Consider the following 53607-nt stretch of genomic DNA (forward strand, 5'->3'; position numbering starts at 1 on the left):
AGATGCTATGGGAGTAGACCCAAGCATCGCTCGCAGTGCCGTTCGAATCTCCTTAGGAGACAAAAATACTTTAGATGAGGCTGATAAGTTTAATCAAGTATTTGATGAATTGTACGAAGAATTCAAAAAGTTAAGTTAGATAATCATTAAAGAATAGTAAAGGAGTGAGGGTGTGAAGTATAGTGAGATTATGGTTCGTTACGGCGAACTATCCACAAAGGGAAAAAATCGAAAGGTCTTTATTGGGCAGCTGGGACATAACGTTAGGCAAGTTTTAAAACAGTTTGATGGAGTCACCGTTGACGCCCAACGGGATCGGTTACATGTCAGTTTGCATGGTGAAGATGCAGCCCCAGTGATGGCAGCCCTAAAAAAAGTCTTTGGAATTGAGACTTTTTCACCAGTTGTTAAGTTGGAAAAAAATACCCCAATTGAAGACATTCAGAAAAAGGCACTCGCAATGATTTCGAATCAATTCCAGAGTGGTCAAACATTTAAGATTTCAACTAACCGTCAAAATAAAGATTATCCATTAAACACTTATCAAGTAAATGATGAGGTTGGCGGGTATGTTTTAGATCATTTAGATGGGATTAAAGCTCAAATGAAAAGACCTGACATTAACTTACAGATTGATGTCAGAATGTCTGGCATTTATTTATCAAGTGAGACGATTCAGGGAGCATTAGGACTACCAGTTGGAACTGGCGGACGTGGTACCATGATGCTTTCAGGAGGCATTGATTCACCCGTTGCGGCGTACATGGCCATGAAGCGTGGAGTAAAGTTAGATATGATTCATTTCTACAGTCCTCCATATACTAGTGAACAAGCGCTAGCAAAGGCTAAGGACCTCACGGCGAAGCTTTCAGCATTGGGTGGAACCGTTGATTTTATCCAGGTCCCATTTGCTAAGATTCAAGAAGAGATTAAAGAAAAAGTTCCAGAGGGTTACTTGATGACGGTTCAGCGCCGGATGATGTTAAGAATTGCCGCAGCAATTACCATTGCACGTCATTGTGATGGAGTATTTACCGGTGAGTCGTTAGGACAAGTTGCTTCACAGACTTTAGAAAGTATGCGAGCTATTAATGATGTGACTAATTTGCCAGTTCTACGTCCGTTGCTTTCTTTGGATAAGACTGAGATTATTAAGATTGCTGAACAAATTGACACCTATGATTTATCAATTCTTCCTTATGAGGACTGCTGTACGATCTTTACCCCACCAGCACCGAAAACGAAGCCGGACGTGGAGAAAGCCAGAAAGTTTGAAAGAAACATTGACGTGGATGGTTTAATGAAAGAAGCCATTGACGGTATTACGATCAGTAAGATTCACCCAAATGATGATTATTTGAACGCTAATGAAGATGTTTTTTCAGAATTACTTTAATGTGATTGACTAAAGATTATAAATTGAGTAATATTTATTATGTTAAATGCTTTGATCAAGAGGTTGGTTGTTATGACGCGCAGAGAGTGGACACGTGCTGGAAAGTCCATGCGTTAAAACTGTCATTGTTGCTTGTGAGCAGTTATGTTGAATGAATTAAGATGTAATCGGTACTAGCCGTTATCTAGTTAAGTTGGAATTAGCAATAATTCAATTTAGGTGGTACCGCGAGCATTCGTCCTATTCTGGACGGATGCTTTTTATTTTAAATGAGGTGAAGAAATGGCAAAAGAAGTAGATATGTCAACGAAATATGATCCCAACTTAGTTGAAGCAGGGATGTATAAGAAATGGCTTGATGAGGATGTTTTCAAGCCAAATGGGGATAAAAAGGCAAAACCATATTCAATTGTTTTACCTCCGCCAAATGTGACCGGTAAGCTTCACTTGGGTCATGCCTGGAATACCACCCTTCAAGACATGTTGATTAGACAGAAACGGATGCAAGGTTATGATACAGTTTGGATTCCTGGGATGGATCATGCTGGGATTGCAACTCAGGCAAAAGTTGAAGCAATGCTTAACGAGAAGGGAATCTCGCGGTACGATTTGGGTCGTGAAAAATTTGTCGATAAGGTTTGGGAATGGAAAGACGACTTTGCTGATACGATCCATAAACAGTGGGCCAAACTAGGGTTATCACTTGATTACAGTCGTGAACGCTTTACGTTGGATGATGGTTTGTCAAAAGCCGTCAGGAAAGTATTTGTTGACCTGTACAATCAAGGGTTAATTTACCGTGGTGAATACATTATTAATTGGGATCCAAAGGCTCGGACTGCTTTATCTGATATTGAAGTTATTCACAAAGATGATAAAGGCGCTTTCTATCACGTTAAGTATCCGTTTGCTGATGATACGAAATTTAATGGAAAGAATTACATTGAAATCGCTACAACTCGTCCTGAGACTATGATGGGTGATACTGCTGTCGCAGTGAACCCAAGTGATGATCGTTATAAAGATTTAGTGGGTAAAGAGGTCGTTGTTCCACTCGTAAATCGGACCATTCCGATTATTGCCGATCAGTACGTTGATCCTGAATTTGGGACTGGAATGGTTAAGATTACGCCAGCCCACGATCCTAATGATTTTAAAGTTGGGAACAGACATGATTTAAAACGGATTAATACCATGAATGAAGACGCTACGATGAACGAAAATGCTGGGAAGTATGAAGGCATGGATCGTTTTGATGCTCGAAAGGCAATGGTCAAGGACCTTGAAGATCAAGGCTTGATGATTAAAATTGATCCCATTGTTCACTCAGTTGGTCATTCTGAAAGAACCGGAGTTCAGGTTGAAGCTCGTCTTTCGACTCAATGGTTTGTAAAAATGAAACCATTGGCCAAAAAGGCAATGGAGAATCAAAAGACCAATGATGCGGTTAGTTTCATTCCAGAACGATTTGAGCATACCTTTATGCAATGGATGGAAAACGTTCATGATTGGGTTATTTCAAGGCAACTATGGTGGGGACATCGGATTCCTGCCTGGTACAATAATGAGACTGGCAAGATTTACGTTGGCGAAAACGCTCCTAAGGATCCCGAAAACTGGACGCAAGATCCAGACGTGTTGGATACCTGGTTTTCATCAGCTTTATGGCCATTTACAACCCTTGGTTGGCCTGATACTGACTCAAAAGATTATCAACGCTATTTTCCTACCAACACGCTTGTAACTGGTTATGATCTGGTGTTCTTCTGGATCTCAAGAATGATTTTTCAAAGTTTACATTTTACCGGTAAGCGTCCATTTAAAAACGTGCTGTTACATGGTTTAATCCGTGATGAACATGGGGTTAAGATGAGTAAGTCTTTAGGTAACGGGATTGATCCAATGGATGTTATTGATCAGTACGGAGCAGATGCCTTGAGATGGTGCCTTTCAACTGGAACAACGCCTGGACAGGACATGAAGTTTAGTTATAGTAAGGTCGAATCAGCCTGGAATTTTGTCAATAAGATTTGGAATGCCAGTCGTTATGTCATCATGAATTTAGGTGACATGTCTAAACCAGAGTTACCAGCTCAGTCAGAATGGAATTTATCCGATCGATGGATTCTTTCGAAATTAAACTCTGTTGTTAAGCATGTTACCGAAGAATATGACAAGTTTAACTTTGGTGAAGCCAACCGTTCACTTTATGATTTTATTTGGAATGATTTTTGTGATTGGTACATTGAAATGAGTAAGGAAATTTTGACTGGCTCAGATGAAAAAGCCAAACAAAACACGCGAAATATCCTAGCGTACGTTTTGGATCAAATCTTGCGATTACTCCAACCAGTTATGCCATTTGTTACTGAAAAAATTTGGCTTTCAATGCCGCACGTTGGTGAATCATTGGTGGTAGCTGAGTATCCAGTAACTCATGATGAGTTTGATGATAAAAAAGCAGAATCAAATATGAATCATCTGATTGACGTTATTAAAGCGGTCAGAAATATCCGTTCAGAGGTTAATGCACCACTATCTAGTCCAGTTGACATTCTAGTTAAAACTAAGAATTCCGATTTGAAAAAGATACTAGAAGATAACAGTGACTACATTGAACGATTTGGTCATCCTAATAAGTTAGAGATTGGTTCTGACATTAATATTCCTAAATTGGCTATGACATCGGTAATTACTGATGCTGAGATCAGTATCCCATTGGATGAACTGGTTGACCTAAATGATGAAAAAGAAAGGCTACAAAAGGAAGTCCAAAAATTTGAATCGGAAGTCAAACGAGCACAGAAAAAATTAGCTAATAAAAAGTTTGTAGACAATGCTCCGGAGGCAGTTGTCAACGAGCAAAAGGAAAAGCAAACCGACAATGAGGCTAAACTTAAAGCCGTTAAAATCCGACTTAAAGATGTAATCGATGCTTTAAATAAGTAAAAGACGAGGCTCAGCTAAACAGCTGAGCCTTCTTTTTAGAGGAGTGGCAATGGTGATTGATAGTTACAGTGCAGCATTAAAGTATATCCATGGTAGACCACGAATTAAAAAAGAACCACCTACAAAGCGGATGGATCACTTTATGAAGAAATTGGATTTTCCAGAAAAAACGCTAAACTGCATTCACGTAGCGGGAACTAATGGAAAGGGCTCATGTGTTGCTTATTTAAGTAACATGTTAATGGCTTCTGGACTCTCAGTTGGAACTTTTACTTCACCATTTATGATTAAGTTCAACGAGCGGATCAGTGTGAATAATCAACCAATTTCAGATGATGAAATTTTAGAGTTGGTGCGTGAAATTAAGCCGATTGTCGATGAAATTGATAATAATGATCCTGATTTAGGTCCCTCTGAATTTGAAATCATTTGCGCTATGATGTTCATCTATTTCCGTGATCATCCCGTTGACGTTGTGATTGTGGAGGCCGGAATTGGAGGAAGATCCGATTCAACCAACGTGGTTAATTCGGAAATGTCAATTATTACTACCATTGGGATGGATCACATGGCACTGCTTGGTGATTCGGAAGAAAAAATTGCGGATAATAAGGCTGGAATTATTCGCAAAAACCATCCATGTGTGATTGGAGGGATCAAAGCAGGTCCGAGAAAGGTGATTGAACGAGCAGCTATAAAATTAGATAGTCCAATTTGGGAATTAAAGCGTGATTATCAATTCGTGCCGGCAAATCAAAATCATTTTAATTTTTCAAGTGATCATTTGAACATTGATAACATTTCAATGAAACAAATTGGAAGCTTTGAAATGGAAGATGCTGCAATTGCGATTGAAGCTTTCTTGGTTTATGCGTTCAAATATTTAAACATGACAGAACCATCCATGATTTCTTCGGTCAAAGCGGGAATTAGTTCAACAAAATGGATTGGAAGGATGGAAGTAATTAATAATGATCCCACGATTATGATTGATGGGGCACATAATGTCCCAGCAATTCAGAGCCTTTTGTCGTCACTTCGTTTTAGAAGTAGTAAGTGGAGAAATTCTCATCTTACAATTGTGATGGGGGTTTTCGCTGACAAACAGTATCCAGAAATGCTAAAAATTGTTAAGTCTTTGTCTAATAGTGACGTTATTTTGACACGGTTTTCTGCGGGAGAAAAGCGAGCAAGTGCTGACTTTTCTAAACTTGATATCAATAACTTTCCCAATGTTTCATTAGTTAGCGATTGGCATAAAGCACTGAACAAATCGGTAAAAAAGGTCCGTGACAGTAAAAATGATAATCAGTTAATTTTGGTTACTGGATCGCTGTTATTTATCTCGGAAGTTAGAAAATATATTAAAGAAAATGAAGAAAAACTTAAGTAACTAATTTTGGCCTTATATTTCTGACTGATATAAATGCAGTATGATATACTAGTCTTATCAAAGTAATTACTTAAAAATTAAAACTTAAAATTGAAGGGATGAATAAATTGTTCGGATTAGGTACAAAAAACATCGGAATCGATTTAGGAACCGCTAATACCATTGTTTATGTTGATGGAAAAGGAATCGTTTTACGAGAACCCTCTGTGGTTGCTAAAAATACAAAAACTGGCGAGATTGTTGCTGTTGGTAAACAAGCCGAATCTATGATTGGTAGAACGCCTGCCAGCATTGAAGCTATTCGTCCAATGAAAGACGGTGTAATTGCTGATTATGATACTACTGTGACCATGATGAAATATTATATCGATAAAGCATTGGGAAGCCACGGTGGTAAGCCTTATGTAATGGTTTGTGTTCCAAGTGGTATCACTGCTGTAGAAAAGCGTGCCGTAATTGATGCTACTCGAGTTGCTGGAGCAAAGGATGCTTATGTAATCGAAGAACCATTTGCTGCTGCAATTGGTGCCGGTCTACCAGTTATGGATCCAACTGGAAGCATGGTTGTTGACATTGGTGGTGGAACTACCGACGTCGCTACTATTTCTCTTGGTGGGATCGTATCATCACGTTCGGTGAGAATGGCTGGTGATAAGTTGAACGAAGTGATCGTTACCTTTATCAGAAAAAATTATAATGTGCTAATTGGTGAACCAACTGCAGAACATTTGAAATGCACCATTGGTTCTGCATCAATTGGTGCCGCGAAGGACATGAATGATGAAACCGTTCGTGGAAGAGACTTATTGACCGGCCTTCCTAAGTCAGTTGAAGTAACTGCGGAGGATGTGGCTTCTGCAATGCACGAAGACATTCTTGAGATTATCACTACGATTAAAGAAACTCTAGAAGAGACATCTCCTGAAATTTCTGCTGATGTGATTGATCATGGAATTGTTCTTACCGGTGGCGGTGCTCTACTCAAAAATCTCCCAAAAGTAGTATCAGATGCCACTCAAGTTCCTGTGACAATTGCCAAAGATCCGATGGATTGTGTAGCAATTGGAACCGGTGAATCGCTTAAAAGTATTGAGGCAATGAATAGAAAATAAATTGGATAAGCGGGGATGAATTCCCGCTTATTTATTTTAAGCACGTACGGAGGATTATTATGCACAAGTTTTTTTCAAGTCGAAAGCTAGTAATCATTGTCGTTTGCTTAATTATTGGCTTAGGTTTGATTAGTGGGTCAGTGGCAGTGCGAAAAAATCGTGCTACTCCTCCATTGATTCAACAAGTTGGAAATGATGTTGTTGGATTTGGCGATCGAATTGTTAGTATTCCTGCCAATGGCGTTGGCTCATTGTTTGGTGCCACTGATAATTTGTTAAATACTTATCAGGAAAATAATCATTTAAAGGGTCAGGTTGAACAATTAGCTCAAACTCAAGTTAAAAATCAAGCACTGGAAAATGAAAATGAAAAATTAAGACAACAGTTAAATATCAAGGGGACTCCCACGGACTACAAGGCGATTAATGCTAGCGTAATTACTAGGACGCCATCCTCATGGCAAAATCAACTGATCATTAATAAGGGATCGGCTGCAGGAGTTCAAAAGAACATGTCTGTAATTGTTAATTCTGGATTAGTTGGTCGGGTTGCTGAAGTTAATAAGACCAACAGTAAAGTCGAACTAATCACCGACAAAAGTGATACTGCTAGTCGTTTTGCGGTTCAGGTTCAAGGAGAAAAGAAAGTCGTTAATGGATTAATTGACGGTTATAATCGTGATACTAATGAGTTGGTAATGGGAAGTGTTACTAATCAAGACAAGATCAAGACGGGGACGAAAGTTATGACTAATGGTCTTGGTGGCGTGACTCCTAAGGGACTTTATGTCGGAAAAGTTGCTGGAACTAAACAAAATAGTGATGGTATTTCTGAAAAAGTCAACATTAAACCAGCTGCAAATATGGATGATATTGAGGCGGTGACCGTAATTGGCAAGAAGGATTAGAAGAGGAAGTCCAATGAGACGTCCTTCCCGGTTAAAATTCTTATATCCAATTGGGTTGGTCATTTCATTTCTACTGGAAGGAACGATTTCTAAACTTTTTTCACCAGTACTTTTTGGCAAATTTTCAATGGTACCTTACTTAACCTTATTGTGGTTGGTAATGGCCACTCTTTTTGCGCGCCATGAGAAATTACACATGGGCTGGTGGGCCTTAGGAATTGGAATCGTTTATGATATTTATTACGTTGGAATTATTGGGATCTTTACGTTTGCATTTCCGCTGGTGGTTTATATTAATCGAATGGTTTTAAAATTTGTGCGTGAAAACATGGTCACTTCATCTCTACTTTATGTTGGGGATGTTTTGGTGGTATTTATTTTGAGCTACTTAGGTGACCGAATTGCACATATTGCCTCTCTTAGTGGTGTACAGTTATTGATTTATACTTTAGGGCCAACGTTAGTGTTGAACCTGATCTTATTTGTAATTCTGTATCTCCCAATCAGGGCACTTTTCAATTATTTTAGTTAAACTAGGAGCATTGACTGTATGGAAAATGTAGTTTTAAAGGGTACTCAAAATGGTTATGAAATTAATATTTCTGATACCAGTAGTTTTGATAGTGACATTAATGAATTCAAGAACTTGATGGAACAACTTAGTAGTGGAAAAGAATTAGGGAATGCTAAACAATTTTCTTTTGATGTTTTTACCGGGAATCGGATTCTCACTGGAGCGCAAAAGCAAACGTTAAGGGAGATTGTTTCTAAATATCCAAGGATGAGTATCAGGCGATTTATGGCTGATGTAGTTACTACATCAGAAGCATACCGAATCCGGGACTTAAATAAGGTTTCCGTTATTGGGAGAACCATCAGAAATGGTGAAGAGATTACAGCCAAGGGCGACGTCCTTTTTTTTGGTGCCATTCATGAGGGAGGTAAATTACTTGCGGGCGGTAACGTTTATAATTTAGGATATGTGAGAGGAATTGTGCACGCTGGATTTCCGAACGATGAAGAGGCCATTGTAATTGGCAACTTAAACGATGCCCAGCAGGTTCGGATCGGAGAACAGTTTGATATCGTCAGCGATAATAAGAATAGAATTTCTGAAAACAGCCGTACTGTTATTTACATTAATGACTTACATACTATCGAGTATGGCAATTTAGATCAGATTAAAGACATTAGTCCGAAGTTTTATAATCGAATAGGAGGAACCGAATAATGGGAAAAGCAATCGTTATTACCTCTGGAAAGGGTGGAGTTGGTAAGACAACTACCTCAGCTAACATCGGGACTGCTTTAGCCTTAATGGGGAAGCGCGTCTGTTTGATGGATTTGGATATCGGCCTTAGAAACCTTGACGTCGTTCTTGGACTAGATAATCGAATTATGTATGACATCGTTGACGTTGCAAATGGACGGGTTCCACTGCAAAAAGCATTGGTAAAGGATAAACGCTTTGACGATAATTTATACTTATTACCAGCCGCTCAGAATACAGATAAATCGGCCTTAAAAGAGGACCAAGTTAAAGATATTGTTGATGAATTAAAGCCACAATTTGATTTCGTGTTGATTGATTGTCCGGCAGGAATTGAACAAGGGTTTCTCAATTCCGTTGCTGGGGCAGATAGTGCCATTGTGGTTACCACCCCGGAAATTTCTGCAGTTCGAGATGCAGATCGAATTGTAGGGCTATTAGGGAAGCATCCTTTAAAAGAAGCTCCAAGGTTAGTCATTAACCGGGTTCGTCCAAGTATGATGGACAATGGCGATGTGATGGATGTTGATGAAATTACTCATCACCTGGGAATTAGTTTACTTGGAGTTGTAGTTGATGATGATAAGGTGATTACTACTTCAAATCATGGCGAACCAGTAGTTTTAGACACTGATGATCCTGCATCAACGGCTTATCGTAACATCGCACGACGCTTGCTTGGAGAAACCGTTCCATTGATGAAAATTAAGCCACAGAAAAAAGGGTTTTGGTCTAAATTCAAACACGTATTTACAAAGAATTAGTTATACTAATTGATAAAGTTCTCTTAGAATTCTTTCTATGGGAACTTTTTATTTTGGAGGAATTAGTTTGAAAAAAACAATCACAAATGGGGTTCATTTAAATGTTCATGAGAGTAATAAATTCAAAACAACAGCGATCACAATTGACTTTGTTGCCCCGTTAAACTATGCAGATTATTCTGCTAGAACCATGGTTTCTGAAATGATGGAAAATTATAGTCACAAGTACGATTCAAAATTAAAGTTGGCTAGAAGACTTTCCGAACTATTTGGTGCCAGTTTTGGCACGAATGTGTTTAAAGTTGGCAATCGCAGTGTGTTGAGAGTGGTTATGAGCTTTGTTAATGACGAATTTACGTTGGATAATTCTGATGTTTTTGACGATGCGTTGACTTTTCTTTCAGAAGTTATCTTTCATCCCAACCTTGATGGTGAACATTACGTCAATGAACAATTTGAAATTCAACGAAAAAATTTAATTCAGTATCTAGATTCTCTTAATGATGACCATCGTTATTATGCAGCGAAGAGAGCTCGAGAGCTTTACTTTTCCGACCAACCCAATTATGCCAATTCAATCATTGGAAATCAGGAGCAAATTAAAAACTTAGAAAATGAGGCTGTTGTAAAAGAGTGGGAAAGCCTTCTTAAAAACGATGAGATTTATATTTCGATTTTAGGCGATCTCTCGGAGAAACAAACTCAGATGATTGAGACGCATCTGCCGTTTTTGCCCAGAAGGGAATTTAATGAGTCAATGAATCGCAATTTTAGCTCCTTACCGATCAGGACTCAGGTTGAAAAAATTAATGGAGAACAATCCAAGTTTGATTTAGCTTTTGATTTTCCTATTTTCGTAAATGATGATGACTATTACGCAGCAATTGTTTTTAATGCTTTGCTTGGGGGAGCCCAACAATCATTAATGTTTCACAATATTCGTGAAAAACATAGCTTAGCATATTACATTTCGAGTAATTATAATTCTACTTTGGGGTATGTGTTAATTGAAAGTGGCATTAACGCGGGGGACGTAGATCAAGTTAGCCAGTTAATTGATGAGCAAGTTAGTTTAATTCAGAAACAAGAGTATTCGGATCAGCGATTTTTAGACATTAAATCAGCATTGATTGATGGATATTATTCTAAATTTGATAGCCAACGCCGAACGCTTAATGGTGATTTTATTAATGAACTATATGGGATCGATTTGAGCTCCAGTCAATGGATTAATAGAGCTAGAGGCGTTACCAGTGACGATGTAAGTCAAGTAGCTTCGAAGTTTAAATTGCGGGCTAAATTTTTATTGGAAGGAATTAATAATGGTTGAAATTAAGTATGACAAGCTAAATGAAACGGTTTACCGCTATCAATTAGATAACGGAATGAAAGTATTTATTGACTCTAAGCCAGGCTTTCATTCGACCTACGGCATTTTAAACGTTCATTTTGGTGCAATTAATAATTTGATTTTGGAAAATAAACGATCCCGAAAGATGCCGCTCGGAATTGCTCATTTTTTGGAACATAAAATGTTTGATAAACAAAATTATGATTCAAGTGATCAGTTTGGCAAATTTGGATCGGATTCAAATGCGTTTACGAGTTTTGATCAAACCAGTTATCTTTTCAATACAACTAATCATGTTGGTGATAATTTAGATATTTTAGTTGATTTGGTTCAGCATCCGTATTTTGACGAAAAAAAAGTTCAAAAAGAGCAGGGCATCATTGGACAGGAAATTATGATGTATCAAGATGATCCCGGTTCTAGAATTTATTTTGATACGATCGGAAATATGTATCATAACTCTCCACTTGATCATGATATTGCGGGCACAATTGATTCAATTGCCAAAATTACGACAGAAGACTTGTATGCAATGTATAACCAGTATTATGTTCCAAACAATATGGATTTAATGCTCGTTGGAAATGTCAACGAGAGTGATGCGATTGAAAGGATTGAAAGACTTGAAAGAACCATTCCCTCAATTAGTCAATCTGAGATTTTAACCTTGAAGCGGCAAACGAATGATGCCATTAAGAAAAGCTCGATTATATCAGATGAGCATACTACTATGAATTTGACAACAAGGAAAGTTGCGGTTGGATTTAGAGGACCTGACGAGATTAGTAGTGGGGTCCAATTCACTAAAAACGAATTATCACTGGGATTGTTTTTGTCGATGATTTTTTCTGAAGATGCTGAGCCATATCAAAAACTCTATTCCAAGGAGATCATAAATGATTCGTTTGGTTATGACTTTGATCTAGAAGATGGTTATCAATTTGTGATCTTTGTAGAGGATTCAAATCGTCCAGAAGAGTTTCGAAAAGCCGTTGAACGTGAAATTAAGAATGGATTAAATGACGACGCAAAATTGTCTAAGATTTTTAACCTAATTAAACGAGAAGAAATTGGACAGTATATTTCACTTATGAATTCCAACTCGGCTATTGCGAATCAAATGGGAGATCCACTAAATGGATATATCAATCTTTTTGATGAAGTTCAAATCTTAAACCAACTTTCCGTTCATGAGGTAATTGATTTTGCTAGTAAATTCTTTGACTTTAATAAAACAACTTTGAAGGTTATTTCTTAATGTATATCTTTTTTTAAGGTAACGCGTTGTGATATACTGACAATGAAATCTAAAATGATGGGGTTTTACATATGGATAAAGAAGAAAAAAATCAAAAAAGTGTAAACATTGGTCAATTATTGCGTAAGGCTAGAGTTGACTCAGGAATTTCAATTGATGACGTTCAAAAGAAAACTAAAATTCAAAAACGTTATTTAGAAGCAATTGAACAAGATGACTTTAAGGCACTGCCTGGTGATTTTTACGTTCGTGCTTTTGTTAAACAGTTTGCAGATGCAGTTGGTTTAAACGGAAGCGAGTTTATTCAAAAATATGACTCCGAGCTTCCTGGTGGAGAAAAGTTTGGCTCTTCTGAGGACGATAACGGTGAGGGTCAAAATAACATTAAGGAAAATCCTCAACCAGTTCAGTCTGAGATGCCCAAACAACGTTCTGTTAGACATCACTCAACGAGTCCAGAATCAGGCCCTTCAGGATCTGGTGTGAAGAAACTAATTCCGATTGTTGGAATTGTGGTCATTGTGATTATTATCATTGGCGTCATCTGGGTTGGAGCCGGAAAGTTAGCTCATCACAATTCAGATACTACTTCAAGTACAACGTCTGTTTCCGTATCTTCGGATAGTTCAAGTTCGATGGCCAGCTCGCGTTCGAAGAAGGCCGCTCAGGATAAGGCCAAAGAGGCCAAAACAAAGAATCAGAATAATCAAGGAACCCAGATTGCTAAGGGTGCTAATGAGAACGAGTACAATGTTAAAACCAATGAAAAAGAAACAAAGGTCACTTTAAAGGGAAATGCTAAGTCTTGGTCAGCTGTTTCGGTTAATGGATCACAGGTTTGGCAGGGAACTTTAAATCCCAACCAGACTCATGATGTCACCATTCCTGCTAACACGAAAGAATTTAACGTTAACCTCGGCAATGCCCCCGCTACTGACATCACGATTAACGGTCAAAAAGCTAATTTAGAGAAGCCCGCTAACAATGGGAATGCTCAAGTTAGAAATGTCACTTTTAAAATTACAAATAAACTTTAACCCAAACCTAAATAACGATCTGTTAAAGATAGCAGGTCGTTATTTTAGCGTTTAACCTCAGGAGGATAAACTTTTGAACTTACCAAATAAATTAACTTTATTTAGAATAATTTTAATACCAATATTTTTAATTTTACTGGTTGTGCCAATGGATCTTGGCAGCGTGATGATCGTGGGAACCATGATTCCAGTTACACAGGTTTTAGCTACCGTGGTATTCATTGTGGCAGCGTTAACGGACTTTTTGGATGGTCAAATTGCGAGAAGACAACACCTAGTGACTAATTTTGGGAAATTCGCTGACCCGTTAGCGGATAAGATGTTGGTAATGTGTGCCTTCATTGTCTTAGTTGGTCTTGGCAGTGTTGCTAGTTGGATTGCGGCTATCATTGTTTGTCGTGAATTAGCCGTGACTGGTTTACGTTTAATTGTTGTTGAAAATGATGGTGAAGTTGTTGCGGCTGCGTGGCCAGGCAAGATTAAAACCTTTTTCCAGATGATTGCGATTATTATTCTGTTATTAAATAATGCATTATTTAATAACATTAATCTTCCGATGGGCCAAATCTGTTTATACATCTGCTTATTCTTTACCATTTACTCTGGTATTGAGTACTTTTACAAGAACCGAAAAGTTTTTTCTGATTCATTTTAATTAATACAGTTAGGAGTGGTTTGATGAATGCTGAAATAATATCAGTTGGGACGGAAATTCTCCTTGGTGAAATTACTGACACCAGTGCGCCCTTTATTGCGCGTCATCTGGCAAATTTAGGAATTGATGTTTACTTTCAAGACACCGTTGGAGATAATTACAAACGGTTAGAAGCTGTTATAAAGCTTGCTGAAAGTCGAAGCAACTTAGTGGTTTTAACAGGTGGGTTAGGTCCTACCGAAGATGACATTACTAAGATTGTGCTAGCTAAGCATTTGGGTCTTGGGTTAGATACTAATCAAAAAGCACTGGAAAAAATTAATCATTTTCATAAAAATTATCCAATGGAAAAGCCTCAAAATGCTGATATTCAAGCTGAATATATCCACGGTGCGACTGTATTACCAAACGATAATGGCTTTGCCGTTGGCATGTTTTTTACGACTAAGAACTGTGATTACTTGGTTTTACCTGGACCACCAGTTGAGATGCAACACATGTTTACTAAATATGCACTTCCAATTTTGACTAAATTAGCTAGTGGTAATCCCGTTATTGCTTCCAAAGTAATGCGTTTCTTTGGAATTGGTGAAACAGAACTTGAGGATCAATTAAAGCCCTTGATTTCTCATCAAACGAATCCAACTTTAGCAACGTACGCCAAGCGAAATGAAGTTACCCTAAGAATTACTGCGAGTGGAAAGAAAAAATCAGATGTCGATCATTTAATTGATGAAATGATCTTTAAAGTAAACTCAATTGTAGGGAAATATTTCTATGGTTTTGGTGATGATAACTCATTGGCTAAAGTAGCTGTTAATATCCTTAAAAAGAAAGCATTGTCGATCACTGCGGCAGAATCACTTACTGCTGGGATGTTTCAGAGTCGGCTTGGTGATGTCTCAGGTGTCTCTGAGGTTTTCCCAGGTGGATTTGTGACTTATTCGGTTAAAGTGAAAGAGGATGTCTTGCACATTCCAAGCGAAGTGATTGATAAGCATGGAGTGGTTTCATCTGAGACGGCTGTTTGGATGGCTAAAAATTCGAAAGCAATTCTCAATACTGACGTTTCGGTTTCTTTTACTGGAGTTGCTGGACCTGATGAATTGGAAGGACATCCTGCTGGGAATTTCTGGGTAGGAATTTCATTACCTGATGGTGAGGTTAAGACCCGTGAATTTAATTTTGGCAAGGATCGAAATGAAATTCGTGATTACGCTACAAAATGCGGTCTTAAAATGATTTATGATAATTTAAAGTGAAAATAGGAGGATATTGGTTCTCCTATTTTGTACATACTAGTTGACACTAATTTTTCTAAACTTTAGAATTAAGAAGTGAATAACGTTTATGCTAGTTATTTAAATAAATTTTTTATTAGTGATACGGAGGCATATGTAAATGATAGTTACAGTTGTTTCCGCTGTTATCGCTGTCGTTGTTGGTTTTTTGATTGGTCAGTTCACCTATAAGCAGGTATCTGAGAAGAAGTTAGATGCTGCTCATGAAAGTGCAAAAGATATCCTTTCTGATGCTGAAAAGCAAGCTGAAAACTCGCTTAAAGAAGCTAGTTTAGAGGCAAAAGAGAAGGGGAATGCTTATCGACTTCAAGTAGAAAAAGAGTTGAAAAAGCGTCGTCTTGAAGTTCAAAAACAAGAAGATCGTTTGTTGAAACGTGAAGAAACGCTTGATCGAAAGGATAGTGCGTTTGAGAAACGTGATAATTCTTTGGAACGGCAAGAAGAAAAACTTGAAAAAGAAAAGCAAGAACTGACAAAGAAACAACAAAAAGCAGATTCACTTATTGAAAAACGGCAACAGGAAGTTGCCAGAGTTTCTAATTTAACTAAAGAGGAAGCTCGTACGATGGTAATTGATGAGACTAAGCAAGAATTGGCTGATACCCGTGCTCAAATGATTAAAGAGAGTTACGATGCTGCTAAAGAAGCTTCTGCTAAGGATGCTAAAAACTTGATTGTTGAAGCACTTCAACAGAGTTCTGCTGATATTGTCTCAGAGACTACTGTGTCTGTAGTAACTTTACCCAATGATGATATGAAAGGTAGAATCATTGGACGTGAGGGTCGAAACATTAGAACCTTTGAATCATTGACTGGGATTGATCTAATTATTGATGATACTCCCAATGCGGTGGTTTTAAGTGGTTTTAATCCAGTTCGACGTGAAGTCGCCAAAATGGCACTTGAAAAGTTGATTAAAGACGGAAGGATTCATCCAGCACGTATTGAAGAAATGGTTGAGAAGAGTAAAAAAGAACTCGATGCTCAAATTCAAGAGACTGGGGAAAACGTTGTCTTTGATTTAGGGATTCATTCAATGAACCCTGATTTGATTAAATTAATTGGTCAATTGAAATATAAAATTTCATATGGACAAAATGTTTTATCACGCTCCATTCAAGTAGCAAAATTGGCGGGAGTGTTTGCTGCTGAGTTAGGTGAAGATGTTACATTAGCGAAAAGAGCGGGATTGTTGCGTGAGATTGGTCTGTCGTCAAATAGTGGAACTGATGTTTCATATGTTGATGCTGGGATTGATATTGCAAAGAAATATGGTGAGAGCCCAGAAGTAATTGATACAATTCAATTAGGTGGTCAAAAAAGTGAGCCACATTATATGATTTCAGAATTAGTTGATGTTGCCGATAAGATTTCAATGGCACGACCTGGTGCAAAGAGTGATTCACTTGAAAGCTTCGTTCATCGTTTAGATAAACTTGAAAAAATTAGTAATAGTTTTGACGAGGTTTCCAAGAGTTATGCAGTTCAGGCGGGTCGCGAAATTAGAGTGATTGCCAAACCCGAAAAGATTTCTGACACAGAAGCAATTGTACTTGCCAGAGATATTAAAGATAAGATTGAAAAGGAAATGAATCATCCTGGTCATGTCAAGGTAGATGTGATTCGGGAAGTCCGCTCAGTTGAATATGCCAAGTAAAAGATCAGAGATTATCCTGGTCTTTTTTATTTTGATTTATCAGTGTAAAATAAGGGTATTACAGTAGAAGATGGAGAGCGGATATGCGATTTTTATTTTTAGGTGACACGGTTGGCAATATTGGGGTGGCGACGGTAGAAAAATATCTACCCTTGCTAAAACATGACTTAAAACCACAGGCAACCATTGTGAATGGCGAAAATGCAACAAAGGTGGGACGTGGGATTAATCATGATCTTTATTTAAAAATTATGCATGCCGGAGCAGACGTGATTACTTTGGGGAATCATGCCTGGAATAATCCAGAAATTTTTGATTTTATTAATCAAACCCCAAATTTAATTCGTCCCCTTAACTATCCTGGAAAAGATGTCCCAGGAAAGGGCTACATAGAAATGAACGTTAATGGTAGGAAGGTAGCTGTGATTAACCTTCAAGGTCGCGTGTTTATGGATGAAATTGATGATCCATTTAGTAAAGTCGATGCGCTTCTTGATAAGCTACATACCAATGGGTTTAATATCATCTTTGTGGATTTTCATGCCGAAACTACTAGTGAAAAGAAGGCCATGGCGCTTCATTTGGATGGGAAAATCTCCGCATTAGTGGGTACCCATACCCACGTGCAGACTAGTGATGGGCAAATCTTACCAAGTGGGACGGCCTTTTTAACTGATGCAGGGATGACTGGACCAGATGATGGAGTGATTGGAATGAAGTTTGAACCCGTTATTAATAAGTTTATGACGGCACGCCCTAATCGTTTTGAGGTTCAAGAGACTGGCGCAGCAGTGTTGTCAGGTTGCTACATTGATGTCGATAACCAGTCTGGCAAAGCTAAAAAAATTAAGAATATTTTAATCAACAAGGATCACCCATATCAAGAATTTTAAAGAGGAGCGATGTTAATGGCAAAATCAAAACAAACTACGCCAATGATGCAACAATATCAAAAAGTTAAGGATCAATATCCTGATGCTTTTTTGTTTTATCGAATTGGCGATTTTTATGAATTGTTTAACGAGGATGCTATTAAGGGTGCGCAATTGTTGGAGTTAACTTTAACCAAACGAAGTAGGAAGTCAGATAATCCCATTCCGATGTGTGGCGTTCCTCATCAATCCGTTCAAAATTACATTGATACCTTAGTAGATAAGGGATACAAGGTAGCAATTTGTGAACAGATGGAAGACCCTCGGACTGCTAAGGGAATGGTAGATCGGGATGTTATTCAGCTAATTACGCCTGGAACTCAAACTGATGCCAATGCCGAAAATGCCAAGGTCAACAACTACTTAACCGCGGTTACTTATAATAAAGATGAGCATTCTTTTGGATTTTCTTACATTGATCTTTCTACAGGTGAGTTAAAGGTTAGCTTGTTAGCAAGCGATGAAGCTGTCTTAAACGAAGTGATTAATCTTAATTCAAAAGAGATTGTAGTTAACGACTCGATCGATGATAATTTGATTCATCAACTAAAGGAAATCGGTGTTCTTATTTCAAAAGAGAATCAAACTTCTGAGGTGGGGTCAAATGTCATTACTAATATTGATGATCCAACGCTAATTGACTCCCTTAAAATGTTATTAACTTATATTTCGGACACACAAAAGCGTAGTTTATCTCATATTCAACCAGCAGTTAGATATGAGCCAAGTTCTTTTTTGAAAATTGATCATAATTCGCAATATAATCTGGAACTAACTAAAAACATTAGGACCGGCAAAAAGAGTGGCACGTTGCTATGGATCGTTGACGATACTAAAACGGCAATGGGTGGTAGAAAACTTAAGCAATGGTTAGAGCGGCCGCTAATTAATCGGAAAGAGATTGAGCAACGCCAGAATCTAGTTGGGACGCTCTTAGATAATTATTATGAGCGGAGTGAGCTTTCCGACAATTTGATTAAAGTTTATGATTTAGAGCGACTTTCTGGACGAATTTCATTTGGCAGAGTAAACGGTAGAGACTTGATTCAGCTGGAGACTTCACTTGAACAAATTCCCAAAATTAAGCATGTTTTAAATGACCTAGATACTCCAGAGTTTGATGAAATTTATCAAAAACTCGATGATGTTAATGATGTGTATGAATTAATAAAAGACGCCATCGTTTCAGAACCCCCAATTTCTGTCACGGATGGTGGAGTCATTAGAAATGGTTATAATAAACAACTTGATCGGTATCGGGATGCCATGAAAAATGGTAAAAAATGGTTAGCTGATATGGAAGCTAAAGAGCGTCAGGAAACTGGGATCCATAACCTCAAGATTGGTTATAATCGAGTATTTGGCTACTATATTGAGGTATCGAAAGGTAATCTTGGTAAACTTGATGATAGTAGGTATGAACGTCTTCAGACACTTACCAATGCGGAACGTTTTTCAACACCAGAACTAAAAGAAAAAGAATCGATTATTTTAGAAGCAGAAGAGAAATCTAAAAGTTTAGAATATGAAATTTTTGCAGAGGTCAGAGATAAGATTAAAAAGCAGATTCCGCGAATTCAGAAGTTAGCGAGTGGGATTTCACGTTTAGACGTTTTGCAGAGCTTTGCGACTATTTCTGAGAAGTATCAATTTGTAAAGCCCAAGTTTAATAATGGTCATGATTTGAACATTAAAGCAGGACGTCATCCCGTTGTGGAGCGTGTGATGGGGGCTCAAAGTTATGTTCCAAATGATGTGATAATGAATCCAGATATTTCTGAATTATTAATTACTGGTCCGAACATGTCCGGTAAAAGCACATACATGAGACAGCTAGCTCTAATTGTAATCCTGGCACAAATGGGGTGTTTTGTTCCAGCTGATGCAGCCGAGATGCCCATATTCGATCAAATTTTCACTCGGATTGGTGCTGCCGATGACCTTATTTCGGGTAAAAGTACGTTTATGGTGGAGATGAGGGAAGCCAATGAAGCCTTGAAACATGCCTCCGCTAATTCATTGATTTTGTTTGACGAAATTGGACGAGGAACTTCCACATATGATGGCATGGCACTTGCACAATCTATCATTGAGTATATTCATGATAATATTGGTGCTAAAACACTATTTTCGACTCATTACCATGAATTAACCGAATTAGATCAAGAGTTAAAACATTTAAAGAACGTTCACGTTGGGGCAGTCGAAAAAGATGGCAACCTGGTTTTTCTTCATAAAATTATGAATGGACCAGCCGATCGTTCCTATGGGATTAATGTTGCTAAGTTAGCTGGCCTTCCTGATCAGTTGTTGAAGCGCGCTAGCACGGTTCTTTTAAAGTTAGAAGATGATGAGCAACAAAAAAGTAGTGATAATCATGTTACTCAGGATCAAGGTTCCGTTCATAAAGATAAACCAGCATCTACCACGCCATCTAGTTCAATTGATTTAAATGATTCAGAACAAATGGCATTGTTTAAAGTGGATGACCCCAAAAATGATAAGTCATTAGATAAAAACAAAAGTAAGATTATTGAGGACATTGAGAATACAGATCTTATGAGTAAGACTCCGATTCAGATCATGAATTTGGTGTATAAATGGAAGACTAAGTTAGAAAATTAAGGCGGTGATATTGTGTCCGAAATTCATCAATTACCGACAATCCTTTCCGATCAAATTTCAGCTGGAGAAGTTGTTGAGAGGCCAGCATCGGTAGTAAAAGAATTAGTTGAAAATTCAATTGATGCCAGTAGTAGTAAGATTGACATTGAAGTGGTTGATTATGGCCTTAAAAAGATTAAGGTGATTGATAATGGATCTGGAATTGCTCCTGATCAAGTTGAGTTGGCGTTTCGACGTTTTGCTACGAGTAAAATTAATAATAAACGTGATTTGTTTCGAGTTAAATCATTAGGATTTCGTGGCGAAGCGTTGCCTAGTATTGCCTCTGTCTCTGATGTGGAAATGAGGACTTCGGATGGTAGAGAACAGGGGTCTGAAATTAAAATTCATGGTGGCAAGGTTGTAAAGGTGGAGCCATCACAGGCACGAAGAGGAACATCGGTCGTCGTTTCTGATCTGTTCTTTAATACCCCTAACCGGCTAAAATATTTAAAGGCACCATCTACGGAACTATCTAAGATATCTGATATTGTCAATCGATTGGCTCTTAGCCATCCTGAAATTGCTTTTTCTTTGACTCATAATGGTCGCGAACTCCTACGGACTTCGGGTCGAAACAACATGCAACAAGTCATTGCTGGAATCTATGGCAATCGAAGTATGAAGCAAATGATTCCGATTAGTGCTGAAAATCCGGACTTTAAATTAAGTGGGTACGTCAGCTTGCCAGAATTAACTAGAGCAAGCCGTAAATATACATCTGTGATCGTTAATGGGCGATTTATTCGTGACTTTGGCATTGATCACGCGATTATTGATGGGTACGGATCAAAACTGATGGTTGGAAGATATCCGATTGTCGTTTTAAGTATCGAGATGGATCCAACTTTAGTTGATGTTAATGTACATCCTTCAAAAGAGGAAATCAGAATCTCCAAAAAGAAGGAATTAAGTTCATTCGTCTCACAAACAATTTATGATGCTTTAGCAAAACAAAATCTGATTCCGGATGCTATGAATAACCAGACTTTAAAAAATGGGGTTGCACGTCATAACTCTACGGAAATTTCACTTAATTTAAATCAACTCTATGAAGATCAAAATACACAAAAAAGTTCGATTCCACAGGTTAGTAAGTCAGACTCGATGAAGTCAGTGGCTAATCACAATGCTTATCCAGCTCATCATCAACCGATTATGATTTATCGAAAAAATGATTTAGATTCGAATTCCGCTCGTAAATTTAAAGCAAAGTACGAAAATGAAGAGGTCGACTTACCGTTTGGTGACAATCAGCAAAGTCCAAATTCGTCTCATGATTTTCCACAATTACGGTATGTTGGTCAAGTTCATGGTACGTACCTAATTGCTGAAAGTTCAGATGGGATGTATGTTGTTGATCAGCACGCTGCTCAAGAACGGATTAATTATGAATACTATCGAAGACAAGTTGGCAATGTGAGTGAAGACGAGCAGAAATTATTGGTTCCAATTGTTCTTGATTACACTTCCAGTGATGCTTTAATTATTTCAAATCATTTGGATCTTTTAGAGAAGAATGGAATCCATTTAGAGTCATTTGGGAAAAATAGTTTTGTCATTAGGCAGCATCCGGTTTGGTTTAAAGCTGGTCAGGAAGAAGATACCATTAAAGAAATGATTGACTGGGTTTTGAGTAATCAACAGCTTTCGATTGCACAGTTTAGAGAAAAAGCTGCCATCATGATGAGTTGTAAACGAGCAATTAAAGCTAATCATCATCTGGATAAGCGCCAGGCTCAGGCCTTGTTAGATAAATTACCACAGTGTGAGAATCCTTTTAATTGTCCCCATGGCCGTCCTGTTTTAGTTCATTTTTCTAATTCAGATCTGGAGACCATGTTTAAGCGAATTCAGGACCCGCATCAAAGTAGAGATGTGAATTTTTAATCCAATAGGAAATGAGTTGATTGTATGTATGAATACTTGTATGGGATGATTACGGATGTGACCCCCAAGTACATTGTTTTAGATGTTGATGGAGTTGGTTACTTAGTTTATGTAGCTAATCCCTATCACTATAGTACTGACCAACAGGTGCGAGTTTATATCCACCAATCGGTTTCAGACAATGGGATTGCATTATATGGATTTATTTCGTTAGCGGATAAACAACTTTTTGAACAATTACTGAATGTTTCAGGGATTGGAGCAAAAAGTGCCTTGGCAATTATGGCTGGTAATGACAGTAATGGTTTAATTAGTGCCATTAATGCTGGAAACATTAAGTATTTAACTAAATTTCCCGGAATTGGGAAAAAGACTGCCCAACAAATTGTGTTGGACCTAAAGGATAAGATTACATCTAATGACGTATTTGTTGGTAGTGTTTCGGTAAATGACGTTGAAGACACTGGAAATAAGCAGTTAGACGATGCACTGAGTGCATTACAAGCTCTTGGCTTTAAGCAACGCGAGGTTGATAAAGTTAAAACAAAACTACAGAAAATAGAAGCAGACTATACAACTGATCAATATATTAGTTCAGGTCTCAAACTATTGACTAAGTAGATTAGGAGGAAGTTAATGGCAGATGATCGAATAGTTTCTGGATCAAGTGATGATGAAAACGATGATTCTTTTGAAATGTCACTTCGGCCTCAAAGTTTTGACCAGTATATTGGTCAAGATGATTTAAAAAAGAAACTTAAGATTTACATTCAAGCCGCTAGGCAGCGAGAAGAATCGCTTGATCATGTCTTATTGTATGGACCACCTGGTCTTGGAAAGACCACACTAGCAAACGTGATTGCAAATGAGATGGGTGTTGATATGAAGACAACCACCGGTCCCGCCATTGAAAAAAAAGGTGATTTGGTGGCTCTTTTAAACGAATTAAAACCCGGTGATATTCTTTTTATTGATGAAATTCATCGTTTACCTAAAGAAGTTGAAGAGATGTTATATTCCGCGATGGAAGACTACTATGTTGACATTATCATTGGAAATGACGATTCAACCAAGCATCCCGTTCACTTTGAATTACCACCGTTTACGCTGATCGGAGCTACCACAAGGGCTGGGTTGCTTGATTCACCATTTAGAGATCGGTTTGGTATTGTTGAACGGATGAATTACTATAATGATCGTGATTTAGAAAAGATTGTGAAACGTTCAGCTAAAATCTTTCATAGTAAGATTAAAGAAGATGGTGCTCACGAAATTGCGCTGCGCTCCAGAGGAACTCCCAGAGTTGCTAATCGATTGTTAAAACGGGTGAGAGATTTTGCACAGGTGGCTAATCATGATGAGATTGATGTTGATAACGTTGACACCGCACTTAATGCCTTAGGCGTTGATAAGAACGGATTAGATCGAACTGATCTCAATTTGCTTTCAACGATGATCGACTTTTACGACGGTGGTCCAGTTGGATTAAACACTTTGGCTGCTAATATCGGTGAAGAATCGGAAACAATTTCTGAGATGTATGAACCATATTTGTTACAGATTGGATATCTCAAGCGGACTGCTCGAGGACGGATGGTAACCAGATCTGGCTATAAACATTTGGGCCGAAAATATCCTGAAGCTAATTAAATTAATTGGAAATTTTATCGACAATTTGGTAAGCTATTGTTAAATAAAGAATGAGGTGAAAACATGCAGAACATATCACAATATGCTGGAATTATTGTATTAATTCTTTTGTTCGTTTTAATGTATTTTATGATGATCAGACCACAAAAGAAGCAACAACAAAAGCATCAAAACACTTTGAAGAACTTGCGTAAGGGTGATCATGTGGTTACCATTGGCAGACTTCATGGAATTGTTGATCAAATTAATAATGAAAAGCGAACGGTTACTTTAGACTGTGATGGTCTTTATTTAGTATTTGACCTCAACGCGATTGCAAGTGCAAGTCGTCCAGGAGAAGATAGTGCTTCAGATGATTCAAAAAAGAAGGATATTTCCAAAAAGGACGAATCAGAAAAAGCATCTGATGTAAGTAATAATTCAAATGATGACAACGCTTAATAAGAGGGTCGGGTGAGTCCGATCTTTTTTATTGGATGAACAAGAACGTACGTTTGGGACAGAAGGTGAACTTTTGGAAGAATCAATTCAAATCAATCATTCACGCCGGATTTTGCATGTTGATATGGATGCTTTTTTTGCCTCAATTGAGCAACGTGAGCATCCTGAATTTGTTGATCAACCACTCATTATTTCTAAAGATCCAAGGACGACTGGTGGTCGTGGAGTAGTGACCACTGCTAATTACCCAGCTAGAAAGTTTGGCGTTCATTCAGCAATGCCTGCTAGTAAAGCACTTGAACTTTGTCCTAAGGGAATTTTTAAGGCACCCGAATTTGAATTGTATCGAAGCGTCTCGCATCAAATTCATGCGATTTTTCATGAATATACTGACAGAATTGAAACCGTTGCGCTTGATGAGGCTTACCTTGACATCTCAGATAACAAAAAGGGAATTGATAATCCGGTACTGATTGCTCATTTGATTCAAAGTGAAATATGGGAAAAGACTCATCTAACTTCTTCCACCGGGATTTCTTACAATAAGTTTTTAGCCAAGGAGGCTTCTGATTACCGGAAGCCTGCTGGGGTTTCTGTGATCGATGTGGAAGATAGTCACGAATTTTTGATGAAACTTCCCATTGAACGTTATCGGGGTGTTGGGAAAAAGACGCTTCAAAAAATGCAACGATTAAACATCCAAAATGGTTATGATTTATACCAACAATCAGAGATGGATCTTATCAAGAATTTTGGTAAGTTTGGTTATTTTTTGTATCGTCGAGTTCGCGGATCCGATGATCGACCGGTTGAGTATCAAAGAGAGCGCAAATCAATTGGAAAAGAAAGAACTTATGGTCCTGAGTTAAAAAGCCGACAGGAAGTGGAATCACAACTCCATAAGATTTCTGAGATGGTGGAGCAGTCATTAAATCAGCATGAGAAACATGGAAAAGTTTTAGTCTTAAAGGTCAGGTACAGTGACTTTACTACGTTAACCAAAAGAGTTTCGTGGAATGATTTTATGGAAAACGATGCCCGTCTTTTTTATGATTTGGCAATGGAGCTTTTTGATTTGCTTCCTGATGCCACTAATGGCGTTAGATTGTTGGGAATAACACTTACTAGTCTCTCAGACTTAGGGTTTCAAAACGTTAAGCTTCCCTTGTATTCAGATCCTCACTTTGAATTATAGTGTTTGTGGGTTATACTTAACTGTTAAATAATTAAGATTATTAGAGGCTATTTTAATGAATACAAAGCAGCAAATTAACGAAAAAATCAAGGAATATCCGACGATTATTATTCACAGACATCAGAGTCCTGATCCAGATGCGGTTGGTTCTCAAATTGGGTTGGCTAGCATTATTAAAGCATCTTATCCGAATAAAAAGGTTTTGACCGTTGGAAAACAGTATCCAGGCTTTGATTGGTTAGGAAAAGTTACGAAAGCAAGTGACGATGATTACAAGAATGCCTTAGTGATTGTGGTTGATACTGCTAACCAGCCGCGAGTTGATGATGATCGTTATACAAAGGGAAAATATTTAATTAAAATTGATCATCATCCAAATGACGATCAATTTGGGGATTTGATGTGGGTTGAACCAGAAGCATCAAGTACTTCCGAATTAATTTATGATTTATTTGCTGCTAATGATGATTTAAAGATGACAGATGATGCAGCTCGTTTATTGTATGCTGGAATCATCGGAGATACCGGTAGGTTTAAGTATTCATCGACTTCATCGCATACGTTTGAAGTGGCAGGAAAATTAGACCAGTACGATTTTTCGATTACCGACGTGGCCCAAATTGAAGATGAAATTGATACTGCCCAAGCCCGTTTGGCTGCTTATGTATACAATAATTTGAAAATTGACGACAATGGGGCTGCATATGTAGTTTTGACTAATGAAGTAATTAAGGACCTCAACTTAGGTGATGATAGTACGTCATCAGTGGTTCCGTTGCCTGGTAATATTGGCACTGTGGTTTCTTGGGCGATTTTTGTCCAACAAAAAGAAGGAAATTATCGCATTCGATTGCGTTCTAAAGGACCATCCATTAACGAATTGGCTAAAGAACACAACGGTGGTGGTCATGCGCTTGCAAGTGGAGCTAAAGCTGCTGATGAGGATGAGATTACACAAGTTGTTAAGCAGCTAGGAGAAATTGTGAAACAGTACAAAAAGGAGAACAATTAATGGGAGCTTCATTTAAAGATTATCATTTTCAACCCTTCATTAGTGATGCCATTCAGGACCTGGGATTTCATAATCCTACTCCAATTCAAACTAAGGTAATTCCAACCATTAAACATGGAAAAAGTGTGATTGGTAAGTCTGCTACTGGTAGTGGAAAAACTCATGCCTTTCTTTTGCCCATTTTTGATGGTTTAGATCTTAATAAAGAAGATGTTCAGGTTGTCATTACAACCCCCAGTAGGGAATTAGCATATCAAATTTATGACAATGCAAAACAAATTGCTAAATTCTCTGATAAAACCATTCACATTGGAAATTATGTCGGAGGAACTGATAAGGAACGCCAAGTTTCAAAGCTTGAGCATGAACAACCTCAGGTAGTGATTGGCACTCCGGGTCGCATCTGGGATCTTGTTAAAAATGGTGATCTTGAAATCCATCGTGCTCGTCAACTAGTAATTGATGAAGCCGATATGACTCTAGACTTGGGTTTTTTAGATACAATTGACAAGATTTCTTCTAAAATGGCCGAGGATTTACAGATGATGGTGTTTTCTGCCACTGTTCCACCAAAGTTAAGGCCATTTCTAAAAAAGTACATGAAAAATCCGGTCATGGATGATATTCCCACCAAAACGGTTATCAATCAGGATGTTTCTAACTGGTTGATTTCGACTAAAGGAAAAGATAAAAATGATTTAATTTATCAGCTGATCACGATGGGTGAGCCGTATTTGGTACTTATTTTTGCGAATACGCGTGAGCGGGTAGATGAGATCTATGATTATCTAAAACAACGTGGATTAAAAGTTGCTGAAATCCATGGAGGAATGCAACCGCGAGTTAGAAAGCGGGTTATGAAGCAGATTCAAAACCTTGATTATCAATTCGTGGTGGCGTCTGATCTAGCGGCCCGTGGAATTGATATTTCAGGAGTTTCTCATGTTATTAATGATGATATTCCAACTGATCTAGAATATTTTATTCACCGAGTTGGAAGAACCGGTCGAAATGGAATGAAAGGGACTGCCATCAATCTATATGCACCAGGTGAAGAACAAAAGATCTCTGAATTGGAGAAAATGGGGATTAAATTTACTCCTAAAGAAATTAAACATGGAGAAGTAGTTGATACTTATGATAGAAGACGGCGAGCTAAACGTCGTGAGCCCCAAAATAAATTGGATCCTACTATGATTGGTTTGATTAAGAAAAAGAAGAAAAACGTTAAACCTGGATACAAAAAAAAGATTCGCCGTGCTATTAAGCAAAAAAGTGATGAAGATCGTAAAATTGAGATCAGAAATCAAATTCGAGCCCGCAAGAAGCAAAAAAAGCGTAGCTCGCAGCGTTATCAGTAAGAGTCTAATTGACAGTAGTTTATTTTCTGGATATAATTTAAATTAGTTGGATATGTCAAATTAGTGAAGTACTACAGGAAGGTTTGAAAAATGAAAACAGACCGTACTTAGTTATTTTGATGCTACCAAACAGTAGATCGTTTCCCACGTTATAGGGACTAAAGAGGTAATGACAACATCGTTGCAAGTAAAGTGGTACCGCGTCCCGGCGTCTTTGCTAGCAAGGGTGTTTTTTATTTTTTATTATTATGGAGGATATCATGAAAAAGCTCAGCAGTAGTCAAGTTCGTCAAATGTTTCTTGATTTTTTCAAAGAGAAGGGTCATACCGTGGAACCAAGTGCCTCACTAGTCCCAAAGGATGATCCCACTTTACTTTGGATTAATTCTGGGGTTGCCACCATGAAAAAGTATTTTGATGGTTCAGAAGTTCCAAGTAATCCACGATTAACTAGTTCGCAGAAGAGTATTAGAACTAATGATATTGAGAACGTTGGTAAAACGGCAAGACACCAAACTCTGTTTGAGATGCTTGGTAATTTTTCGGTTGGTGATTATTTTAAAAAAGAAGTCATTCCATGGGCATATGAGTTATTGACTAGTCCGAAGTGGTTTGGATGGGATCCAAATAATTTATACGTCACCGTTTATCCTGATGACAAAGAAACAAAGGAATTATGGGAAAAGGTTGGGATTGCGCCTGATCATATTGTTGAAGCAAAGGACAATTTTTGGGACATTGGTCAAGGTCCCTCAGGTCCTGATTCGGAAATTTTTTATGATCGAGGTGAAAAGTACGATAACTTGGCACCTGATGATCCCGAAAATTATCCTGGCGGTGAAAACGAACGATATTTGGAAGTTTGGAATATTGTGTTTTCTCAGTTTAATCACACGCCTGAAGGAACCTATGAGCCACTTCCAAGAAAAAACATTGATACTGGAATGGGACTTGAACGGGTTGTATCAATTTTCCAAGATGCACCAACGAACTTTGAAACCGATTTATTTATGCCAATTATCAAGAAAACTGAGGAATTAAGTGATGGTAAGAAGTATGATGGTAATCGGAAAGATGACATCCCCTTTAAGGTCATTGCTGATCACATTCGGGCAATTACCTTTGCCATTGGTGATGGGGCCCTTCCCTCAAATGAAGGACGAGGTTATGTCATTAGACGCCTGATTAGACGGGCAACTGTTAATGGACACGAATTAGGTATTAATGATGCCTTTTTGTATAAACTAGTTCCCGTTGTTGGTCAAATCATGCAATCTTATTACCCCAATGTTCTTGAACAGAGTGATTATATTAAAAAGATTGTTAAAAATGAGGAAGAGCGTTTTAACACCACGCTAAGCGATGGCTTGCAACTGCTTAATAACCTTATTTCTGAGACTAAGACCAATTCTAAAAAAGAAATTTCTGGTAAAGATGCCTTTAAACTCTACGATACTTATGGTTTTCCCCTTGAACTTACCGAGGAATATGCTGGTAATGAAGGGGTTAAAGTGGATGAAACCGGTTTTGATGTTGAAATGCAAAAGCAACAAGACCGGGCTAGAAACGCTCGTGGGTCGAAGAAATCGATGAAAGTTCAACGAGATTTGTTACTTGATATTAAAACTCCTAGTGAATACGTGGGATACGATCGACTAACCGTTGATGCTGCTAAACTTAATGATATTATTTTTGATGAAAAGCTGGCAAATCAGATCACGCCGGACCAAAAAGAAGCTGAATTAATTTTCGATAAAACACCATTCTATGCTGAAATGGGTGGTCAAGTAGCCGATAGTGGTAAGATTTATAACCAAAATGGTGACGAAGTGGCTGAAGTTGAGGATGTCCAAAAAGCTCCAAATGGTCAAAATCTTCATACTGTTAAAATTACCGGTGATATGAAGAAAGGTGAGAAGTACAAGTTAGTTGTTGACCGCGATTTCCATGATCGGGTTGAGAATAACCATACGGCAACTCATCTATTAGATCAGTCACTAAGAAATGTTCTTGGTGGTCATACGCAACAAGCTGGCTCACTAGTTCGTCCTGATTATCTTCGTTTTGACTTTACCCATTTCGGTCAAGTCACTGACGCTGAACTGCAAAAAGTTGAGAACATGGTTAATCAAAAGATTTTTGCTGCCATTCCCGTTCAAACCGTTGTGACCGACCAAAAAACCGGAAAAGAAATGGGCGCTATTGCACTTTTTGACGCAAAGTATGGTGATGAAGTTCGAGTAGTAAAGATTGATGATTTTTCAATTGAGTTTTGTGGTGGCGATCATGTTAAAAATACCAGTCAGTTGGGATTATTTAAGATTGTCTCTGAGACCGGAGTTGGATCTGGAGTCAGAAGAATTGAAGCTGTTACCTCTAAAGATGCTTTTAATCTTTTAAATGATGAGGAACGAATGTTAAAGGAAATTGGAAAGACAGTTAAGTCACCAACAACCGATGAAATTCCCGGCCGTATTAAACAATTACAAGGTCAAATTAAGGATTTGGAAAGTCGACAAGAATCACTTGAAACTAAGCTAGCTAACCAGGAAGCCGTAGACATTTTTGATGATGTTCAGGACGTTAACGGAGTCACTTTGATTGCAGGACACTTAAAAAATGCTAATATGAGTCAACTAAGAGAATTAGCTGATACCTGGAGAGATAAAAACGCTTCAGACGTTCTTGTTCTTGGGACTGGTACTGATGACAAAGCTAATTTATTAGTTGCAGTTAGTGAGGATCAAGTGAAGGCTGGAATTAAAGCTGGTGATTTAATTAAATCAATTTCTAAAAATATCAGCGGTGGCGGAGGGGGTCGTCCTAACATGGCCCAAGCTGGTGGTAAAAATCCAGCTGGTATTGATGATGCTTTAAAAGCTGCCAAGACCTGGATTAAGGAACATAAGTAATAGTTGTTATTTGAAAATTAGTCGTGTATTATCTTTTTTGTAGGGGAGGGATCTATGATGGAGCACAAACAAGAAAACATTTCATTATTTAAAGACAAGTCGAATCTAGATATTCATAAGACGCTGGCGACTGTTTACCAAGCCTTAATTGAAAAGGGATATGATCCTTATGTTCAATTAGTTGGTTATTTAACATCTGGCGATCCAGCATATCTTCCAAAATTGAATAATGCGCGGACGCTAATGTGTCATTACGATCGAGAAGAAATAATTGATGTGCTTTTACATTCATATTTGAAGGGTAGAACACCATCAATGGATGGGACGTCAGATTAGTGAGATTAATGGGATTAGATGTTGGATCGAGAACCGTTGGTGTAGCCATGAGCGATGCTTTAGGGTGGACATCTCAAGGAATCGAAATCGTTAAAATCAACGAAGATGAAAAAGAGTTTGGGTTAAAACGAATGAAGGAATTAATCCAGAAATATGATGTCAAAGGCGTTGTCATTGGACTACCTAAGAATATGAATAATACTTCTGGTCCAAGAGTAGAAGCTTCGAAAAATTATGGGGATTTGATAAAGAAAAATTTTAATCTGCCAGTTGATTTTGAAGATGAACGACTCACCACTGTTGAAGCTGAACGAATGCTGATTGAACAAGCTGATGTTTCAAGAGCAAAACGAAAAAAAGTTATTGATAAGGTTGCGGCTGAATTGATTTTACAGAGTTACCTTGATCGTAAGGGTAAGTTATGTAATTTCTAATTAGAAAAGAGGAACTAATATGAGTAAAGAAAACGAGAACAACCAACAAGAACAAGTTACGCTTGTCGATGAAGATGGAAAAGAAAGTTTGTATAATATTTTATTTACCTTCTCATCTGATGATTACAATCGTTCCTATATTTTTATTTATCCAGCAACAGATGATGATAACGATGAAGTAGATATTGAGGCTTATGCATTGCCAAAGGATGATGATCCTGCTAATCCAAGTGGTGGAGAATTAGAACCAATTGAAGATGACAATGAGTGGGAAATGGTTCAAGAAATGCTTGATACATTCCTGCAATCAGGACAAGATCAAAAATAATTAAATAATTAAGTGATGCTGGAAATCCAGCATCCTTTTTTTAATTAATTTAAATGATTTTCATGATAAAATGGAAGCATTGCGGGAGGTTTTACTTTGGCTGGTAAAAATAGATTTAAAACTAAAATTGGTGGGAAGGAATATACTTTTATTGGGGATGCTTCAGATGAACACATGGAGACAACTGCGCGTATCTTAAACAATCAGTTGGCACAGTTAAAAAACATCTCCAAGGGTGTAAGTGATGAAGATGCTGCCATTTTAATTGCGTTTAATGCAATTTCTGATCAATTAAAAAAACAATTAGAACTTGATAAGATTAACAATAAAGCGGAGGATGACGAAGACTAATGTTATTTACAATTATCATCATAATTATACTAATCTTTTCGATTGTCCATGGTTATCATCGTGGCCTGGTAAATGAGTTATTCAGCTTTATTAGTTATTTGATTGCTGCAATAATTGCGTTTGTTTATGTGATTCCGGTTGCTGATTTTTTAAGAACCGTCTCTAATATGATTTTAGCGACCCATGCTTACAGCAATACTGGCTTCTGGCGGGGACTATCATTTTTGGTAACTTTTGTAGTAGTGGCGGTTATTTTAAGATGGGTTTCACATCTATTGAATCGAATTGTTTCTTTGCCAGTGTTAAGACAACTGAATTCACTCTTGGGTGCGGTTGTTGGCGTAATCATTAGTTTGTTAGTGATAATGTTAATACTTGATGGATTATTATTGACTAACAATAATTGGGTAAATACTGAATATCAAAATTCAACCGTCTCACAGATGATCACGATGAATTCTCCACACTTATTTAATCAAATGATAAATCGGTAAAATGGGATGAAAAAATGAACGAAAAAGTACTTGATACATTAGAATATAACAGAGTGAAGCAGTTGCTGGGTCAATTTCTAACTACTGAAAATGGATCAAGAGAATTAAAACAATTGAGGCCAAGTAGTGATTATGATGTAGTCTCTCACTCATTGGATGAGTCAGATGACGGCTCACATATTTATCGCCTAAACAAAATGATCCCAGTTCCTAGGTTAAATGACATTACTCCATACGTGAAACGATTAGCGGTTAATGCCGATTTAAACGGTACTGAGTTGGCTCAAGTTAGTGCGGTTTTACTTGCAAGTGTGCGGGTTAAAACTTTCTTTGATAATTTAGCGGATGATAAAATTGATTTGAACGTTTTGTACGATGAAGCCAAGAACTTTAATGATCTTCCGGAAGTTTCAAAACGACTTGAGACGTCAATTGACGAAGATGGACGAGTGTTAGATTCGGCATCTAATCAGTTGCGTTCCATTAGAAGAGAAATCGCACGCTTAGAAGCTAACATCAAAACTACCATGAATAAGTTTATCCATGGCAAACAATCGAAATATTTGAGTGAGCCAATCATCACGGTTCGAGATGGTCGTTATGTTATTCCAGTTAAGGCAGAAGACAAACAAAAATTTGGTGGAATCGTTCATGATCAAAGTACAAGTGGATTGACTTTGTACATTGAACCTCAAAGTGTAGTCTCATCTAATAACGATCTGAGAAGATCACAACTAGATGAGCGCAAAGAGATTCATAAAATTTTGGGTGAATTATCCGACATGATTAGACCTTATCAAGAGGAACTCATGGAAAATGCTTCTAAATTAGGCCATTTTGACTTGATCAATGCTAAAGCCAAGTTTGCAGATCAGATGAATGCAACTAAGCCAAGTGTTTCAAGGGATAATCATGTTAATTTAAAAAATGTCAGGCATCCGTTAATTGACCAGCAAAAGGTTGTTGGAAATGATATTTCAATTGGATCTGATTTTCGCCAAATTATTATTACTGGTCCGAACACGGGTGGTAAGACGATTACCATCAAAACGCTTGGGATAAACCAGTTAATGGCCCAATCTGGGATTTTTGTAATGGCAAATGAGGGTAGTCAGATTGGTGTTTTTGACAATGTGTTTGCTGACATTGGGGATGAACAGTCGATTGAGGCTAATCTTAGTACCTTCTCGTCTCATATGGATAATTTGATTGACATTTTAAAACACATTACTAAGAGAAGCTTAATTTTAATTGATGAACTAGGTGCTGGAACGGATCCTAAAGAAGGAGCGGCATTAGCTATGTCGATTCTAGATAAAATCAGTGAATCAGGTAGTGAAGTGTTGGCTACCACTCATTACCCAGAACTGAAAGTTTATGGATACAATCGGCCAGAAACGATCAACGCCTCAATGGAATTTGATGAGAAGACCCTTGAGCCAACCTATCGACTATTGATGGGGGTTCCAGGACAAAGTAATGCTTTAAACATTGCTAAGCGACTGGGATTGGATGAGTCGATCATTTCTGAAGCTAGTTCACTAATGGATTCTAATAGTCAAGATATCAATAAAATGATTAAGCAACTAACAAAACAGACCAAAGCTGCCGATGAACGTGCCCGTAAACTCAAGGTGGAACTGGCAGATAATGAACAATTGCACGCTAGGTTAGAAGAGCAACTCACTAAGTTTAATAATAATAAAGATACGATGGTTAATGATGCCAAGCGTCAGGCCAATCAAATTGTTTCAAAAACAAGACGAGAAGCTAACGAAATTATTAATCATCTTCATCACCTTCAACGTCAAAGTAAACAATCAGTCAAAGAAAATGAATTAATTGATGCTAAGGGAAAGATCAATTCTCTTGAGCAGCATCCAGAACTTAAACATAATCGTGTTTTGAGACGAGAAAAAGCAAAGCATAACTTTAAAGAGGGTGATGACGTACTGGTTAAGTCTTATGGGCAAAGGGGTGTTCTGCTTAATAAGATTGGTAGAGATAATTGGGAAGTGCAACTTGGAATTTTAAAGATGAAAGTTTCCGAGTCTGACCTTGAAAAGGTTCAAAAAGAGACTTCAAAGCCGAAAAAGCACACGCCTAGTGTGCGGCGAACGCGTTCAAGTGGGATTTCACCAACCCTTGATTTACGTGGTGAAAGATATGAATCAGCCATGCAGCAACTAGATCGTTACATTGATTCCGCTCTTTTGGCTGGTTATCCGTCCGTTACCATTATTCATGGGAAAGGAACCGGAGCTCTACGTAAGGGAGTCATAAATTATCTAAAACGCAATCGTCGCGTTAAGGAATTTGGTTTTTCACCAGCAAATGCTGGTGGGGACGGCTCAACTGTCGTCAAGTTTAAGTAGATTGTATGCAACTTAGTTGCATTTGAATCAATACGTGTTTATACTTACTCATAGTAAGAAGTTAAGGAGGCAAATGTTATGGTTAATGAAACTAATGATGCAAACTTTAAAGAAGACACTACCGATGGGATCTCAGTTGTTGATTTTTGGGCACCATGGTGTGGTCCATGTAAGATGCAATCACCAGTAGTTGAAGACTTGTCTGAGGATCCTGAGGTAGCAGATAAGGTTAAATTCTTTAAAATGAATGTTGATGATAATCCAAACACTTCACGTGAATTTGGGATTATGAGTATTCCAACTTTGATGGTGCTTAAGGATGGCAAGGTTATCGACCAAATTGTCGGCTTTCATTCAAAGGATCAGTTAAAGAAATTGTTGTCTGCATATACAGCATAAAAAAAGAGCCAAATGGCTCTTTTTTTATTTTGCGATGATAATTGGTTTAAAATCACTAGGATTGTTGACCGGAGCATTGGGATCAGAAACAACTATAAAGTTCACACTGTTTAATTTAATGGTTGCTTCGCATTCGGTTGCGATTTGATCGATCTGCTGTTTCGTTTGTGCTAAAAAGCCAGCTTCAAGCATAAAATCGGGATCCTTGTTCAGCTTTAATCTGGTTTCGACTTCTGGTCCAGCTAATTTCCAGTTGATTTTTTTGAGACTTTCCTTTTTAAGTTCTAGATTACCAAACTGACTTTGTTTAAAGAATACTTGAAGATCATCATTTGATGCTAGTGGGAACTTAGTGGCAAGATCCTTGCCAGCCCAGTATAAGATGTCGTGAATATCTTGATCCAACAAATCTGGTAAAAGACTATCTCTTAAAAGTTCGATTCCCCAAAAGGGTGAATCAGAATGTTCTTTGCGAAACTTTTCGTATTTATTCATATCAGAGTCCTCTTCCAAAAAGATACTTTACAAATAACATTTTATCATAGAACACCGTGAAATAAAGGAGAAAGGCAACTTGAACTAAATTTAAAAAAACGCCATAATTAGATTTGAAGTTAATAGGAGGGATAATATGAAATCATCACCAGTAGCTTATATGGATTCTGGAATTGGTGGAATGACAGTTGCAAAAGTGGCACTTTCAAAATTACCACATGAAAACATGATTTATCTTGGAGACGAAGCACGACTTCCTTACGGTGAAAAAACCGCAGATGAGGTTCGCAAGTACTCAGCTGAGATCGGGAGTTTTTTTGTTGATCAAGGTGCTAAGATGATGGTGATTGCTTGTAATACTGCCACGGCAGCAGCTCTTTCGTATTTAAGAAAGATCCTTCCAATTCCCGTGATTGGAGTTATTGAACCGGGAAGCTTAGCTGCAGTTAAGAAAACTAAAAATCAAAAAATTGGTGTGATTGCGACCAAGGGTACGGTTGCTAGTCACTCTTATCGAGATACAATTAAAGGCATTGATCCTAATATCACTGTGAAAGAAGTGGCGTGTCCGGATTTTATTCCGCTTGTTGAAAGTGGTGATTATCAAAGTTTGACCGCTAAAAAGACGATTATTGAAGGTTTGAAACCGTTTAAGGATAGTGGGATTGATACGTTAGTATTAGGTTGTACTCATTTTCCAATTATTGCGAGTTTAATTGCGGATGTAATGGGCCCCGATGTTACTTTGGTTAATCCTGGATACGAAACGGTTAATGCTGTTAAAAATGAATTAAAACAAAAGGGTGAATTAGCAAACGTGAAATCTCCTAGTGATCGTTTTTACACCACTGCCGATGTTGAAAGATTTGATAAAGTGGGTAAAAACTGGTTGCATACTGATATTGATGCCAAGTTGATTCCTGTTAAACAATTGGAGAGATACTGATGAAAAATAATAAAATTGTTCTTGCCTCAAAAAATCCTGGTAAAATCAATGAGTTTTCGGAGATGCTTTCAAAATTAGGCTTAACCGTGAAATCAATTAATGATTTTGAAGATGTTCCACCGATTGATGAGAATGGTTCAACCTTTGAAGAGAATGCAAGTATTAAAGCCAGGGTCGTCTCTGACTACTTAAATTTGCCGGTGTTAGCTGATGATTCAGGTTTGGTGGTTAATGCTTTAGGTGGAGCGCCCGGAGTTCACTCAGCGCGTTATGCTGGCAATCATAATGATGAGGCTAATAAAGCTAAATTGTTAAAGAACATGGCGGGTCAAAAGGATCGTTCCGCCCATTTTAATACAACACTGATTGTGAGAAGACCGGATGGTAAACAACTAGTGGTGGTGGGAAGAGTTAACGGTCAGATTGTAGAAACTCCAAAAGGGACAAATGGATTTGGTTATGATCCTCTCTTTTATCTTCCTGACGTTGGTAAAACTTTGGCGGAGTTAACGGACGCCCAAAAGAATCACTACAGTGCTCGTGGCAGTGCTTTGCGTAAGTTAACTAGTGTAATTGAAGATTGGTGGTAAAAAAGAGCCTATCACGATTAGTGATAGGCTCTTTTTTAGTTTGTGCTTTGTGGTGGTTCTGGCACCACTAAAGGTGAAAGTGGGAGATTAATTCCGGCCTTATTAATAGCAGTCAGGTATGCTCCTAGATATTCAGCGTTAACGTCGAATTCACGTTCATTCTTAGTGTGTAAGAAAACGGAGATTGCAAGCGAGCCATCTTGTAAGAAGTTAGTCCCGAAGATGACTGGTTTACCAACAATGTCAGGGTCATTGGGACACTTTTCTTCGTTAACTTTAGCAATGATATCTTCGACCTTGTGGATTGGGGTTTCAGGAGTAATTCGAATATTGATGATGGTCATCATTTCTCCACGGGAAAGGTTGGAAACGGTGGTGATGCTACGATTAGGGATGAAATTTAAAGTTCCATTGATACTTGTGATTTGAGTCGTGCGAAGTCCAACGGCTTTAACGTACCCCTCAATATTGTTAATAATAACGCGTTCCCCCACGTCGATTTGATGTTCAGCTAGGATAAAAAAGCCACTAACAATATCACTGACGAATCCTTGTGCTCCAAGTCCAATTGCTAAACTGAAGATTCCGGCTCCTGCGAGTAACGTTCCAACTGGGATTCCAATCATTGACAATAGGGAATATAACCAGAAGAAAACGACGGTGTAGTAGTAAATGTTGGTGGTAAGGGTGTACATCGTTTTATTTCGTCTGGCAGCAATGGGTTCTGACGTTCCGGTTATTTTTGGCAATTTATCTTGTTTTTGCGAGATATCATTTTGACGTTTGTTAAAATAGTGTTTAATAAATTTTCTTCCAATTCTTATTATAATTAAGAATAAAATTGAAACTAAGATAATGCTGATAATCTTGGTAGTAAGATTAGAGAATATTTTAGCCCAGTCAAAACTTCTAAAATACTTAGTTAAAAACGATGGATTTGCTACGTTTTCAACGGATCCTGATTTAAGGGCCGATGAAGCGTTAGCTCCGTTAGCCACTAATTGGATAAATATGTTCATAATGTCCTCCACTCCTAATTCTTCGATTATCAACATTTTAACAGAGACGAGACCCAAATAAAATTAAGCTTTTTAAATTGTCATATGGGTTAGATAATGCTATTCTAAATGGAGAAGAAGCCATTAGGAGGATAATTAAATGGGGATTGGTGAGTTAGCAGCGCTAATTGCTGCAATTGCTTTTTTAGTATTAGTTGTATTTTTATGCTTGTTTTTGGTCCGTTTATCAAAAACGGTTAAAGACTTAAGTGAAAATGTTGATAGTCTTACTAATGATGCAAATCATATTAGCAAAGAGTGTGAGCAGATTATGGTGATTTCAAATACATTGTTAAATAATGTTAACTCAAAGTTGGATCAAGTCGACCCAGTTTTTCAGGCTGCTGCTGATTTAGGTGTTAGTGTTTCAGATTTAAATGAAGCAACTAGAACTGCAACTGAAAAAGTTAGATCGAAGAGTGGTTTGTTAGCTAAGACTTCGGCTTTAACTTTTGCTGGTAAAATGATTGGTAGATTGTTCTCCAAACGCAACAAAAATTCTGAAGGAACAAATTAAGGGGTGGATTGGTTATGAATTTTAAAAAGGGAATGCTTTTAGGATCAGTAATCGGTGGAACTGCTGCATTTATAGCATACAAATTATTAGATGAATCGAGAAAGCGTGAGATCAAAGACTTTCTTCTTGATACCACTGAAGATGTTAAAGATCGTGCGCTAGATTACGTCTATTACGCAAATGATACTGCTGAAGACCTTAAGGATCTTGCTTCAGATAAGATGGATGATGCTAAAGACTCAGTGCAAAAAGTAAATGAATCACTGGGGGATAAGTTATCTGATTTGCAAGAGGCTGTTAATTCATTAAGGGCGAACGTTGAGGAACATCCTGCTCCTAGAAATGAATTAGATGATCTTGCTAAAGAAAAAGAATCTGATGACATTGTGATTGATCCTGATGATGCCTTTAGTGATCAAGATCGAGCAGAAACAATTTATCCAATTCACGAACATCACGAAAAGTAATTTATTTACCCAAATCGGACGGTAGTCCGGTTTTTTTTGCCTCAAAATGTAACCGATTTCACTTGAATGAGTTCTTTTACTTTGATATATTTATAATAATTAATGGTCTAGTAGTACATAATAGGAGAAACCAAATTTGAAAAAACAAAATGTGACAATTTATGATGTAGCTCGTGAAGCCAATGTTTCAATGGCAACTGTCTCAAGGGTAGTAAATGGGAATCAGAATGTGAAAGATGCTACCAAACAAAAGGTTTTGAGTGTCATTGATAAACTTGACTATCGACCTAACGCAGTTGCTAGGGGACTAGCAAGCAAAAAGTCAACGACGGTTGGAGTTATTATCCCCAATGTTACCAATACCTATTTTGCTTCGCTTGCACGCGGGATTGACGATATAGCAACGATGTATAAGTACAATATTATCTTGACTAATTCGGATGGGAACAATCAGCGTGAACTCACTTCAATGAATACATTGCAAGCCAAGCAAGTTGATGGAATTGTATTTATGGGAAATGAAATTTCTGATGAACTTCGGACTGAATTTAAAAAGTCACACGCCCCAGTTGTTTTGGCAGGTTCAGTTGATGCTAGTGGTAAGATTCCTAGTGTGAACATTGATTATCGCCAAGCCGTGTATTCCGAGGTTACCCATTTGATTAGTAACGGGAACGATCGTATTGCTTTTATCTCCGGACCCTTAAACCGATCGATTAATAAAGATTTCAGGTTAAAAGGGTATAAAGACGCGCTTTCAGATGCTGGAATTCCGTTTGAGAAAGCATTATTATTTGAGACCGATGTAAGCTATTCTGGTGGATATGCTTTAAGAGAGCAACTAAAAAAGAATGAAGTAACTGCGGCAATTGTTACCGATGATGATATGGCTGCTGGGGTGATGAACTCAATGACCGATGACGGTGTCAGTGTCCCCGGGGAATTTGAACTGGCCACTAGTAATGATACTAAACTGACTGAGATGACTAGACCAACTATGTCAACTATTACTCAGCCGCTTTATGATGTTGGAGCTGTTGCCATGCGACTCTTAACCAAGTTGATGAATAATGAAGAAATTGATGAAAACAAGGTCTTTTTACCCTTTGGATTAAAGAAGCGTGAATCGACCAAATAGAACTATGCTTGATACTAGGGCCACCAATTGATATAATTGTAGAGTTAATATGTTTAAAGAGAGAGGAGTTGTGATCATGTCAGGACATTCAAAGTGGCATAACATTCAAGGACGAAAGAACGCCCAAGATGCTAAGCGTGGAAAGATTTTCCAGAAGATCTCACGTAACTTATATCAAGCTGCAAAAGCTGGTGGAAGTGATCCCGAAGGAAATCCTCAATTAAGACTAGAAATGGAAAAAGCTCGTGAAGCAAACATGCCAAAAGATAACGTTCAACGAGCAATTGACAAGGCTTCAGGAGTTGGTGGAGCTAAATTTGAAGAAGTAACATATGAAGGTTATGGACCTGGTGGAACTGCCGTTATGGTTTCTGCTTTAACCGATAATAAAAACCGAACCGCTGCTGCTATTCGTTCAGCTTTCACTCACCATGGTGGTTCCCTTGGAACTGACGGATCGGTCTCATATATGTTTGACCGAAAGGGTCTTATTACGATTTCAAAGTCAGATACTGATGACGACGAGGATAGTATGTTGATGGCAGCGTTGGATGCTGGTGCTGATGATATGAAATCAACGGATGATGAGTATCAAATTCTTACTGATCCTGCTAGCATGGCTAGTGTTCGTGATGCATTACAAGATGCAGGATACAAATTGGATGCCGAAGTTAAGTTGATTCCACAGAATACGACAGAAGTTCCTTCAGATAAAGTTGAACAGTACAGTGGTCTAATTGATGAATTAGAAGATAACGACGATGTTCAAGATGTTTATGAAGCTGCTGTATTACCTAATCAAGCTAAATAATTAAATTAGTTTATAAAAGATGCAATCTTTAATTAGATTGCATCTTTTTTTCGTATTTAGTTATGAAGGATGTGATTAAAGTGAAAGTGACACAATGGTTGAACAATATTATGGAATTTGCAGTTCAACGACAAGCTTCGGATGTTTTTATTTTACCTAAGGAAAAAGACTATTGTATCAAGGTTCATACGGCCGTTCGGACGATTCAAATTACGGATTTGAGCAAAGACATGGCTAAAAAAGTCATTTCATATTGTAAATATCAAAGTGGGATGTCGGTTACGGATAATCGTAGGCCCCAATTAGGATCGATGGATTATGCAATCAAAGGTCAAAAATTACGTTTACGATTGTCATCGGTGGGTAATTTCAGTCAAGATGAATCAATGGTAATTAGGATTATCTATGACAGTAATCATGTCGATAGTGGCTTTTTTTATGCTGATCAAATTCAAAAGATCGAGTCTTCCTGTAAAAAACGTGGTTTACTTTTGTTTGCTGGTCCTACTGGTTCTGGTAAGACGACCACGATTTATCGAATCGTTAGAAGCATTAGTAAAAATCAGATCGTGATGACAATTGAAGATCCAGTCGAAATTTATGAAGAAAATTTTTTACAACTTGAGGTTAATGATCGGGCCCAAATGACTTACGCTGATTTACTTAAAGTGGGATTAAGACAACGTCCTGATGTTTTTATAATTGGTGAGATTCGTGATCATCAAACGGCCGAAGTGGCAATCTCAGCGGCTCTATCGGGACATTTAGTGCTAAGCACAGTTCATGCAAGGTCTCCTGAAGGAACAATTCAAAGATTGCTAGAGCTCGGACTTGATTATGAAAGAATCAAATCAGCTTTGAATTTAGTGGTGTATCAACGATTAATACCAACCGTTTCAAAGAAGACTAAGACTCTTATGACTATTAAAGATAAATTTGGTGATCATGCGCTATTAAAAGACGATATGAATGATTGGAAGAATCGAATTGATGAGCTTTCGAGGAAAGGAATAATTAGTGAAAAAGTTAAAGATGAATACTATTACGGGTAAATGTGTTTCCCTTAAACAACAGTCATTCTTGTTCTCAACCTTGGGAGACCTTTTATCGATGGGATTTTCTATCCAACAAAGCTTGAAGTTTATTAAAGTGGTGTCAACAAAAAATCAGAAAATAGTTACTAGGATCATGCAAAGTTTGGAGGACGGGAATTCGCTGCCAGAATCGATGAGATTCTTTTTGAGTGAATCAATTTATTACCAATTAGAAATTGCCGATAAACATGGAGATTTGATTAATGAGATGAAAGAGGTCGGGGAGTTCTTAAAGTTAAGAATTGCTCAAAATGAAAAGATTAAGGGAGTGGTAATTTATCCAGCATTTTTGTTTGTGGTCTTGTTTAGTATTATTTTTGCAGTTAAGTTTTTGATCATGCCCCAAACTGCTGATTTAACCGGTAAATCAGCTTCTAATGGAAGTCATTTTATTCAATATGTCGTTTATGGATTAATATTCATGGCGCTTGTGGCGGGAATTTTTGGTTATCAAAGTTTTAAAAATAAAAAGTGTATTGATCGAATTAATTTGTTGGTAAAGATCCCATTACTTGGTTCATTGTTTAAGTCATATTACCAATATTTTGTGACCTCCAACTTTGCGCTAATGATCAAAGGAGGATTGGACTTAAAACAAGTTGTTTTTAGTTTATTAAAATTTGATCATCAGAGTCTTCTATATGATGTTGGGAAGACCATGCAAGATGGTTTTAACAATGGACTTAGTTTTGGAGCAAGTTTAGCTCATTATTCCTTTGTTTCTGAGGAAATGATTGTGTTTCTATCAAATGGAAGTACTCAGTCTGAATTAGCCCAAAATTTAAAAGCTTTAAGTCAGCTCAGCTTTAAAGACATGATCAAAAAGTCGAATTTACTGATTAAGTTAATCCAGCCGATTTCATTTGCGGTGATCGGCATCCTAATTGTGGGTGCTTACTTGCAGATGTTACTGCCAATGTATAACTCAATGAAAGGAATTTACTAATGAAGAGAAAAGGATTCACACTAATTGAAATGACAATTGTCTTATTCATTATCTCGCTACTGGTTCTAATTATTATTCCGAACTTAAGCAATCAAAAGGATCACGCCAAAAAAATTCATGGATCGGCGATGGTGTCGGTTATTCAAACTCAAATCGATGCTTATGAAGACGAAAAGCATGACGGAAATGTAACCATTAACAAGTTAGTTAGAAGCCATTATTTAACGAGTAAGCAGGCTAAACAAGCTCAAGTGGAAAGAGTGGTCGTAGTAAAAAATCATGCCGTTCAAAGATAATCAAGAGGGTTTTACGTTAGTGGAAAGTCTCCTCGTTTTGTTTGTAACATCCCTTATTTTAGGGATCACCTTGGTTGCCGGAAACTATTTGGGATTTTTTGAGGGTAAAGAGGAACGCTTTTTTCAAACTTTAGATTCAGGGTGGAACGACGCGTTACTAGAGTCACAGAATAGTCATCATTCAACGGATGTATTGTTTTATCCAGATGATGAAGTGGTGTTTGCTAAGTGCGGCAAATCGAAACAAAAAGATAAGATAATTAGGATGCCAAAGGGATTAAGCGTTAAAAGTTACCATGATATTGAGATCAAAAGTGATGGATACGTTAAACCGCAAACAATTCGATGGTATTCGCAAAACCAAAAGAAAACGATTTTACAAAAAATTCAACTTGGATGGGGTGCATATCATCTTGAGACTATTAAATAAAATTAGACTTGGATTTACGTTGATTGACTCTTTAGTTGGTCTAATTCTGATTTGTAGTGGTGTGATCTTTTATTTAAACGTTAATGATTTTGAATATCATTGCTTAAGAAAAAGTCAGTATGAAACACATCAGGTTAGGATGAATTATGAACGTGCATTACTTAAAAAATATAAATGATCGAGCCGGCTTTTCGTTGATTGAGTCCATTTGTTCACTTTTGTTGGTCTCGTTAGCATTTAGCTTGATTATGATTACTAGTCAATTAATTCAAAAGGAAAAGTGGAGTGATAATCAGGGAACCTTTTATCGTTATCTTGATGTGATTGAGTCACCTGATTATCAGTTTAAGATGATTAAGGTCACTAAAGATGCCATTAAATTAAAGAGTAAGAAGGAAAATAAGGAATATATAATGGAACATTATCATGACATGGTTCGATTGCGTGGAGTAAATGGTGGACATATTCCAATCATATTAAACGTTAGTAAGGCATCTTGGTCATTACATCATCATATATTAACTAGTCAAATTAGAATTAATGGGGTCAATTATGAAGCCAAAAGTCACCTGTAAGAGAAGCGGGAGTTTAACGTTAGTTGCAATTTTGTTTTTAACTTTTTTGTCTGGAATAGTTGTTTATCGTTACCAAAAGATTAATTTTCAAATTCAAAATAATCATATTCGAACCGCAAAATATCAAAGACTAACGAAAGAATTGAATAATTCTAATAGATAAATGAGAAATCTTGAATAATATGCGTGAATTCTGGTAATATTAACCCTAGATATATAAGAAGAGGGGTTGATATTCTGTCTGAGAAAGAATCAATATCATTGTTTCAAGTTTTTGATCAATCCAGTAAAGTCTTGAGTCAGGCGTTAGGTACTTCGTATCTAGACGCTTTCATCGAAACCGCCGATAATATGATTGATAACAATACCGTTCGGGTCGAGGATGGTATTCCGAAATCCAACGTTGTTGATGAACTGACTAAGTTGTATCAAACGGTTGACTATAAAAAGATGGATAATGAATCGATTAGACGTGCTATTCAAATGGTTATGATCAAAGCTACTAAAGAAGATAAGATTCAGGCAAATCATCAAATAACTCCTGATACAATCGCTTACATCATGGGATACATAGTTACGCGGATTTATGAACACAAGTCTAGCGTGAGCATCCTTGATCCAGCAGTTGGAACTGGGAATTTACTTACAGCGGTCATGAATCAGCTACACGATTCACTTCATGATACTGTTAAGGGATATGGAATCGATAATGATGATTCAATGATTTCAATTGCTAGTATTAGTTCTGAAATGCAAGATTTGGATGTTGAACTAATTCAGCAGGATAGTATTGAACATCTGTTGGTTCCTAAGGTTGATTTAGTTGTCTCTGATCTCCCAGTTGGTTATTATCCAATTGATGAAAAGACAAAAGGTTATGCGACGCGGTCACAATCTGGTCATTCATATGTTCATCATTTATTGATTGAGCAGTCAATGAATTACTTAAAGCCTGCTGGATTTGGAGTGTTCCTAGTTCCAAGCAATCTTTTTGAAACGAGTGAAGCAAAGGGACTTTTGAAGTGGTTTCAAGATTCGGTTTATTTACAGGGAGCACTGAATTTACCCCAAGAGTTGTTTGGGGATAAAAGTGCTCAAAAAGCCATTTTAATTTTGCAGAATCGTGGTGGAGATAGTCACCAAGTTCAAAAAGTGATGTTAGGAGAGTTTCCTTCGTTTAAGGATACGACTGCCTTTCAAAAGTTCATGGCTGAGATTGTTGATTGGGAAGAAAACGATTTATTGAAGAAATAGTTGAAATTAAGGAGATTACTCATGGGTAAGATTATTGCAATTAATGCTGGTAGTTCGACTTTAAAGTTTAAGTTGTTTAAAATGCCAGAAGAAGAAGTTCTTGGAGAAGGTTTAATTGAAAGGATTGGCTTACCAAAATCACATGTTGAAATTAAATATGATGATGGGAAGAAATTTGAGGAAACATTAGATGTTAAGGATCATGAACAAGCAATCCAAATTTTGTTAGATCAATTACTCGATCTTGATATTATCAACGACTATAACGAAATTACCGGAGTTGGACATCGAGTCGTTGCTGGTGGAGAATATTTCGATCAATCGGTAATCATTACTCCTGAAGTTCTCAAAAAGATCGAAAGTTTGGATGAATTGGCACCCTTGCATGAGCCAGCCAATGTTTTAGGAATTAAGGCATTTGAAAAGGTGCTTCCAAACGTGACTAGCGTTGCCGTCTTTGATACATCATTTCATCAAACCATCCCCGAGAAAAATTATCTGTACAGTCTTCCTTATGAGTACTACGAAAAATATACGGCTCGTAAATATGGATTCCACGGGATTAGTTATCGCTATGTCTCTCAAAGAGCAGCTGAGTTAATGGGTAAACCCGTAGAAGATTTAAAGATGATTATCATGCATTTAGGTGCGGGTGCCTCAATCTGTGCCGTTAAGAACGGTAAGTCCTATGACACATCGATGGGATTTACCCCAGTTACTGGTTTAACCATGGCTACGCGTTCAGGTGATGTTGATCCTTCTCTTTTGGCCTACGTTATGGAAAAAGAAGGAATGACAGATATCAACGATATGATTAAAGTCTTAAACACTAAGTCTGGATTACTTGGTATTTCGGGTGTCTCTGCTGATATGCGTGAGGTTGAGGCTGCTCAAAAGACTAATCATCGTGCTAGAATTGCCCGTCAAATCTATGTTAATCGAATTGTTAGATACATTGGATCCTACCTAGCTGAACTTGGTGGTGCTGATGCAATTGTGTTCACTGCTGGAGTTGGTGAAAATAGTATTACCGTTAGACAGGAAGTTACTGATCAATTGTCATACTTCGGGATTGGCGTTGATAAAGAAAAGAACAATGTGCGTGGGGTGGTTAGAGATTTGAGTGCTGATGGCTCAAAGATTAAGACCCTTTTGGTACCAACCAACGAAGAATTGATGATTGCCCTTGATGTTCAGCGACTTGAAAAGGAAAAGAAAGCAAGTAAATAACCTAAAAGAAATCTTGGTAAATCCAAGATTTCTTTTTTATGTCATTGATTTAACCTTTTTTGAAATTTTGGTAGTTTTTCTTACAAAATATCTGTATAATTTCCATAAAAAGTAGCAAACAGCTTCACGTATCCGTGTATAATGTAGGCATACGTAAAGAAAGGATGTTTTTGTTGGAAAAAAATACAAATAATGAAAACCAAATGTCACGTGGACTTAAAAGTCGTCACGTTCAATTAATGGCACTAGGCGGGACCATTGGAACCGGATTGTTTTTAGGAGCTGGTCAATCAATTCATTTGGCTGGTCCATCCATTATCATTGCATATATAATTGCTGGAGTTGCTTGCTTTTTCTTAATGAGAGCACTTGGTGAATTACTACTTTCAAATACGAATAGTGTTTCGTTCATTGAATTTATTAATAAGTACCTAGGAGAAAAAACTGGTTTTGTGGCAGGCTGGACCTACTGGTTTTGCTGGATTGCCATTGCAATGGCAGAAGTAACCGCTGCTGGTCTATACATGAAGTTTTGGTTTCCTGACCTGCCACAGTGGGTAACTGCTGCCTTCTTAATTTTGATTTTATTCTTGTTGAACTCAATCACCGTGTCTGCTTTTGGTGAAACCGAATTCTGGTTTGCATTGATTAAAGTGGTGGCCATTGTGGCGTTAATCATTATTGGAATTGTTTTGGTTTTGATGCATTACAAGACAAGTGTTGGTTATGCACAGGTGTCTAATTTGTATTCTGATGGCTTTTTTGCCCATGGTGCATCGGGATTTGTCCTTTCTTTTCAAATGGTTCTTTTTAGTTTTGCAGGAATTGAAATGATTGGGATGACTGCTTCAGAGACCCAAGATCCGCAGAGAATCATTCCTAAATGTATTAATGAAGTCCCAACTAGAATCATTATTTTTTATGTTGGTTCGTTATTGGCTCTGATGTGTATTTTTCCTTGGCAGTACATTTCAGCAAATTCGAGTCCTTTTGTCCAAGTGTTTTCAAACATTGGAGTTAAGTCAGCAGCTGCTATTATTAATTTCGTGGTCTTGACCGCTGCAGCCTCTTCTTGTAATAGTGCTATTTTTACTACCGGTAGAATGTTATTTTCTCTAACCGACAAGAGCCAAAATAAATTTGCAAAGAAGCTTGGAACGCTTTCAAAAAGGCACATTCCTGCAAATGCAATTTTGTTTTCAACGATTGTGATTGCTATTTCAGTGTTGTTAAACATTTTGATGCCAGACGGTGTTTTTGAATTAGTTTCAAGTATTGCTACCACTTGTTTCTTGTTTGTTTGGTCTTTAATTGTTATTACACACTATGAATATCGCAAGTCACTTAACCAGGAACAGACAAACAAACTTACCTTCAAGATGCCATTTTTCCCATATTCTGACTTTTTCGTTGTTGGATTTATGGTCTTCGTTGCTTTTGTTTTAATTTTCAAAATGCAAACATTGATCGCATTAATTGGATCGGTTGTTTGGCTTCTTGTTCTATATGGATTTAAAGTTTTAAATGATAAAAGAAGAGAAAACAAAGAAGTCGATGATTAAAGTCATCGACTTTTTGATTATAGTTATTGATGGATGTTAAAATAGAAATTAGCGATAGTTACAGAAAACATTTTGAGGAAGTAATTTTATGGATGATAAAGTAGCAATTCTGCATACCAATGATCTTCATTCTCATTTTGAAAATTGGCCCAAGATCAGAAGATTTATGAAACTAAGAACAAAACAATTGGAAAAGCAGGGTTATCGAGTGTTTAAAGTTGATGACGGTGACGCCATTGACCGATCAAACGCGCTGACTGATGCTACTTCTGGTAAGGCCAACATTGAATTGATGAATTCAGTTGGTTATGATGCTGCAACAATTGGAAATAATGAAGCACTAACAATGTCACATGACGAACTGGCGCATCTTTATGATGATGCCAATTTTCCCGTTGTTTTGGATAATGTGATTGATGAAAGAACTGGTCAACTTCCAAAATGGGCGATCCCGTATCGTGATTTTAAGCTAAAAAATGATGTTCGGGTCCGTTTTATGGGCTTAACGGCGCCTTATCCCACGTACCAATACATGGATTGGAATTCACTTCCAATTAAAAGTACCATTGAGCGTTGTTTGAATGATTGGAAGGGGCAATATGACGTTCTGATTTTGCTTTCTCACTTAGGGATTAGCAATGATCGAAGAATTGCGAAAGCATTTCCTGACATCAATATTATCGTTGGGGGTCACACTCATCATTTGTTAGTTCATGGTGAAATGGTTAATCAAACCATGTTAACTGCAGCTGAGAAATGGGGCCACTACGTCGGTGAAATTACTTTTGACGTTAACGCTGAAAAAAGAGTAGAGAACGTTAAGGCACGTGTATATAAAACATCTGAAATGGAAACCGATGTGCAAGATGCAGAGGAGATTAAGCGTCTTGAAGATCGCGGTGAGAGAATTTTAGCAAGTAGTAAGGTTGCTGACATTCCTCATACAATGACAACGTCACTAACTGATGATAATGAACTGGTTGACTTGGGACTAAAGGCCATTGAAGCTAAAGCTGGGACGACTGCTGCCGTTTTGAACACGGGTTTGTTTTTAGGTGATTTAAAAAAGGGAATTGTTGACAAAAACGAACTCCATAAATTATTACCACATTCAATTCACGTTATGAAAAGTCAATTTTATGGTTATAACTTGTGGGAAATGATTATGGAAATGGAAAAGAACAAGGACTTTTTAGTTCGTTTTGAGCAAAAAGGAATGGGTTTTCGGGGAAAATATTTTGGAAGGCTCATTTATGATGGGATTCGATACGACACTAATAAAAAGCAGTTATTCTATCATAATCAACTAGTAGAACCCGATAAAAAATACACGATTGCTTTGATTGATCATTATAGTTTTATTCCGTTTTTCCCGGCGATTAGCATTGTGGGTAAAAATAACATTTTTTATGGTGAAACTTTGCGGGATGTTTTTGGTGATTATCTAGCAAAGAAGTTTCCGATCGAGGGGAAGTAAAATGGATCACAACGAAATTGAGAGTTTGATTGAAACAAGGAATGATGAGAGAGATTCCTTGGCTACTATTAAGCAGGTTGATGAAACAACTTTAAGCATTAATGGCCACGTGTACGTTCTTGAAGCTAATATTAGAAATGCTTTTGATTTAGGTGAATTTGCCAATAAATTTAATCCCATTTTGACACGTTTTGATTACATTGTTGGTGACTGGGGATATAATCAGTTACGGCTAAAAGGTTTTTATGCTGACTTTAGAAATGTTAGTAAAGGTTTACGTCATGCGGCAATTCCAGATTATATTATTGAGGATGCCAATTTTGGTTCTAATTACTTTGTCTTACACAATTTGGAAGCCGAAAAGGAAAAGAATCAAAGCCATAAAACTAGTAGAAAAAGACAACGTGCTGGTGGAAAAAATAGAAAAGCAGGAACTGCAAGCAAGCATAATGCTAATCAGACGTCAAATAATAATTTTAAATCAAAACATTTTAGAGATGGCAAGCGCGGCTTTACCATTAGACAGAAATAGGTGAAATCTTGATGAAGAGTTACAAGGGATATTTAATTGATTTGGATGGAACCGTTTATCAAGGAAAAAAGCGAATCCCAGCGGCTAAGCGTTTTATTGAGAGACTCCAGAAAAATTACATTCCTTTTTTATTTGTTACGAATAATTCAACCAAGACTCCAAGTGAGGTGGTCCATAATTTGGCACTTAATCACGATATTCATGTTACAAATGACAACGTTTATACTTCTGGGATGGCTACAGCTGCTTTTGTTAGTGAGGATGCGAAGTCGCATGATGATAAAGCCAGAACGGCATACGTTATTGGAGAAAATGGATTAAAGGAATCCATGGAGAAAATGGGTTTCAATATTTTTACAGATAATCCAGAGTATGTAGTGGTTGGTCTTGATCGTGACTTGACGTATGAAAAATTAGCACGAGCAGTGCTGGGGATTGCCCATGGTGCTAAATTTATTGGAACTAATCCAGATGCAAGAATTCCAAGCGAATATGGGATGCTGCCAAGTGCTGGTTCAATTATCGACTCAGTTCGGTATGCTTCAGGGGTTGAGCCGGTGATGATTGGCAAACCCAAGACCTTAATTGTTAGAAAAGCTTTAGATCAATTGAATTTAAGCAAAGCAGACGTAATCATGGTAGGCGATAATTATGACACTGATATTATGGCCGGTATTAACGATGGAGTAGATACTTTGCTGACTTATACTGGTGTGTCTACCAGAGAACAGGTAAAAAAGAAAGAAGTTCAACCTACTTATGAGGTAAATAGCTTAGATGAATGGAATACTTTATAGTTTGAAAGATTTAGTAGTATTTGTTTTAATACTACTTTTTTTAATAACATTTGCCGTTTTTTTTGTTATCAATGCTAGTTGGCTTTATTATGTTGCATTTTCCGTGTTGAATTTAACTAATCAATTTCATGTTTCAAGTGGATTATTAATGAGTAATTTTTATAAAATGATTGGTTTCATTCAGAATCCATTTGCGTCTAAATTAAGTTTGGACCAGTTTCCAATTTCAGCAAATGGGATGGTACATTTTAACAATGTAAGAGCCTTGGTATTAGCTAATAATTTGGTATTGTTAATTGTATCCATGGTTTTACTTGTCATTATGATTCGTTTCCTTTACTTTAAGAAGTTATGGAAGTTTCAGTTGCTTTCAGAGATGACGATTTTATTTATAATTTTTTTTGGAGTCTTTTGTGTTTTGGATTTTCAAGATGTTTTTATTTATTTCCATGATGTTCTTTTTAGAAATCGGGATTGGGTTTTTACGTCAAAGAAAGATCCAATCATTAACGTATTGCCGAATCAATATTTTTTAATGTGCTTTTTGTTGTTTTTTTTAATTATTCTTTTGGGATTATCTTTGATAATTTGGATTGGTAAAAGACAACTAAAAAAAGAGTCTGTCTAGAAGATTAAGATCTAATAGACAGGCTCTTTTTGTTTGAAACCTACTTCGATGTAGAAATCTTGCTTTTTAGATATCCAATTAAAGCTGGAATTAGTGAAATTACGATAATCAAAATGATTACTAGTGAAAAGTGTTCTTGAACGAACGGAATATTTCCGAAGAAATACCCAGCTCCACAACAAATCAGTACCCAACTGATACAAGCAATGAGGTTGTATTTAAGGAATTTTTTATAGCTGAAATCTGTGCCAGCGGCTACAAATGGGGCAAAGGTTCTGATAATTGGCATGAATCTAGCCAAAAAGATGGCAATTGCACCGTATTTATCGAAGAATTCACGTGCACGAGTTAGATCTTCTTCCTTGATAAATTTACCAAAAAAGTGGTGTTCAGTTAGTGCGTTTCCAACTTTTCTTCCAATAAAGAAGTTAAGGGAGTCTCCACCGGCAGATGCTAAGAAGAAGATAATGATGAATATCCAGATACTAAGATGATAATTGGAGTTAGCAGATAGGGCAGCGGCTGCAAATAAAAGTGAATCTCCAGGAAGGAAAGGTAAAATGACCGCTCCAGTTTCAATAAATATGATTGCAAATAAGATTAAGTATGTCCAATCGCCAAACATGTTTACGATCGTGATTAAGTGATGATCAATGTGTAATATAAAGTCAATTAAAAATTTAAAAAAATCCATGTTTTTCCTCTTTTTATATAAGTCATTAACTATTTAAGTGTATCAATAAAATGAGGATTTTTGAATTTAATTTTTTCTTATTTAAATTAATTTGGGTTTATTTAAAAAAAGTATTGACGTTAACTGTGATAGATAGTATAGTATTAGTTGTCGTCAAGTGCGGCATATCAATTTGGTTAAAATTAGTCAAACTTTTCTATTGACAATAAATTAACCACATGGTATATTATTATATGCGGCGTTGA

General features: G+C 37.3%; 53 protein-coding genes and 1 other annotated feature (1 of these 54 only partly in view). Of the genes, 50 read left to right on the forward strand and 3 right to left on the reverse strand.

Features of this window, described 5'->3' with window-relative positions; all coding sequences use genetic code 11:
- The 32 genes from AC6UDE_RS05720 to trxA form a co-directional block, all read left to right on the forward strand.
- Positions 1-139, forward strand: partial view of a cysteine desulfurase family protein gene (locus AC6UDE_RS05720; protein WP_500696872.1) — the 3' portion only. The gene continues 1007 nt to the left of window position 1, outside the view; 139 of the gene's 1146 nt are visible here — the last part of the coding sequence; the start codon falls outside the window, past its left edge; the stop codon is at positions 137-139.
- Between the two features lie 33 nt (positions 140-172).
- Positions 173-1396 (forward strand): tRNA uracil 4-sulfurtransferase ThiI, encoded by a 1224-nt coding sequence (gene thiI, locus AC6UDE_RS05725; protein ID WP_500696873.1) that lies wholly within the window; start codon positions 173-175, stop codon positions 1394-1396.
- A 42-nt stretch (positions 1397-1438) separates the two neighbouring features.
- Positions 1439-1642, forward strand: a binding site (T-box leader).
- 36 nt (positions 1643-1678) lie between these two features.
- Positions 1679-4345 carry a valine--tRNA ligase gene (locus AC6UDE_RS05730; RefSeq protein ID WP_500696874.1) on the forward strand — a complete coding sequence of 889 codons (2667 nt, stop codon included), beginning with the start codon at positions 1679-1681 and terminating at the stop codon, positions 4343-4345.
- Between the two features lie 49 nt (positions 4346-4394).
- Entirely contained in the window at positions 4395-5738 is a 1344-nt protein-coding gene (locus tag AC6UDE_RS05735; RefSeq protein ID WP_500696875.1) for a bifunctional folylpolyglutamate synthase/dihydrofolate synthase, read from the forward strand.
- Positions 5739-5845: 107 nt separating this feature from the next.
- Positions 5846-6850: a rod shape-determining protein gene (locus AC6UDE_RS05740; RefSeq protein ID WP_500696905.1), complete on the forward strand. Its 1005-nt coding sequence runs from the start codon at positions 5846-5848 to the stop codon at positions 6848-6850.
- 59 nt (positions 6851-6909) lie between these two features.
- Positions 6910-7758 (forward strand): rod shape-determining protein MreC, encoded by an 849-nt coding sequence (gene mreC, locus AC6UDE_RS05745; protein ID WP_500694374.1) that lies wholly within the window; start codon positions 6910-6912, stop codon positions 7756-7758.
- Complete coding sequence (mreD, locus tag AC6UDE_RS05750) at positions 7742-8290, forward strand: rod shape-determining protein MreD (protein WP_500694375.1); 549 nt, start codon at positions 7742-7744, stop codon at positions 8288-8290. The genes mreC and mreD overlap by 17 nt, the downstream gene beginning before the upstream one ends.
- Before the next feature lie 18 nt (positions 8291-8308).
- Complete coding sequence (locus AC6UDE_RS05755) at positions 8309-8989, forward strand: septum site-determining protein MinC (protein WP_500694376.1); 681 nt, start codon at positions 8309-8311, stop codon at positions 8987-8989.
- The gene (gene minD / locus AC6UDE_RS05760; RefSeq protein WP_500694377.1) at positions 8989-9792 is read left to right on the forward strand and encodes a septum site-determining protein MinD; all 804 of its coding nucleotides are present in this window, start codon (positions 8989-8991) and stop codon (positions 9790-9792) included. The genes AC6UDE_RS05755 and minD overlap by 1 nt, the downstream gene beginning before the upstream one ends.
- A 67-nt stretch (positions 9793-9859) precedes the next feature.
- Entirely contained in the window at positions 9860-11122 is a 1263-nt protein-coding gene (gene yfmF / locus AC6UDE_RS05765) for an EF-P 5-aminopentanol modification-associated protein YfmF (RefSeq protein ID WP_500696876.1), read from the forward strand.
- On the forward strand, positions 11115-12401 hold the full coding sequence (gene yfmH, locus AC6UDE_RS05770; protein WP_500696877.1) for an EF-P 5-aminopentanol modification-associated protein YfmH: 1287 nt from the start codon (positions 11115-11117) through the stop codon (positions 12399-12401). The genes yfmF and yfmH overlap by 8 nt, the downstream gene beginning before the upstream one ends.
- Before the next feature lie 71 nt (positions 12402-12472).
- Positions 12473-13438: a helix-turn-helix domain-containing protein gene (locus AC6UDE_RS05775; RefSeq protein ID WP_500694380.1), complete on the forward strand. Its 966-nt coding sequence runs from the start codon at positions 12473-12475 to the stop codon at positions 13436-13438.
- 73 nt (positions 13439-13511) lie between these two features.
- Positions 13512-14093 carry a CDP-diacylglycerol--glycerol-3-phosphate 3-phosphatidyltransferase gene (pgsA, locus tag AC6UDE_RS05780; RefSeq protein ID WP_500694381.1) on the forward strand — a complete coding sequence of 194 codons (582 nt, stop codon included), beginning with the start codon at positions 13512-13514 and terminating at the stop codon, positions 14091-14093.
- 23 nt (positions 14094-14116) lie between these two features.
- On the forward strand, positions 14117-15355 hold the full coding sequence (locus tag AC6UDE_RS05785; RefSeq protein WP_500696878.1) for a competence/damage-inducible protein A: 1239 nt from the start codon (positions 14117-14119) through the stop codon (positions 15353-15355).
- A 139-nt stretch (positions 15356-15494) separates the two neighbouring features.
- Positions 15495-17051, forward strand: coding sequence for a ribonuclease Y (rny, locus tag AC6UDE_RS05790; RefSeq protein WP_500696083.1), 1557 nt, complete (start codon positions 15495-15497; stop codon positions 17049-17051).
- Positions 17052-17134: 83 nt separating this feature from the next.
- The gene (locus AC6UDE_RS05795) at positions 17135-17944 is read left to right on the forward strand and encodes a TIGR00282 family metallophosphoesterase (RefSeq protein ID WP_500696879.1); all 810 of its coding nucleotides are present in this window, start codon (positions 17135-17137) and stop codon (positions 17942-17944) included.
- A 15-nt stretch (positions 17945-17959) separates the two neighbouring features.
- On the forward strand, positions 17960-20608 hold the full coding sequence (gene mutS, locus AC6UDE_RS05800) for a DNA mismatch repair protein MutS (protein ID WP_500696880.1): 2649 nt from the start codon (positions 17960-17962) through the stop codon (positions 20606-20608).
- A gap of 12 nt (positions 20609-20620) precedes the next feature.
- Positions 20621-22537 carry a DNA mismatch repair endonuclease MutL gene (gene mutL / locus AC6UDE_RS05805; protein WP_500696881.1) on the forward strand — a complete coding sequence of 639 codons (1917 nt, stop codon included), beginning with the start codon at positions 20621-20623 and terminating at the stop codon, positions 22535-22537.
- Between the two features lie 24 nt (positions 22538-22561).
- Positions 22562-23158, forward strand: a complete 597-nt coding sequence (gene ruvA / locus AC6UDE_RS05810) for a Holliday junction branch migration protein RuvA (protein WP_500696882.1) — start codon at positions 22562-22564, stop codon at positions 23156-23158.
- Positions 23159-23173: 15 nt separating this feature from the next.
- On the forward strand, positions 23174-24187 hold the full coding sequence (gene ruvB / locus AC6UDE_RS05815; protein ID WP_500696883.1) for a Holliday junction branch migration DNA helicase RuvB: 1014 nt from the start codon (positions 23174-23176) through the stop codon (positions 24185-24187).
- 63 nt (positions 24188-24250) lie between these two features.
- Positions 24251-24628 (forward strand): preprotein translocase subunit YajC, encoded by a 378-nt coding sequence (gene yajC, locus AC6UDE_RS05820; protein ID WP_500696884.1) that lies wholly within the window; start codon positions 24251-24253, stop codon positions 24626-24628.
- Between the two features lie 73 nt (positions 24629-24701).
- On the forward strand, positions 24702-25823 hold the full coding sequence (dinB, locus tag AC6UDE_RS05825; protein ID WP_500694390.1) for a DNA polymerase IV: 1122 nt from the start codon (positions 24702-24704) through the stop codon (positions 25821-25823).
- A 55-nt stretch (positions 25824-25878) separates the two neighbouring features.
- Positions 25879-26835 carry a DHH family phosphoesterase gene (locus AC6UDE_RS05830; protein WP_500696089.1) on the forward strand — a complete coding sequence of 319 codons (957 nt, stop codon included), beginning with the start codon at positions 25879-25881 and terminating at the stop codon, positions 26833-26835.
- Entirely contained in the window at positions 26835-28196 is a 1362-nt protein-coding gene (locus AC6UDE_RS05835) for a DEAD/DEAH box helicase (protein ID WP_500696885.1), read from the forward strand. Before AC6UDE_RS05830 ends, AC6UDE_RS05835 begins: the two co-directional genes overlap by 1 nt.
- A gap of 260 nt (positions 28197-28456) precedes the next feature.
- Positions 28457-31108, forward strand: coding sequence for an alanine--tRNA ligase (gene alaS, locus AC6UDE_RS05840; protein ID WP_500696886.1), 2652 nt, complete (start codon positions 28457-28459; stop codon positions 31106-31108).
- Between the two features lie 57 nt (positions 31109-31165).
- Positions 31166-31444 (forward strand): IreB family regulatory phosphoprotein, encoded by a 279-nt coding sequence (locus AC6UDE_RS05845; RefSeq protein WP_500694394.1) that lies wholly within the window; start codon positions 31166-31168, stop codon positions 31442-31444.
- An 8-nt stretch (positions 31445-31452) separates the two neighbouring features.
- On the forward strand, positions 31453-31878 hold the full coding sequence (ruvX, locus tag AC6UDE_RS05850; RefSeq protein WP_500694427.1) for a Holliday junction resolvase RuvX: 426 nt from the start codon (positions 31453-31455) through the stop codon (positions 31876-31878).
- Positions 31879-31897: 19 nt separating this feature from the next.
- Entirely contained in the window at positions 31898-32206 is a 309-nt protein-coding gene (locus AC6UDE_RS05855; protein WP_500694395.1) for a DUF1292 domain-containing protein, read from the forward strand.
- Between the two features lie 96 nt (positions 32207-32302).
- Complete coding sequence (locus AC6UDE_RS05860) at positions 32303-32557, forward strand: cell division protein ZapA (protein ID WP_500694396.1); 255 nt, start codon at positions 32303-32305, stop codon at positions 32555-32557.
- Positions 32557-33051: a CvpA family protein gene (locus tag AC6UDE_RS05865; RefSeq protein ID WP_500696887.1), complete on the forward strand. Its 495-nt coding sequence runs from the start codon at positions 32557-32559 to the stop codon at positions 33049-33051. Before AC6UDE_RS05860 ends, AC6UDE_RS05865 begins: the two co-directional genes overlap by 1 nt.
- Before the next feature lie 14 nt (positions 33052-33065).
- The gene (locus AC6UDE_RS05870) at positions 33066-35426 is read left to right on the forward strand and encodes an endonuclease MutS2 (protein WP_500696888.1); all 2361 of its coding nucleotides are present in this window, start codon (positions 33066-33068) and stop codon (positions 35424-35426) included.
- A gap of 78 nt (positions 35427-35504) precedes the next feature.
- Positions 35505-35825, forward strand: coding sequence for a thioredoxin (gene trxA, locus AC6UDE_RS05875; RefSeq protein WP_500696889.1), 321 nt, complete (start codon positions 35505-35507; stop codon positions 35823-35825).
- Positions 35826-35849: 24 nt separating this feature from the next.
- On the opposite strand, the gene AC6UDE_RS05880 is transcribed toward trxA, so the two are convergent.
- Complete coding sequence (locus tag AC6UDE_RS05880; RefSeq protein WP_500694400.1) at positions 35850-36320, reverse strand: YslB family protein; 471 nt, start codon at positions 36318-36320, stop codon at positions 35850-35852.
- Positions 36321-36456: 136 nt separating this feature from the next.
- Between AC6UDE_RS05880 and murI the strand changes: the two genes are divergently transcribed.
- The gene (gene murI / locus AC6UDE_RS05885) at positions 36457-37266 is read left to right on the forward strand and encodes a glutamate racemase (RefSeq protein WP_500696890.1); all 810 of its coding nucleotides are present in this window, start codon (positions 36457-36459) and stop codon (positions 37264-37266) included.
- Positions 37266-37856 carry an XTP/dITP diphosphatase gene (locus AC6UDE_RS05890; protein ID WP_500696891.1) on the forward strand — a complete coding sequence of 197 codons (591 nt, stop codon included), beginning with the start codon at positions 37266-37268 and terminating at the stop codon, positions 37854-37856. The genes murI and AC6UDE_RS05890 overlap by 1 nt, the downstream gene beginning before the upstream one ends.
- Before the next feature lie 35 nt (positions 37857-37891).
- Here AC6UDE_RS05890 and AC6UDE_RS05895 read toward each other — a convergent pair whose 3' ends face one another.
- Positions 37892-38875 (reverse strand): mechanosensitive ion channel family protein, encoded by a 984-nt coding sequence (locus AC6UDE_RS05895; RefSeq protein WP_500694403.1) that lies wholly within the window; start codon positions 38873-38875, stop codon positions 37892-37894.
- 139 nt (positions 38876-39014) lie between these two features.
- On the opposite strand from AC6UDE_RS05895, the gene AC6UDE_RS05900 reads away from it, so the two are divergent.
- The 16 genes from AC6UDE_RS05900 (at position 39015) to AC6UDE_RS05975 (ending at position 52668) form a co-directional block, all read left to right on the forward strand.
- Complete coding sequence (locus tag AC6UDE_RS05900) at positions 39015-39431, forward strand: DUF948 domain-containing protein (protein ID WP_500694404.1); 417 nt, start codon at positions 39015-39017, stop codon at positions 39429-39431.
- A gap of 14 nt (positions 39432-39445) precedes the next feature.
- On the forward strand, positions 39446-39898 hold the full coding sequence (locus tag AC6UDE_RS05905; RefSeq protein WP_500694405.1) for a YtxH domain-containing protein: 453 nt from the start codon (positions 39446-39448) through the stop codon (positions 39896-39898).
- Positions 39899-40034: 136 nt separating this feature from the next.
- Complete coding sequence (ccpA, locus tag AC6UDE_RS05910; RefSeq protein ID WP_500694406.1) at positions 40035-41036, forward strand: catabolite control protein A; 1002 nt, start codon at positions 40035-40037, stop codon at positions 41034-41036.
- A 76-nt stretch (positions 41037-41112) separates the two neighbouring features.
- On the forward strand, positions 41113-41847 hold the full coding sequence (locus tag AC6UDE_RS05915) for a YebC/PmpR family DNA-binding transcriptional regulator (protein ID WP_500694428.1): 735 nt from the start codon (positions 41113-41115) through the stop codon (positions 41845-41847).
- 80 nt (positions 41848-41927) lie between these two features.
- Positions 41928-42899 (forward strand): competence type IV pilus ATPase ComGA, encoded by a 972-nt coding sequence (gene comGA / locus AC6UDE_RS05920; RefSeq protein WP_500696892.1) that lies wholly within the window; start codon positions 41928-41930, stop codon positions 42897-42899.
- On the forward strand, positions 42865-43887 hold the full coding sequence (locus AC6UDE_RS05925) for a type II secretion system F family protein (protein WP_500696893.1): 1023 nt from the start codon (positions 42865-42867) through the stop codon (positions 43885-43887). The genes comGA and AC6UDE_RS05925 overlap by 35 nt, the downstream gene beginning before the upstream one ends.
- On the forward strand, positions 43887-44183 hold the full coding sequence (comGC, locus tag AC6UDE_RS05930; RefSeq protein ID WP_500696102.1) for a competence type IV pilus major pilin ComGC: 297 nt from the start codon (positions 43887-43889) through the stop codon (positions 44181-44183). The genes AC6UDE_RS05925 and comGC overlap by 1 nt, the downstream gene beginning before the upstream one ends.
- A complete protein-coding gene (locus AC6UDE_RS05935; RefSeq protein ID WP_500696894.1) occupies positions 44167-44613 on the forward strand; it encodes a prepilin-type N-terminal cleavage/methylation domain-containing protein in 447 nt (148 codons plus the stop codon). Before comGC ends, AC6UDE_RS05935 begins: the two co-directional genes overlap by 17 nt.
- Positions 44614-44759: 146 nt before the next feature.
- On the forward strand, positions 44760-45188 hold the full coding sequence (locus AC6UDE_RS05940; protein WP_500696895.1) for a competence type IV pilus minor pilin ComGF: 429 nt from the start codon (positions 44760-44762) through the stop codon (positions 45186-45188).
- 261 nt (positions 45189-45449) lie between these two features.
- Complete coding sequence (locus AC6UDE_RS05945) at positions 45450-46442, forward strand: class I SAM-dependent methyltransferase (RefSeq protein ID WP_500696906.1); 993 nt, start codon at positions 45450-45452, stop codon at positions 46440-46442.
- 21 nt (positions 46443-46463) lie between these two features.
- A complete protein-coding gene (locus AC6UDE_RS05950) occupies positions 46464-47672 on the forward strand; it encodes an acetate/propionate family kinase (protein WP_500696104.1) in 1209 nt (402 codons plus the stop codon).
- Between the two features lie 164 nt (positions 47673-47836).
- Positions 47837-49234 carry an amino acid permease gene (locus AC6UDE_RS05955; protein ID WP_500694412.1) on the forward strand — a complete coding sequence of 466 codons (1398 nt, stop codon included), beginning with the start codon at positions 47837-47839 and terminating at the stop codon, positions 49232-49234.
- Positions 49235-49322: 88 nt separating this feature from the next.
- Complete coding sequence (locus tag AC6UDE_RS05960; protein ID WP_500696896.1) at positions 49323-50711, forward strand: bifunctional metallophosphatase/5'-nucleotidase; 1389 nt, start codon at positions 49323-49325, stop codon at positions 50709-50711.
- A 1-nt stretch (position 50712) separates the two neighbouring features.
- Positions 50713-51243, forward strand: a complete 531-nt coding sequence (locus tag AC6UDE_RS05965) for a YutD family protein (protein ID WP_500696897.1) — start codon at positions 50713-50715, stop codon at positions 51241-51243.
- 11 nt (positions 51244-51254) lie between these two features.
- Positions 51255-52040, forward strand: a complete 786-nt coding sequence (locus AC6UDE_RS05970) for a TIGR01457 family HAD-type hydrolase (RefSeq protein WP_500696898.1) — start codon at positions 51255-51257, stop codon at positions 52038-52040.
- A 1-nt stretch (position 52041) separates the two neighbouring features.
- The gene (locus tag AC6UDE_RS05975) at positions 52042-52668 is read left to right on the forward strand and encodes a TIGR01906 family membrane protein (RefSeq protein WP_500696899.1); all 627 of its coding nucleotides are present in this window, start codon (positions 52042-52044) and stop codon (positions 52666-52668) included.
- A gap of 40 nt (positions 52669-52708) precedes the next feature.
- On the opposite strand, the gene AC6UDE_RS05980 is transcribed toward AC6UDE_RS05975, so the two are convergent.
- Positions 52709-53362, reverse strand: a complete 654-nt coding sequence (locus tag AC6UDE_RS05980) for a VTT domain-containing protein (protein ID WP_500694417.1) — start codon at positions 53360-53362, stop codon at positions 52709-52711.
- Between the last annotated feature and the right edge of the window lie 245 nt (positions 53363-53607).

This window comes from Fructilactobacillus sp. X2R5C3, from assembly GCF_059901325.1.

Coding starts and splice junctions, on each gene's coding strand:
- AC6UDE_RS05730 (WP_500696874.1), top strand. CDS start 1,679: ATGGCAAAAGAAGTAGATATGTCAACGAAATATGATCCCAACTTAGTT.
- AC6UDE_RS05735 (WP_500696875.1), top strand. CDS start 4,395: ATGGTGATTGATAGTTACAGTGCAGCATTAAAGTATATCCATGGTAGA.
- mreC (WP_500694374.1), top strand. CDS start 6,910: ATGCACAAGTTTTTTTCAAGTCGAAAGCTAGTAATCATTGTCGTTTGC.
- AC6UDE_RS05755 (WP_500694376.1), top strand. CDS start 8,309: ATGGAAAATGTAGTTTTAAAGGGTACTCAAAATGGTTATGAAATTAAT.
- minD (WP_500694377.1), top strand. CDS start 8,989: ATGGGAAAAGCAATCGTTATTACCTCTGGAAAGGGTGGAGTTGGTAAG.
- yfmH (WP_500696877.1), top strand. CDS start 11,115: ATGGTTGAAATTAAGTATGACAAGCTAAATGAAACGGTTTACCGCTAT.
- AC6UDE_RS05775 (WP_500694380.1), top strand. CDS start 12,473: ATGGATAAAGAAGAAAAAAATCAAAAAAGTGTAAACATTGGTCAATTA.
- AC6UDE_RS05785 (WP_500696878.1), top strand. CDS start 14,117: ATGAATGCTGAAATAATATCAGTTGGGACGGAAATTCTCCTTGGTGAA.
- rny (WP_500696083.1), top strand. CDS start 15,495: ATGATAGTTACAGTTGTTTCCGCTGTTATCGCTGTCGTTGTTGGTTTT.
- AC6UDE_RS05795 (WP_500696879.1), top strand. CDS start 17,135: ATGCGATTTTTATTTTTAGGTGACACGGTTGGCAATATTGGGGTGGCG.
- mutS (WP_500696880.1), top strand. CDS start 17,960: ATGGCAAAATCAAAACAAACTACGCCAATGATGCAACAATATCAAAAA.
- ruvA (WP_500696882.1), top strand. CDS start 22,562: ATGTATGAATACTTGTATGGGATGATTACGGATGTGACCCCCAAGTAC.
- ruvB (WP_500696883.1), top strand. CDS start 23,174: ATGGCAGATGATCGAATAGTTTCTGGATCAAGTGATGATGAAAACGAT.
- yajC (WP_500696884.1), top strand. CDS start 24,251: ATGCAGAACATATCACAATATGCTGGAATTATTGTATTAATTCTTTTG.
- AC6UDE_RS05830 (WP_500696089.1), top strand. CDS start 25,879: ATGAATACAAAGCAGCAAATTAACGAAAAAATCAAGGAATATCCGACG.
- AC6UDE_RS05835 (WP_500696885.1), top strand. CDS start 26,835: ATGGGAGCTTCATTTAAAGATTATCATTTTCAACCCTTCATTAGTGAT.
- alaS (WP_500696886.1), top strand. CDS start 28,457: ATGAAAAAGCTCAGCAGTAGTCAAGTTCGTCAAATGTTTCTTGATTTT.
- AC6UDE_RS05845 (WP_500694394.1), top strand. CDS start 31,166: ATGGAGCACAAACAAGAAAACATTTCATTATTTAAAGACAAGTCGAAT.
- ruvX (WP_500694427.1), top strand. CDS start 31,453: ATGGGATTAGATGTTGGATCGAGAACCGTTGGTGTAGCCATGAGCGAT.
- AC6UDE_RS05855 (WP_500694395.1), top strand. CDS start 31,898: ATGAGTAAAGAAAACGAGAACAACCAACAAGAACAAGTTACGCTTGTC.
- AC6UDE_RS05865 (WP_500696887.1), top strand. CDS start 32,557: ATGTTATTTACAATTATCATCATAATTATACTAATCTTTTCGATTGTC.
- AC6UDE_RS05870 (WP_500696888.1), top strand. CDS start 33,066: ATGAACGAAAAAGTACTTGATACATTAGAATATAACAGAGTGAAGCAG.
- trxA (WP_500696889.1), top strand. CDS start 35,505: ATGGTTAATGAAACTAATGATGCAAACTTTAAAGAAGACACTACCGAT.
- AC6UDE_RS05880 (WP_500694400.1), bottom strand. CDS start 36,320: ATGAATAAATACGAAAAGTTTCGCAAAGAACATTCTGATTCACCCTTT.
- murI (WP_500696890.1), top strand. CDS start 36,457: ATGAAATCATCACCAGTAGCTTATATGGATTCTGGAATTGGTGGAATG.
- AC6UDE_RS05890 (WP_500696891.1), top strand. CDS start 37,266: ATGAAAAATAATAAAATTGTTCTTGCCTCAAAAAATCCTGGTAAAATC.
- AC6UDE_RS05895 (WP_500694403.1), bottom strand. CDS start 38,875: ATGAACATATTTATCCAATTAGTGGCTAACGGAGCTAACGCTTCATCG.
- AC6UDE_RS05900 (WP_500694404.1), top strand. CDS start 39,015: ATGGGGATTGGTGAGTTAGCAGCGCTAATTGCTGCAATTGCTTTTTTA.
- AC6UDE_RS05905 (WP_500694405.1), top strand. CDS start 39,446: ATGAATTTTAAAAAGGGAATGCTTTTAGGATCAGTAATCGGTGGAACT.
- AC6UDE_RS05915 (WP_500694428.1), top strand. CDS start 41,113: ATGTCAGGACATTCAAAGTGGCATAACATTCAAGGACGAAAGAACGCC.
- comGC (WP_500696102.1), top strand. CDS start 43,887: ATGAAGAGAAAAGGATTCACACTAATTGAAATGACAATTGTCTTATTC.
- AC6UDE_RS05935 (WP_500696894.1), top strand. CDS start 44,167: ATGCCGTTCAAAGATAATCAAGAGGGTTTTACGTTAGTGGAAAGTCTC.
- AC6UDE_RS05940 (WP_500696895.1), top strand. CDS start 44,760: ATGAACGTGCATTACTTAAAAAATATAAATGATCGAGCCGGCTTTTCG.
- AC6UDE_RS05950 (WP_500696104.1), top strand. CDS start 46,464: ATGGGTAAGATTATTGCAATTAATGCTGGTAGTTCGACTTTAAAGTTT.
- AC6UDE_RS05955 (WP_500694412.1), top strand. CDS start 47,837: ATGTTTTTGTTGGAAAAAAATACAAATAATGAAAACCAAATGTCACGT.
- AC6UDE_RS05960 (WP_500696896.1), top strand. CDS start 49,323: ATGGATGATAAAGTAGCAATTCTGCATACCAATGATCTTCATTCTCAT.
- AC6UDE_RS05965 (WP_500696897.1), top strand. CDS start 50,713: ATGGATCACAACGAAATTGAGAGTTTGATTGAAACAAGGAATGATGAG.
- AC6UDE_RS05970 (WP_500696898.1), top strand. CDS start 51,255: ATGAAGAGTTACAAGGGATATTTAATTGATTTGGATGGAACCGTTTAT.
- AC6UDE_RS05980 (WP_500694417.1), bottom strand. CDS start 53,362: ATGGATTTTTTTAAATTTTTAATTGACTTTATATTACACATTGATCAT.